This window comes from Nocardioides sp. LMS-CY, from assembly GCF_018732145.1.
Taxonomy (GTDB): Bacteria; Actinomycetota; Actinomycetes; order Propionibacteriales; family Nocardioidaceae; genus Nocardioides; species Nocardioides soli.
Genome location: NZ_CP076104.1, coordinates 3,691,713 through 3,747,286, shown reverse-complemented (window position 1 = coordinate 3,747,286; position 55,574 = coordinate 3,691,713). Strand labels below are relative to the sequence as shown.

Sequence of the window (55,574 nt, the reverse complement as noted above, 5' to 3'; positions counted from 1 at the left end):
CCGGCGTCGTCCGGCCGGGTCCGTCAGCACGACCTCGGCACCCAGTTGGTCGTGCCCCTCGCGGAACACGCTGGCGGTGACGGGGAACGGCTCGCCCACCGTCGCCTTCGCGGGCTGTCGGCCCAGGTCGACCAGGGGCGTGACGTCCATGACGGGGATACGACCGACCATGAACTCCAACCTAGCCAGACGCGCATGGCGCGCGGCAAGGGCAGCGGGCCACGCGGGTTTCGGCTGCTGCCAGCCGAAACCCGCGCGACACGCCTGGCGACTACGGCGTGTCGTGCGGATCTTGGCTGCCGACAGCCGAAACCCGACCGGCTCTTTGAACGATCCAAGAATGTCGGGGTAACGTCCGACCCGTGCGCGCCATCCGTCGATTTACCGTCCGCCCCGTGCTGCCCCCGCCGCTCGCGGCGCTGGGGGACCTCGCCGGCAACCTCCGGTGGTCGTGGCACCCCGAGACCCAAGACGTCTTCGCCGACGTCGACGCCGAGCTGTGGGAGTCGACCGGGCGCGATCCGGTGGGGCTGCTCGGCGCCGTCGGGCGTCAGCGCCTGGAGCAGTTGGCCGGCGACGAGACGTTCCTCGCACGACTGGGAGCGGCCCACGCCGACCTGGAGCGCTACCTGACCGGCGACCGGTGGTACCAGCGGCGCCGGGCCGCGGGCGTGGACGGCCCGGAGGCGATCGCCTACTTCTCGCCGGAGTTCGGCATCACCGCGGTGCTGCCGCAGTACTCCGGTGGGCTCGGCATCCTGGCCGGCGACCACCTCAAGGCCGCGAGCGACCTCGGCGTACCGATCGTCGGCGTCGGCCTGCTCTACCGGCATGGCTACTTCAAGCAGTCGCTCTCGCGCGAGGGCTGGCAGCAGGAGACGTACCCGGTCCTCGACCCCGACGGGCTGCCGATCTCGCTGCTGCGCGAGCCGAACGGCGAGCGCGCGACGATCAGCATCGCGCTGCCCGACGGGCCCGAGCTGCTCGCCCGCATCTGGGTCGTGAGCGTCGGCCGGGTGCCGCTGCTGATGCTCGACACCGACATCGAGGGCAACCCCGACCACTACCGTGACGTGACCGACCGCCTGTACGGCGGCACCAGCGAGCACCGCCTGCGCCAGGAGCTGCTCCTCGGCGTCGGCGGCGTGCGGGCGCTGCGCGTCTACTCGCGGATCACCGGGCACCCGGCGCCGGAGGTCTTCCACACCAACGAGGGCCACGCCGGCTTCCTCGGGGTCGAGCGGATCCGCGAGCTGACGGTCGCCGAAGGCGGCCCGCGCCTCGACTTCGACACCGCGCTCGAGGTCGGCCGCGCGTCCACGGTCTTCACCACCCACACCCCGGTGCCGGCCGGCATCGACCGCTTCCCGCGCACGCTGGTCGAGCAGTACTTCAGCGACGCCGGCGCCACCCCGGGCGTCCCGGTCGACCGGCTGCTCGCGCTCGGCGCCGAGGACTACGACGGCGGCGACCCGGGCGTCTTCAACATGGCGGTCATGGGCTTCCGGCTGGCGCAGCGTGCCAACGGCGTCTCCCGGCTGCACGGGCACGTCAGCCGGGGCATGTTCAGCGGCCTGTGGCCCGCCTTCGACGAGGCCGAGGTGCCGATCACCTCGATCACCAACGGCGTGCACGCCCCGACCTGGGTCGGCCGCGAGGTGATCGCGCTGGCGGCCAGCCAGGGCGCCGACCCCGACAGCGACGACACCGACGCCTTCTGGGCGGCGGCCGACAAGGTGCCGGGCAGCGAGATGTGGGCGGTCAAGCGACAGCTGCGCGAGCGGCTCGTGCAGGAGGCCCGCCGGCGCCTGGCCCGGTCGTGGGAGAAGCGTGGCTCGGCCCGCGCCGAGCTGGGCTGGATCGAGTCGGCCCTCGACCCCGACGTGCTCACGATCGGCTTCGCGCGGCGCGCCGCGTCGTACAAGCGGCTGACGCTGATGATGCGCGACCCCGAGCGGCTCAGGAGCCTGCTGCTGCACCCCGAGCGGCCCGTGCAGCTGGTGATCGCCGGCAAGGCGCACCCCGCCGACGACGGCGGCAAGAAGCTGATCCAGGACATCGTGCGGCTCTCCGACGACCCCGCGATCCGGCACCGCATCGTGTTCCTGCCCAACTACGACATCGCGATGGCGCAGCCGCTCTACCCCGGCTGCGACGTCTGGCTGAACAACCCGCTGCGCCCCTACGAGGCGTGCGGCACCTCGGGCATGAAGGCCGCGCTCAACGGCGGCCTGAACCTGTCGGTGCTCGACGGCTGGTGGGACGAGTGGTACGACGGCGACAACGGCTGGGCGATCCCCACGGCCGACGGCGTCGAGGACGTCGACCACCGCGACGACCTCGAGGCGGCCGCGCTCTACGACCTGATCGAGAACGAGGTCGCGCCGCGCTTCTACGACGTCGACGCCGACGGCGTGCCGACCCGTTGGATCGAGATGGTCCGGCACACGCTGAAGTCGCTCGGCCCGAAGGTGCTCGCCACCCGGATGGTCAGCGACTACGTCCGCCAGCTCTACACGCCGGCCGCGACCACCGGGCGTCTGCTCAACTCCGACTACGCCGGGGCCGTCGAGCTCGCCGCGTGGAAGCGGCGGGTGCGCGCCGGCTGGCCCGGCGTCCGCGTCGAGCACGTGGAGAGCAGTGGGGTCGGCGACGCCCCCGAGGTCGGCGACACGATGAGCGTGCGAGTGTTCGTCGCCCTGGGCGACCTCACGCCCGGGGACGTCGACGTCCAGCTGGTCCACGGGCGCAGCACCGGCGAGGACGACCTCGTGGACACCGCGCTCGAGTCGCTGCACCCCGTCGAGTCCTACGAGGGCGGCCGGCACCGTTTCGACGGCGACCTCGTGCTCGACCGCTCCGGCTCCTTCGGCTACACCGTCCGCGTCGTACCCCGCAACGACCTCCTCGCCACCCCCGCCGAGCTCGGCATCGTCGCCCTCCCATAGACGGGGTTTCGAGGCTCGCTTCGCTCGCACCTCAACCACCGTCACGGTGGTTGAGGTGCGAGGAGCGCCAGCGCTTGTACTGAGGTGCGAGCTTGCGAGCCTCGAAGTGACGAGCCTCGAAACCACCTGCCGGCGGTCAGGCCTCGCGGAGGACGACGACGGTACGGCGGCCGACGGCGATCCGGTCGCCGGCCTCGACGTGGGTGCCGACCGGGAGTCGGACGTCGGTGGAGAGCACCACCTCGCCGGTCTGCACCCAGTCGTTCTCGGGGAGCGTGATGCGCTGGGGCAGCCAGTCGGAGTTGAACCAGAGCATGAAGGACCGGTCCACCTGCTGCTCGCCGCGGGGGCCGGGGGAGCGCAGCGGCGCGCCGGAGACGAACATGCCGATCGCGCGCAGGTTCGGGTCGTGCCAGTCGTCGCCGGTCATCTCGCGGCCGGAGGGGTGCAGCCAGGCCAGGTCCTTGGGGCCGCCGCGGATCGTGGGTCGCCCCTCGAACCAGTGCCGCTGTCGCAGCGCCGGGTGCTCGCGCCGCAGCCGGAGCGCGGTCTTGGTGATCTCGTACACGTCGAGCCAGGCGTCGTCGGGGCGCCAGTCGATCCACGAGGTCTCGTTGTCCTGGGCGTAGGCGTTGTTGTTGCCGCCCTGGGTGCGTCCACGCTCGTCGCCCGCGGTGATCATCGGGACACCGTTCGAGAGGCACAGCGTCGCCATCATGTTGGCCGCCTGCCGTCGGCGTACGCCGAGCAGCGCCGGGTCGTCGGTCTCGCCCTCGAACCCGTGGTTCCACGAGCGGTTGTTGTCGGTGCCGTCGCGGTTGTCCTCGCCGTTCGCCTCGTTGTGCTTCCGCTCGTACGTCACCAGGTCGCGCAGCGTGAACCCGTCATGGGCGGTGACGAAGTTGACCGAGGCGTACGGCGAGCGCCCGTCGTCCAGGTAGAGGTCGGAGGAGCCGGCCAGCCGGGTCGCGACGGTGCGGATGCCCGAGGTGTGGTTGCGCCAGAAGTCGCGGAGCTCGTCGCGGTACTGGTCGTTCCACTCCACCCACGGCGGCGGGAACTCGCCCACGCGGTAGCCGTCCATCGAGGCGTCCCACGGCTCGGCGATCAGCTTCACGTGCCGCAGCACGGGATCCTGGCCGATCGCCATCAGCAGGTGGTTGTTCATGTCGACCCGGTGGTGCACCCGGGTCAGGGCCGACATCAGGTCGAAGCGGAAGCCGTCGACGTGCATCTCGGTGACCCAGTAGCGCAGGGAGTCGAGGATCAGCCGCAGCGCGAAGGGGTTCGACGCGTCGACGGTGTTGCCGCAGCCGGTCACATCCCAGTAGGTGTCCTGGAAGGGCGCCCCCGGTGCACCGTCGCCGCCCCGGCAGTAGAAGCCGCGGTCGTCGAGGCCCCGGAAGGACAGGGTCGGCCCGAGCGGCCCCGCCTCGGCGGTGTGGTTGTAGACGACGTCGAGGATCACCTCGATGCCGGCCCCGTGCAGCCCCTTGACCATCTGCTTGAACTCGGTGACCTGCTGCCCGCGGTCGCCGGCGGAGGAGTAGGCGTGGTGCGGGGCGAAGTAGCCGATCGAGTTGTAGCCCCAGTAGTTGGTCAGGCCGCGCTCCGTCAGCGCCGGCTCGGAGACGAACTGGTGCACCGGCAGCAGCTCGACCGCGGTGACGCCGAGGTCGCGGAGGTAGCCGGTCACCGCGGGCGTGGCGAGCCCGGCGTACGTCCCGCGCAGCTCCTCGGGCACCCGGTCGTGCAGCTGGGTCATGCCCTTCACGTGCATCTCGTAGATGACGCTGTCGCGCCACCGGTAGCGCAGCGGCCGGTCCTCGCCCCAGTCGAAGCGGTCGTCGACGACCACGCTGCGCTGGACGTACGGCGCGGAGTCGCGCGTGTCCATCGCCGCCGGCTCGTCCAGGTCGTAGCCGAAGATGGCGGGGTCCACGGTCAGGTCGCCGGAGACGGCACGGGCGAACGGGTCGAGCAGCAGCTTGTTCGGGTTGAACCGCAGTCCCTGCTCGGGGTCCCAGGGCCCGGCGACTCGGTAGCCGTAGCGGGTGCCCGGTCCGACGTCCGGGATCGCTCCGTGCCAGATGCCGAGCGTCTGCTCGGTGAGCCGGTGCCGCTGTTCGCCGCCCTCGTCGTTGAAGAGGCAGACCCAGGCGGCGGTGGCGCGCGGGGCGTGCACCGCGAAGTTGGTGGCCTCCGCCGACCACGTCGACCCGAGGGGCCAGCTGCGGCCGGGCCAGACCGGCGCGCGCTCACCGCGGCTGCGCCAGAGTCCAGGGGTCACGCTCGCCATTGTTCCCGATCACGGCACAATGCCCGAGAGCGGACGTGGACAACAGCGGCGGGCAGCCGCAGACCGAGAGGCGAGGTGCGTGATGGGCGAGTTCGTGCGACTGGAGGTGGCCGACGGGGTCGGGACGATCCGGCTGGACCGGCCGAAGATGAACGCCCTCAACGTGCAGGTCCAGGAGGAGATCCGCGCCGCGGCCCTGGAGGCCACCGAGCGCGACGACGTCAAGGCCGTCGTCATCTATGGCGGCGAGCGGGTCTTCGCGGCGGGCGCCGACATCAAGGAGATGGCCGACATGTCCTACACGGACATGGTGAAGCGGTCCGGCGCGCTGCAGTCGTCGTTCGGCGCCGTCGCGCGGATCCCCAAGCCGGTCGTCGCCGCGGTCACCGGCTATGCCCTCGGCGGCGGCTGCGAGCTGGCGCTGTGCGCCGACGTGCGCTTCGCGGCGGAGGACGCCGTGCTCGGCCAGCCCGAGATCCTGCTCGGCATCATCCCCGGCGCCGGCGGCACCCAGCGGCTGACCCGCCTGGTCGGCCCGAGCAAGGCCAAGGACCTGATCTTTACCGGCCGCTTCGTCCAGGCCGACGAGGCGCTCGAGATCGGCCTGGTCGACCGGGTCGTCGCCGCGGACGCGGTGTACGGCGAGGCCGTCGCGTGGGCGAAGCAGTTCGCGGGCGCCGCGTCGTACGCCGTCCGGGCGGCCAAGGAGTCGATCGACCGGGGGAGCGAGGTCGACCTCGAGACCGGGCTGGAGATCGAGCGGCAGCAGTTCGCGGCGCTGTTCGCGACCGAGGACCGCACGATCGGCATGGAGTCCTTCGTGGCGAACGGACCCGGGAAGGCGGCGTTCGTGGGTCGCTGACCGTTTGCCGATGGGTCAGGATGGGGATCGTCGCCTCGACGAAGGGGTGAGGCAGATGGGAACGGACGTGGCGGAGCGGAGAAGGGGCGGTGGCGCCGGCGTCGCGGTGCGCGCGCGCCTGGCCCAGGTGATCTGGCTGGTCGCGGTGGTCTGTGCGCTGTTCCTCGCCACCGGTGCCCTGCTGATCGCCCTGGACGCGAACCAGGACAACGCGCTCGTCTCGTTCGTCCTCGACGCCGCCGACGCCATCGACCTGGGGGTCTTCTCCCGCGACAACGGCATCTTCACCTTCGAGGGGGCCGACGCGGCGACCAAGAGCGCGCTGGCCAACTGGGGCCTCGGCGCGGTCGCCTACCTGGTCGTCGGACGGATCCTGGAGCGGATCGTCCGGCCCTGACCTGCGCCCGGCCCGACGGGAGCTCGGGCCGAGCTTGACAGCGCGGCTGTGACGAAGCCGACCCTGTCGCCGGTTTCGGCCCGTGGTACGCGACGGTAGCCTCACGACCACATCCCTGGATTGAGGTGCGTCGCTGCGCGGTGCCCTCGGAATCGGACACAGGAGGGGCCGTCCCGGCCACACCACCATGAACATTGTCGTCTGTGTGAAGTACGTCCCCGACGCCACTGCCGACCGGCAGTTCGAGTCGGACAACACCGTGGACCGCGTCGGCGTCGACGGGCTGCTCTCCGAGCTCGACGAGTACGCCGTGGAGCAGGCGCTCCAGCTGAAGGAGAAGGCCGGCGAGGGCACGGAGACCGTGGTCACCGCGCTGACCATCGGCCCCGAGAAGGCGGTCGACGCGGTGCGCAAGGCGCTCCAGATGGGGGCCGACAAGGCCGTCCACGTGAGCGACGAGGCGATCGCGGGCTCGGACTACGTCGCGACGTCGCTGGTGCTGGCGAAGGCGATCGAGAAGATCGCCGCGGACTCCGGGAGTCCGGACGTGGTGATGTGCGGGATGGCGTCGACCGACGCCTCCGGCGGCGTGGTGCCGGCGATGCTGGCCGAGCGCCTCGGCCTGCCGCAGGTCACGCTCGCCTCCGTCGTGGAGACGCAGGGTGACCAGGTGCGGGTCAAGCGCGACGGCGACACCGCGACCGAGGTGATCGGCGGCACGATGCCGCTGGTGCTCTCGGTGACCGACCAGTCGGGCGAGGCCCGCTACCCGTCGTTCAAGGGCATCATGGCCGCGAAGAAGAAGCCGTTGGAGACCTGGTCGCTGGGCGACCTCGGGGTCGACGCGGGGCAGGTCGGCCTGGCCGCGGCGTGGACCACGGTCGAGGACACCACCGCCCGTCCGCCGCGCACCGCCGGCGAGATCGTCAAGGACGAGGACGGCTCGGGCGCCACGGCGTTGACCGAGTTCCTCGCCTCGAAGAAGTTCATCTGAGGAGCGTCTGATGTCTGAAGTTCTCGTCCTGATCGACCACGTCGACGGCGCGGTGCGCAAGCCGACGTACGAGCTCCTCACGATCGCCAGGCGCCTCGGTGAGCCCTCGGCCGTCTTCATCGGCCCGGCCGCGCGGGCCGGCGAGGTCACCGAGAAGGTGACGCAGTACGGCGCCGAGAAGGTCTACGTCGTCGACGACGCGCAGATCAAGGACTACCTGGTGGCTCCGAAGGCGGAGGTGCTCCAGCAGATCGCCGTGCAGGCGCTCGGCAACGGGGGGCTTGCCGCGATCCTGATCCCGTCCTCCGCGGAGGGCAAGGAGATCGGCGCCCGCCTCGCGATCAAGATCGAGTCGGGCCTGATCACCGACGCCGTCGACGTCACCGCCGACGGTGTCGCCACCCAGAGCGTGTTCGCCGGCAACTTCACCCTGACCGGCAAGGTCACGAAGGGCACCCCGATCATCACCGTCAAGCCCAACTCCGCGGCTCCGGAGGAGTCGGCGGGGGCGGGTGCGGTCGTGGAGTTCGCCGCGACGATCTCCGACGCCGCCAAGAAGGCGCAGATCGTGGCCTCGCAGCCGCGTCAGGCGACCGGTCGCCCCGAGCTCACCGAGGCCGCGATCGTGGTCTCCGGTGGCCGCGGCACCGGCGGCAACTTCGAGCCGGTCGAGGCGCTCGCCGACGCGCTCGGCGCCGCCGTCGGCGCCTCACGGGCCGCGGTCGACTCGGGCTGGATGCCGCACAGCTTCCAGGTGGGCCAGACCGGCAAGACCGTCTCCCCGCAGCTCTACGTCGCCAACGGCATCTCCGGCGCGATCCAGCACCGGGCCGGCATGCAGACCTCGAAGACGATCGTGGCCGTCAACAAGGACGAGGAGGCTCCGATCTTCGAGCTCGTCGACTTCGGCGTCGTGGGCGACCTGCACACGGTCCTGCCCGCCGCGACCGAGCAGATCGTCAAGCGCAAGGGCTGATCGTCCGGCGCGAGCTGCGCCGTCGAGACACTCAGAATGGCTCCCGGGAGGTGATCCCGGGAGCCATTTCTGGTGTCTCGACGCCAGTCAGCCGGTGCCGCCGTACGACTCGTCGTCGACGATGCCGACCTGGGCGACCTCGACCGTCCGCTCCGTGCGGGTGCCGCCGAGGCGGATCCTGCGCAGGGCGACGTTGTTGCCGGTGGTGGTCTCGACCAGGTTGCCGTCGGGGTTCGCGGTCACCGAGACGTAGTAGACGCCGTTGGGCAGGTGGTCGACGCGGAAGGACTGGCCGGCGCGCATCTGGGTGTAGGTGTCGCCCCAGCCGGAGGCGAGCACCTCGCGGATGCTCAGCGACGACTGGTCGCCGCACGACGTGGCCAGGTCGGTGTTCTCGGGCTTCCACAGCGCGTTGGGGACGGTCAGGTCGATCGCGTCGGTGTTGGCCAGGCAGAAGGCCTCCTTCTTCGACACCGCCGCCTCGGTCCGGTCCTTGCGCAGCAGCGTGTAGCGGGCGAAGTCCTCGAAGTGCCAGTGCTGGTGCGACGGCTTGGCGTCCCAGTGCAGCCGGCCGACGGGGGCGTAGCCGGTCTGGTTGCCGGCGCCGTCGAAGAAGTACTGGTAGGCGTCCATCAGGTCCGCGCCGCGCTGCCGGAAGCCGTCGACCACCAGCGGGCTGTCGCCGCCGTTCCAGACGGTGGCGGAGAAGCGCAGGTACCTGCTGTTCCTCGACAGCGAGATGCCCCAGGCCGGCAGCGCGCGCAGGTCGGGGGTCGGGCCGTCGGGGCGCTGCGCGGGCCCGGTCGGAGCGGTGGGTCGGGCGGGTCGCGCCGGCCGGCGGGCGTGGCCGTGACCGGCCTCGTCCTCGATCGCCTCCTCGTCCTTCACCGTCAGCCGCACGGTGCGGCTCGCGTCGGCCGTCGAGAGGCCGAACGCCTCGGCGTACGACCGCGCCACCCGGACCTTGACCGTGTAGCGGCCCGGCCCGATGCGCAGCGGCCGCCCGGCGGTGAGCAGCGTCGTCGCCCAGCCCTGCTGGATGCCCTGCACGGAGCCGATGCTGAAGGGGTTGTTCCAGCAGCCAGCGGGGTACGGCGAGCTCGGGTCGGCGTTCGGCTGCACCCGCTCCGACCAGCCGTTGAGGCAGACCTTCCGCTTCAGCACGATCGCCTTGCCGTGCCGCGGCTCGATGGTGACCCGCAGGAAGCCGCCGAGCCCGGAGAAGTCCGTCATCGAGCCGGTCGGCAGCGCGACGTCACCGGCGGGGGAGCGCCAGACGGTGCGGATCCTCTCGGCGTACGACGCCCGCGTCGACCACAGCTCGAACGGCGCGCCCTGGGCGACGGCCCGCAGCCCGAGGTCGGTCCAGGTGCGCCCGCGGTAGGAGTAGGCCGTCACCTGCTTGGGCGCCCAGAGCGTGAACGGCGCGGCGGCGACCCGGGCCGAGGCCTCGGCCACGGCGGGCTGCGCGAGCGCGGGCTCGACGACGGCGAGCGCGGACCCGGCGAGTGCGAGCGACGCGAGAAGCGCGCCCGCGCGAGAGGAGCGGAGCATGGACTTACCTTCCCCCGAACGAGTTGGACGAGCGTACGACGCGGGTCGGGCCGCTTTGGTTGCCTGACCGGCAAGACGGAGCCGGCGTCCGGGTCGCATGGAACTACCCTCGATGGCATGAACACCCAGCAGGACGTGCTCGCCGTCGCCGAGCGGGCCCGCGCGGCGAGCCACGGCCTCGCGCTCGCGACCCGGGCCGAGAAGGACCGCGCGCTGCACGCGATGGCGGACTCCCTCCTCGCCCACCAGGCCGAGATCCTCGCCGCCAACGACGAGGACGTGGCGCGCGCCGAGACGGCCGGCACGCCGCCGAACATCGTCGACCGACTCCGGCTCACCCCGGACCGCCTCGCCGCCATGGCCCAGGGCCTGCGCGACGTCGCGGACCTGCCCGACCCGGTCGGTGAGGTCGTGCGCGGGAGCACGCTCGCCAACGGGCTCGAGCTGCGCCAGGTGCGGGTGCCGTTCGGCGTGGTCGGGATGATCTACGAGGCGCGTCCCAACGTCACCGCCGATGCCGCCGGCATCTGCCTCAAGTCGGGCAATGCGGTGCTGCTCCGGGGCAGCTCCAGCGCCCGGTCGAGCAACGCCGCGATCGTCGCCGCGCTCCGGACCGCGGTGGGGGACGCCGACCTCGACCCCGATGTGGTGCAGCTGGTGCCCGGCGACAGCCACGAGAGCGTCAAGGCCCTGATGCGGGCCCGCGGCCACGTCGACGTGCTGATCCCGCGCGGGGGAGCGGGCCTGATCCGGTCCGTGGTCGAGGAGTCGACCGTGCCCGTGATCGAGACCGGCGTCGGCAACTGCCACGTGTACGTCGACCGGGCCGCCGACCTCGACAAGGCGCTCGCGATCGTGCTCAACGCCAAGACGCACCGCACCAGCGTCTGCAACTCGGCCGAGTCGCTGCTGGTGCACGCCGACCTCGTCGACAGCTTCGTCCCGCTGGTGGTCGCCGCCCTCCAGGACGCCGGGGTGACCATCCACGGCGACGCGGCGTTCCAGGCCCACGAGGGAGTCGTGGCGGCCACCGACGAGGACCACGCGGCGGAGTACCTCTCGCTCGACATGTCCGCGGCCGTCGTACCCGACCTGGACGCGGCCATCGAGCACATCCGGCGGTTCTCGAGCCAGCACACCGACGCGATCGTGACCGAGGACCTCGGCGCCGCCCGGCGGTTCACGGCCGCCGTGGACTCCGCGGCGGTGCTGGTGAACGCGTCGACGCGGTTCACCGACGGGGGTGAGTTCGGCTTCGGTGCGGAGATCGGGATCAGCACCCAGAAGCTGCACGCCCGGGGCCCGATGGGGCTGCCCGAGATGACGTCGACCAAGTACGTCGTCACCGGCGACGGACACGTCCGGTGAGCCCGGTAGGCTGTCGGTCATGCTGAACGCGTACGTCGTCGCCCTCGCGGCCGAGGAGCACATCAACGAGAACGTGCCCAACCACTGGCTCGTCGGTGGCGTCACCCTCGCCTTCCTGATGGCGCTGCTGCTCGGGCTGATCTTCTTCGGCGCCGGACGAGAGCACAGCTGACGACCGGGCAGATCGCCGACCCCGGCTCCCACCCGCGTCGGCGGGTGGGGGTGATGGGCGGCACCTTCGACCCCATCCACCACGGTCACCTGGTGGCCGCGTCGGAGGTCCAGGCGTGGTTCGACCTCGACGAGGTCGTCTTCGTGCCGACCGGCGATCCGTGGCAGAAGTCCGACCGGGTGGTGACCCCGGCCGAGCACCGCTACCTGATGACGGTGATCGCCACCGCGTCCAACCCGCGGTTCACGGTCTCCCGGGTCGACATCGACCGGCGCGGTCCGACGTACACGATCGACACGCTGCGCGACCTGCACACGCAGCTGCCGGACGCCGAGCTCTACTTCATCACCGGGGCCGATGCGCTGGCCGACATCTTCACCTGGCGGCACCCGGAGGAGCTCTTCGCGCTGGCCCAGTTCGTCGGCTGCACCCGGCCCGGCTACACGATGGACGACGCCACCCTCGGCGCGATCCCCGCCGACCGGGTGACGATGGTCGAGATCCCCGCGCTGGCGATCTCCTCGACCGACTGCCGGGAGCGGACCCGCCGCGGCGAGCCGGTCTGGTACCTCGTGCCCGACGGCGTCGTCCAGTACATCGCCAAGCACCACCTCTACCCGAAGGATCAGTCTTGACCGCCACCGAGCACGCCCTCGAGCTCGTGCGCGCCGCCGCCCGTGCGGCGTCGGAGAAGCTCGCCCAGCAGATCGTGGCCTTCGACGTGAGCGACCAGCTGGCGATCACCGACGCCTTCCTGCTCGCCTCGGCCAGCAACGACCGGCAGGTCAAGGCCATCGTCGACGAGGTCGAGGACAAGCTCCGCGAGATCGGCGCCAAGCCGATCCGCCGCGAGGGCGAGCGCGACGGCCGCTGGGTGCTCATCGACTACGGCGAGATCGTCGTGCACATCCAGCACGAGGAGGAGCGCCAGTTCTACGCCCTCGAGCGGCTCTGGCGCGACTGCCCCACGATCGAGCTGCCCGCCGACGTCGTCTCGCATGACTGAACCGGCCCGGCGCCTGGTGCTGCTGCGGCACGGCCGCACGGCCTGGAACGCCGCGCGCCGGCTGCAGGGCCAGAGCGACGTCGAGATCGACGACACCGGGCACCGCCAGGCCGCCGCGGTCGCGCCGGTGATCGCCGCGATGCGCCCGGCGGCACTGTGGTCCTCCGACAGCGCCCGCGCCCGGGAGACCGCGGCGTACGTCGCGAAGGAGACCGGGCTCGACCCGACGTACGACCCCCGGCTGCGCGAGTACTTCCTCGCCGACCGGCAAGGCCTGACCCACGACGAGTACGCCGCCCTCGCCCCCGATGAGTTCGCCGCCTTCCGGGTCGGCGACTACAGCCTGATCCCCGGCGGCGAGACGACCGAGCAGGTGGCGGGCCGGATGGTCGCGGCCCTGCGCGACCTGCTCGCCTCGATCGCCCCGGGGGAGACGGCCGTCGCGGTCTCCCACGGCGCCGCGATCCGCGACGCCGTACCGATGCTGCTCGGCTGGCCGGTCGCCGCGGGGTCCGCCCTACACGGCATCGCCAACTGCGCCTGGGCCGAGTTCGACGAGGCCGAGCCCGGCGGCCGGCTGCGGCTGCTCGCCTACAACCGCACGGCCTGACCGCGGACCGGCCCCGATTTCGCATCCGGCGAGTCCGTTGGCTAGTATTCCGCGAGTTGTCACCCCGTACTCCGGGGCAGCGACGACGGGGCTGTGGCGCAGCTGGTAGCGCATCTGCATGGCATGCAGAGGGTCAGGGGTTCGAGTCCCCTCAGCTCCACCGAAGGTTCTGAACGGAACCATCACTCAGGCGGGCCCACATCGGCCCGCCTGAGTGCATTTCTGAGGTCGGTGCGGCGGGAGTTGCCCCGTCGACACGAGCGCGGCGGGAAGGCGTTCGAGTCCTGTGCCTCAGACCGTGCCATGGGTCGTCGTCAGGCATGCGACCCTGCGACGGACCGACATGCCGTCGTCTCCCGACGGAAGGCGACTCGCGCACCTGACGAGGCTGCTCTCGATCCGGGGTGGCGCGACACTCAGGTCAGGTACGACGAAAAACCTGGCGCCAGACCTGGCGACGGGTCGAGCTCCTTCGTTGCCGCAAGCGCGCTGCCGCACCGAGGGAGGCGACATGTCCGCCTACTCGCGGCCGGGCCTGCCGTGCGAGGACGCCGGATCTGCTTCTTGCCGCGCCGAGCTGGGCCTGACGTGGAGGTCCACGACGCGGTGGGCCCGGACGCGTGCCGCGGGCCGGTCGAGCAGCAGCGCGTCGACCAGCAGTGGCGAGACGATCGCGGCGACGGCGTCCTTGGCCTCGGTGGGCGGGAGGTCGGCGCCGCTGAGGGCGCGGTAGAACGGCGCGATCAGGCCATCGACGTAGCGTTGCCGTAGCTCCACGGCGGCCGGGTCCGTAGCTGCCATCGCCACCAGGGCCTGCAGGAACGTGGCGACAGGCTTCTCGTGCAGGCGGTCGCACAGCGCGTCGACCTCGGCGTGGACGTCGCGCACCGGGTCGCCGGTGAGCGGCCGCTCGGGGTCCGGGGCGACGTCGATCAGGGCGGCCAGTACGTCGGTCGGTGTCGGCCAGTGCCGATAGATCGTCGCGCGGGACACCGACGTGAGCTGGTGGAGCCGCTGTGGCGTGAGCGCGGCGCCCCCCTCCTCGAGCAGGAGCGTGAGCGCAGCGCGGAGCACCACCTCGGTCGTGGCCTCGGCGGGGCCGCTGGGTCGTCCGACGCGCACCATGAATTTAACGATACATCTTGCATCGTAAAGGTCGTGACCCTAGGGTTGCCCTCACATTTGCGATACAGAATGTATCGGAAATACAAACCCCTAGGAGGCGCTGTGCGCGCGCATGTCGAGATGATTCATGAGGCTGACTACGTCTGGCACCCGGCCGAGCTGCCGGGCGGCCAGGGCGACGTCCTGGAGCAGCGGTTCTCCGTCGACGAGGAGGACGGCTCGTGCTCGCTCATGCTGTCCTTCGCGACGGACTGGTCGCGCGGCGCGGGCGTGCCGCACGCGGACACCGAGTTCTTCGTCGTCGAGGGCTCGATGGAGTACGACGGGCAGAGGCTGGGCGAGTGGGAGTACCTCCATGTCCCGAAGGGTGTGCCGATGGCCGAGCTGAAGATCGCCGCGGGCTCGCGCATCCTGCACTGGCGGGAGTACGGCCCGAGCACGTTCGACCTCGGTGGTGATCGCGCTGCGGACGCCCGGGGCGAGGTGACGATCACCAACCCGCACCTGCTGGAGTGGACCTCCACTCTCGAGCGCACCCCGGGGCCGATGGCGCCGCTCTACATCAAGATGCTGCACCACGACAAGGAGACCGACTTCTACACCCGCCTCATCAAGGCGCCGAAGGGCTGGGCCGAGCCCCGACTGCCTCACCACCCCGTGTTCGAGGAGTTCTTCACTCTCTCGGGCCGCACTGCGTCCGTCCACGGTGACTCCACGGCCGGCACGTACGCCTTCCGGCCGGCCTGGATCAAGCACGGCCACTACGAGACTCTCGAAGAGACCGTTTGGATCCTGCGCTGCGACGGCGTCCTGGTGAACCTCTACTCGACCGACACCTGGATCGACTGGGGCGGCACGGCCGAGAACTACGACCCGGAGACGCAGTCCCCGATCCCCTCGACCATGCCGGTGCGCTCCCGCACCACCGGGCCCTGGGATCCCAAGCTCGCCTGAGCAAGATCCGCGAGAAGGCGCAGTCGCGGGAGCGACGGCGGGTATCGAGGGCCACGTGGGCCGGTGGGACGACTGTCCCGCCGGCCCACGAGTCTGTGCAGCACGTGTTCGCGACCAGTGCCGCGTGCTGCGGCGACGGCGGGCGGTGCAGCGTGGCGGCGATTCAAACTATTGCAAACTCTTCGCAATAGCGAGAGAGTGGCGATATGGCTGACTACTCGCTCCCCGACCTGCCGTACGACTACGCCGCTCTCGAGCCGTACATCTCCGGCGAGATCATGGAGCTCCACCACGACAAGCACCACAACACCTACGTCAACGGCATCAACACCGCGGTCGCCCAGCTTGCCGAGGCGCGGGACCAGGAGTCGTTCGGCAGCCTGTCGACGCTGGAGAAGAACCTGGCCTTCCATCTCGGCGGACACGTCAACCACTCGGTGTTCTGGCCGAACATGTCGCCCGACGGCGGTGACAAGCCGACCGGTGAGCTGGCCCAGGCGATCGAGGAGTACTTCGGCGGCTTCGACAGGTTCCGCGCCCACTTCGAGGCCAATGCGCTCGGCGTGCAGGGTTCGGGCTGGTCGGTGCTGACCTGGGACATGGTCGGCCAGCGGCCGTATGTCATCCAGCACTTCGATCACCAGGGGAACGTGCCGATCTGCATGGTCCCGCTGCTGATGCTCGACATGTGGGAGCACGCGTACTACCTGCAGTACCGCAACGACAAGGCGACCTTCGTGAAGCAGTGGTGGAACATCGTCAACTGGGCGGACGTGCAGGAGCGGTTCGAGAAGGCGCGCACGCGGACGCCGGGACTGATCCTGTGACCGCGGAGCGCGGCGACCGCCACGACCAGCTCGCCCCCGTCGTCTCGGCCGCCCAGCGCGTCGCGGGCATCGTCGCTGCGCGGGGTCGGGGAGACGCGGACGGCGCCCGGGAGCTGATGCGCACCTTCGAGAGCGAGGGCGAGCTCGCGGGCGGAGCGCTGCTGGTCGCCGAACTCAGCCTCGGACTCCTGCATCGGCAGACCGGTGAGCCTCTCGAGGACTGCGTGCGCGACCTCTGCGTCGAGATGGAGAGCGCGCTCGGGTGAGAGGTGACCGATGTCCGACTCTCGGCCGACGTCGCGTGCCCGGCTCCTATGACCGGGATGACCGATGAGCCCCGGTCTTCCGCGCACGACCATCGGCATCTTCGTCGTCGCGCGACGCCCCACGGAGCCATCGGGGTCCTCCTCGGTGAACCGGTCCGCTGGGCTGAGTCGTCGAGCGACCTGCACCGAGGCGACTCGGCAGGCCGCCCCGGATCTTCGGCGGCTCTGCAGGTGGGAGAATCGCCGCATGTCAGCACGGACCGGCCGTCGCCAGGAGCGGGGCGAGCAGACCCGCCGGGCCACCCTGGTCATCGCGTTCGGTGACGGCCTGGCGATCTCGCCGCTCTTCGACGAGAGCCAGGACCGGACCCGGGAGATCGACCTGTTCGCCGACCTCCTGGCCCAGTCCTGGCTCTGACCGCCTCCGCTCAGGCGCCCAGCTCGACGTCGATCCGCTCGATGGCCGACCTCCTACCGACCGTGGACGGTGACGGCGATGTCACCCAGCGCCAGGGTGCCCCTGGTCGGCACCGCCAGTGGGCGCACCTCCGTGTCGAGCCAGTACGGCGTGCCGTCCTGGTACGGGAACGTCACGAAGAACGACTCGTCGTTGATGCCCTCGCCGGCCTCCCGGGCCAGGCGGCCGGTCACGGTGACCCCGGGCGTCAGGCGACGGATCTGGAAGGTGCCTGTGGCGCCGACCGTACGGGCGCGGGCAGGGTGCTCGTCGGTCGGGTTGACCGCACTGCCGGGGCGGTGGAAGAGCTCGTAGCTGAGCGGCGTGATCACCGGGTCCGTCGTGCCGGCGTACACGAGCCGGCCCGTGGCCGCGATGCCCGCCCGAAGCGGGAGCCTGCGCGTCGTGTCCTTCCGGATGTCGACGCCCGACCAGCAGCGCGGCGCGTAGGTCCCCGGCCACCCGTCGGCACCGAGCATGTACCGACCCGGCACCAGGCGCTTGATCCGGTAGCGGCCCTGGGCATCGGCGGCCACGATCTGCTGGAACGCGCCGTACGTGTACGCGCGATCGGGCGGGCAGAAGTCACCCGTCGTGGCCTCGACCACGGCCCGAGGAGCCGTACGTCCGGTCAGCGTGAGGTAGGGCCGGTCGAGGGTGAGCGCCGACGGGCGGGACCGCGCCGAGCTCGAGACCTTGGCCATCCCGAAGCGCTTCGCCCCTGCCGCGACGACGGTCCACCGGCCCCGCGGAAGGCCCGTGAAGGTCAGCCGCCCGTGGTCGTCGCTCGCACCGACCACCACCGGTCGACCGTGCCGGTTCCGCAGCTCCGCGACGACGTTCGCTGCGGGGCGGCCGCCCTCACGCAGGTCGACGACCACGGTGGCACCGGGCCGCACGCGTACGACGGGACGCACGACCTGTCCGGGCCGGGTGATGCGGACCCTCACCGAGTGAGGAGCCCACGTGTCGCCGGGCCGTGGGATGCCCACGACGTAGCGACCCGGCACCAGGCCGCCGACTTCGAAACGGCCGTCGCGACCGACGACCGCGGACGCGACCGGGCCGTGGCCGCGGCGGGTCACCAGCACCTCGGTGCCGGCGACCCGGCCCCGGCTGGCCACGAGACGCCCGTGCAGCACCGCACCCGGCTCGAGGGCGCCGTCGACCCTCCGGGTCTCGTCGGCCACCAGGTCCACCGGCGCCGACGACCACGGCAGCTCCCCGGTGCCACCGGCGGCGAGGTAGTAGCGCCCGGGGACGACGCCGTCGAAGGAGTAGCGACCCTGCGCGTCGGTCCAGGAGCGGAAGGCAGGCGTGTCGTTGAGCCGCATCAGCCGGACCTCCTCGCCCTTGCGTGCGCCGGCGAGGGTGCCGGAGACCCGCGCGAGCGGCTTCACCGTCACGACGCCGAGGTTGCGGTCGGTCGTGGTGGTCGGCAGCAGTGACTGCTGGAGCACCCAGCTGTCGGTGGTGCCGCTGCCGCCTACGTAGGTGATCGCGAAGCGAGCACCGTTCGTGGTCTCGCGGCACGCCACCGGCACCTCCGGGTCGGGCGTGCAGACCTGCACGAGGTAGCCGCCCTCCGCCTGGCGGACCCGGAAGGTGCCGTTGGCGGCCGTCGTCGTGCGCCGGTCGGTGCGATCTGGCACGAGGCCGATCTCCGGCACCTCGGCCGGCCCGAGCACGTTGACCAGTGCTCCGGCGATCGGCGCGCCGGTGCGGTCGAGCGCGACCCCTTCGACCCAGCCGGTGTCGGGGGCGGCGGCCGCCCCGTCGGCGACGAGCCCGGCGAGGGGCAGGCCCACGATCAAGGCCAGGGTCAGGCGGATGGGGTGCACGGCGGTCTCGCTCTCGTTCTGAGGTGCAGGGGTTCCGAGGCTCTACGCACGGGCGTCGCGTTCGGTTGCATCGCATGCGGCGACCGCGCAGGTCGAGGTCGCCCGCGATGCCCTCCCCGGCGGTGCGCTGAGGTTCGAGGTCGATTCGCCGCGGCCGCTGGTCCGCGGAACGACGTTCGTCCTCCGGCATCGCGACACCGACCTGCAGCGCGAGCTGGAGCCGGCCGAGCCGACCGTCATCGACACGCCGGACGGCGTACTGCACGCGGGGTGGTCTCGAGGATCGAGGTGGAGCTGGAGGACACGCTCTACACACTCGCGGTCGGCGCGCGGTTGCCGGCGGGCGCTCCCGTCGAGATCCCGCATGCTCCCGGCGCCGTGGCCGAGCCCGGTCCCACCTGACGTCGAAGCCGTACCTCCGGGAGTTCCGTTTGTCCGCACCTCGTCCCATCACTCTGGTCACGGTGACCGCCCTGGCCGCCGTCCTCGCGCCCCTCGGGTGTGGTGCTGTCGATGCCGCATCGAGCGCGTCGGCCCAGCGGGCCGGCACCGCCGGGACCCTGGTCTTCATCAAGTCCCACAACGTCTGGTTGTCCAACGGCGACGGCTCCTCGGCCCGCCCCCTGGCCACCGACGACACCGCGACCAGCCCGTACGTCTCCGGCCGGGGCCGACCCGTACCCGGCCGGCGCCACCTGGGCCGACCCGGACCAGGAGCACGCCGCGACGGTCCTGCGCTACGTCTTCGACCATCCTCACGACGCCCGCGGTCGTGGCGCTCGAGCCGCACCACCCCTCGGGCGGCGCCATCGCTCGGGTCGGGCGCCTCCGGGGCTCGGCGCTTGGTCAAGTCAAGCGCTTGACGTACGTCGAGGACGCGGCTACTTTCACAGGCTGCTGCTCTCCCGAGAGAGCACCCGCGCTCCCGGCCGGCAACGCCGTCGCCGGCCCGGGCCTGCGGTGCTGTGCGGGCGGACCACCCGAGCCGTCGGGTCCGGGGAGTGGGGAACAACGATGCAGATGGAGGAACCGTGCACGACGCTGTCGAGGTGATCCGCGCCAAGCGGGACGGTCTCGAGCTGACCGAGGGCCAGATCGGATGGATCATCGACGCCTACACCCGGGGTGTCGTCGCCGAGGAGCAGATGTCCGCCTTGGCCATGGCCGTGTACTTCCGCGGCATGACGAGAGGGGAGCTCGTCGCCTGGACCCGCGCGATGATCGGATCTGGGAGTCGCCTGTCCTTCGACTCGTTGCCGGTCAAGACCGTGGACAAGCACTCGACCGGAGGTGTGGGGGACAAGATCACCCTTCCGCTCGCTCCGCTGGTCGCCGCGTGCGGCGTCGCCGTTCCCCAGCTGGCCGGCCGCGGACTCGGTCACACCGGCGGCACCCTCGACAAGCTGGAGTCCGTTCCCGGGTGGCGGGCCAACCTGACGAACGCCGAGATGCTCGCTCAGCTCGGCGAGGTCGGCGCCGTCATCTGCGCGGCCGGTGACGAGCTGGCGCCTGCCGACAAGCTGCTGTACGCCCTGCGCGACGTGACCGGCACGGTCGAGGCGATCCCGCTCATCGCGTCGTCCATCATGAGCAAGAAGATCGCCGAGGGCACGAGCGCCCTGGTCCTGGACGTGAAGGTCGGCGCGGGCGCCTTCATGAAGACCTGGGAGGACGCGCAGGAGCTGGCTCGCACGATGGTCGACATCGGTACCGACGCGGGCGTCCGGACGAGTGCCCTGCTGACGGACATGAGCACACCGCTCGGGTACACGGCGGGCAACGCCATCGAGGTCCAGGAGTCCGTGGACGTGCTCGCGGGCGGGGGACCGCAGGACGTCGTCGAGCTCACCCTCGCCCTCGCGCGGGAGATGCTGGCGGCCGTCGGTCGCGACGACGTCGACCCGGCCGACAAGCTCGCCGACGGCTCCGCCATGGACTGCTGGCGGCGCATGATCAGCGCCCAGGGCGGCAACCCTGACGCGCCGCTGCCGACGGCCCGCTTCGACCACCAGGTCACGGCGGACAGGTCCGGTGTCCTCACCAGGCTCGATGCCATGGGCGTCGGCCTCGCCGCGTGGCGGCTCGGGGCCGGTCGCGCGCGTAAGGAGGACCCCGTCGCCGCGGCGGCCGGCGTCATCTGGCACGCCCGACCCGGTGACCGGATCCGGGCCGGCGAGCCGCTGTTCACGGTCCTCGCCGACGACGAGGCTAGGCTGTCGCACGGCCTCGACGCGCTCGCCGACGCCGCCACGATCTCCACGGCCGATGCGGATGCTCGGCCCGGTCCGCTCGTGCTCGGTCGCGTCGGTCCGTGAACGGGTTCTGACGAGCTCGTCCCCGTCGGCTCAGGAGAGGTTCGCGGCCAACGTCAGGAGCGACGCCCCCGTGGCGGCTGCCGAGGCGGTCGCCATGACGACCCGCAGCCGGGCGCACGGCCCTCGCCATACCGAGGCGGGCACGAGGAGGGACAGGGCGAAGGCGGACCACGCGAGCGCGGCGAGCGCGTGGAGCACGTCGTTCTCGGAGACGGCGGTGTGGAGGCTCACGGCCGCCAAGGTCGTCGCGCCGAGCGCGGTACGCGTGCGCGCCAGGCTCGTCCGCTCGCGCGCCAGACCCGCCGTCCCCGGGGGTGTGGAGGTCACTCCGGCCTCACGGAGCCGACACGAGGGTGACGACGAGACTCACCACGCCGATCAGGCTCAGGGTCGCGGACAGGACGAGGAGGGCCGGCGTGTGCGGTAGCGGTCGGCCGCCGCGCATCGCGCGCTGGTTGGCGACCCAACGGAGGTACGCACCTGCGCTGAGCAGGCACCCGGCGGCGGCCAGGAGGGAGCTGATCAGGCCGCGCAGCGCGAACGGGGGGAGGAGCTGCGTGACGGCGAGGGCGCCGGCCATCATGGCCAGGGCGGTGCGCAGCCACGCCAGGAACGTGCGTTCGTTGGCGAGCGTGAACCGATAGTCCGGTTCGACCCCTTCCTCCGTCCACGCCGGCGCGGGCAGCAGGCGTGCTCGGGCCGGACGTCGGGCCCGCGCGCTACGGGCGCGAGACACCGTGCTGGGCCGGGTCCAGGGCCTGCTTGTCGAACGCACGCGGCAGCAGGACGTCCATGGTCTCGGGGCCGTCCGGGGTGAGGACCAGGAGACCGGGACCCCCGTGCTCGAGCAGCAGCTGCCGGCACCGACCACACGGCATCAGCAGGTCGCCGTGCCTGTCGACGCAGACGAACGCGACCAACCGCCCGCCTCCCGATGCGTGGAGGCTGGAGACCAGGCCGCACTCGGCGCACAGGGCGAGGCCGTAGGAGACGTTGCCGACGTTGCACCCGACGACGGTCCGGCCGTCGTCCACCAGCGCCGCGGCTCCCACGGGGAAGTCGGTGTACGGCACGTATGCGTTGCGCATCACCGCGATGGCGGCCGCGCGCAGGGCCGCCCAGTCGTGCTCTGGCAGGTCAGGTGGCCTCATCGGGACCGTCCTCTCGGGTCGGGTCGGGTCGGGTCGAGCTCGGGGATGGTGCTGCACACCGGCGTCCCAGGTGACCGGTGAGCTGTCGGGGGAGTGGGGGTCCGTCCGGAGGGGGCCGTCGGCCTTCCTCGGAATTCGTTCCACGCTGACCATTGACAGCGTTGCCGTTCATCATCGAACCTATAGAGGTTGGACCTCCATTCCTCCAACCTACTAGGAGTCGACGTGGCGCGCTACCGGCCGATCGCCAGCGCAACCGCCGAGGAACTGCGCGAGCTGATCTCGCAGGAGTTCGCTGCCGGCACCCAGCTGCCGAACGAGAAGGACCTGGCTGCTCGCCTCGGCGTCAGCCGCAACACGGTCCGTGAGGCGTTGGCCCAGCTGGTCCTCGACGGGATCGTCGAACGGCGCTGGGGCGTCGGGACCATCGTCCGCGAGCCCAGCAGCCAGGTGGTCCTCAACCTGCTCTCGATCAAGCCCATCCGCGACGTCATCGCCGACGCCGGACGGCAGGGAGAGCTGAGCACGGCCACCGCCGAGCTGGTCGAGCCTCCGTCGGACCTGGCGACCATCCTGCGCCTGGAGTCCGGCGGCAAGGCCTGGCAGCTCGAGCGGCTCTTCTCCATCGACGGGGCACCGGCGATCCTGCTCCAGGACTGGGTGCCCGCGACCCTCAAGGGCCGCCCGGTCGACCTCGAGCCCCTCCACGAGCTCGACGTCACGGTCCTGGACGTGCTGAGCCGCCAGACCTCGGTGTCGGTCGCGCGCATGGAGGGCGTTCTCGACGCGGTCTCGGCCAGCGCGGACCTCGCCGAACGGTTCCGGGTCCCCCACGGACAGCCTCTGGTGCGGGTCCACCAGCAGGCGCTGGAGGCCAACGGGGCGGTCGTCATCCACACCATCGCCCACTACCTGGGCGACCGCGTCCGACTGAGCTTCGCGCGTACCTGAGGCCCGACCCGTCGGGCCTCGCCCGGCGACCCGGTACGTGCTCGTCCGGGTCCGTTCACCTTCCTCTCGGGATCTGCCCGTCATCCATCCCACCCCTGAAGGACATGCCCATGCCCGCGTTTCCCTTCCGTCCTCGCCGTCTCCTGGCGCCCCTGGTGATCGTTGCCTCGCTCTCCGTGGCCGCGTGCGGCGGCGCCGGCTCCGCCGACGACTCCGAGTCCGCATCGGGCCCGGCCCCGGTGCGATTCACCACCGACAGCTTCGTGGTCGGGCTGCCCATGTGGGTCGGCCTGGACCAGGGGTACTTCGAGGAGCAGGACCTCGAGGTGTCGCCGCAGACGTACCAGACCGGCGTCGACGGCATCAAGGCGGTGGTCGCTGGCCAGGCAGACGTCGCCGTGGCCCTCGACTTCGGCATGATGACGGCCCTGTCCGACGGCCTGAAGGTCGTCGGCGTGGTCGCCTCGCCGGCCGCCGGGTTCAACAAGCTGGCCGTCCAGGGCTCGATCACCGACCCCGCGCAGCTCAGCGGCAAGAAGATGGGGTTCCTGCCGGGAACCGCCCAGGAGTACCTCACCCGGGAGTTCCTGGCGGGGCAGGACCTCGACGACGTCGAGATGGTCTCCCTGCCGGGTCTCTTCGAGGTCGTCGGGGCGCTCAAGTCCAGCAACATCGACGGGGGATTCGTCTTCGCCGACGGGGTCGCCCAGGTCGAGGAGGACAAGAAGCTCGAGATCATCGGCGACGACAGCTCGGTGATCACGCCGGGTGTCCAGGGCATCTACCTGGTGGCGAAGGAGGAGTGGGCGGCATCGCACCAGGACGTGCTGGAGCGGCTGCTCGCGGCGTACAGCAAGGCGATCGACTTCGCGCTGGAGAGCCCGGCCGAGGCGGCGAGCATCACCGCTGACGCGGTCAAGGGAGACGCGTCGTCCATCGAGGCCGCCAGCGCGGTCGAGCACTGGGAGATGGCGTTCACCGCCGACCAGCTCGGCTGGCTCGGGAAGCAGCAGGCGTTCCTGGAGTCGGCCGGCAACACGAATGCCACCGGGGACCTCGAGTCGTACTTCGACCTCGCCGCGATGGAAGAGGCCGTGCCCGGGAGCGTCAACGCGTGGTCGGAGTGACGGTGCCCGAGAGCAGCACGGAGATCGACCGGCGGGCGGACGGCCCGCCCGCCGGTCCGCCCATCCGGTTCCACGACGTCGGCATCAACTTCAGCAAGCGACAGACCGGCGACTGGGTGCTGCGCCACCTCGACCTGGAGATCCGGGACCGCGAGCTCTTCGTGCTCGTCGGCCCGAGCGGATGCGGCAAGTCGACGCTGCTGCGGCTGCTCGCAGGCATCGCGACACCGACCGAGGGTCACACCGAGACCGGAGCCGGTGTCGTCAGCGGTCCCGGTCCGGACCGGGCCATGGTGTTCCAGAACGTCGACCTTCCGCTGATGGAGTGGCTGACCGTCCGCGACAACGTGGGCTACGGCCTCCGGCGTCAGCACGTGCCCCGACGGGAGCGAGCGCGGATCGTCGACGACCACCTGAGGAAGGTGGGCCTGACCCGGGCCGCCGACAAGTACCCCCACGAGCTCTCCGGCGGCATGAAGCAGCGCGTCCAGATCGCGCGCGTTCTCGCCGCCAACCCGAGCGTGCTCCTGATGGACGAGCCGTTCGCGGCGCTGGACGCCCAGACGCGCCGGCTGCTGCAGAGCGAGGTCGTTCGACTGTGGAGGGACGACCCCCGGACGGTCATCTACGTCACGCACGACATCCGTGAGGCGATCCTCCTCGGCACCCGGGTCGCGGTGATGAGCGCGCCGCCGGAGTCGGGCATCAAGTCCATGTACGACGTGCGCCTCGCCTATCCGCGCGACGAGTTCGCGCCGGAGTTCGTCGCCCTGGCCAGCCGCATCGAAGCGGACATCGAGGAGGAGGTGAGCAAGGTATGGAGCGACGACGGACGCGGGTAGGCGTCTCCGCCCTGGCGGTGGCGGCCTTCATCGGCGGGTGGGCCCTGGCATCGAGGGGCTCCGACCCGACGCTTCTCCCGGGCCCGGCGCAGACCGTGCGGGCCGCCCACGAGCTGTGGCAGGACGGGACGCTCCTGCCGGCCATCGGCATCAGCCTGCGCCGCATCGCGCTGGGCTGGATCCTCGGCTGCGCGATCGCCGTACCGCTCGGCCTGATCGCCGGAATCTCCCCGGTCGGACGATCGGTCATCGACCCGTTCATCCACTTCTTCCGATTCATCCCGGCGATCGCGCTCACCTCCCTCTTCATCCTCTGGTTCGGGATCGGCGAGTCGTCCAAGGTCTACCTGGTCGCGTACGCCGCCGGGTTCATCGTCACCGTCAACACGGCCGCCGGAGCGGCGGCGGTGCCGGCCGACAAGCTCAGCGCGGCCAGGTGCGTGGGTGCCAGCAGGATCGCCACGCTCACGACGGTCACGATCCCGGCGACCGTGCCGCACATCTTCACCGGCATGAGGCTCGCACTGGCGAACGCGTTCCTCGTCATCGTGGCAGCAGAGGCGCTGGCCACCCAGAGCGGCCTGGGATACCTGATCTGGAACTCGCGGATCTACTTCCGCACCGACCAGATCTTCGTCGGCATCCTCTTCCTGGGCGCCCTCGGCTTCGTCGCCGACCGGCTCTGGAAGCTCGTCGGCCGCACGCTGCTGCGCCGGTTCATGTTCACCGCCGGCACCTACTGAACCCGTCACGGTCCGGCAAGCGCCGTTCCCCATCTCCAAGGATCCCGTGTGTCCTCGTCGCAGGCTCCACCGAACGTCGTCCTGATCCTCGTCGACCAGCTCGCCGCCAAGTGGCTCGAAGTCGCCCTCGCCGGCGCCGCGCCGCTGCCCAACCTGGCGTGGCTCCGCGACAACGGCACGACCTTCCCCAACACCTTCACGCCCAACCCGGTCTGCAGTCCGGCGCGCGCGTCGCTCGCGACGGGCCTGCCGGCGGCGACCCATGGCGTCGTCGAGTGCGGGTACCGCCTCGACCCGTCGATCCCGACGTTCATGGGCCAGCTCCAGCAGGCCGGCTGGCGCACGAGCGTGCACGGGAAGCTCCACCTGCAGCCGGATCTCGAGACGTACGACCCCGACTGCCACGTGTACGGGTTCGATCACACGGACATCACCGAGGACGTCCGGATCGGGAACTGGCTGGACTGGGTGCGCACGGAGCACCCGGAGCACTACCGCGCAGCGTGCGCGACCGTCTGGATGACGATGCATCCGGCCCTGTACACGGCCGAGGGTGCCGCTCTCCGCGACGAGATCGAGACTGCGCAACGCGACTGGAGCTGGACCACCGAGGACCGCCCGTGGGACACCCCGGAGGCCTACGTCCTTCCCTTCCCTGCGCAGGTCTCCCAGAGCACCTGGATCACCGACCGCTTCCTCGACTTCCTGGATGAGCTGCCGGACGGACAGCCGTTCTTCAGCCAGATCGGGTACGTCCAGCCACACAACCCCTTCTGCGCACCGGAGGCCCTGCTCGGCGAGGTCGACGAATCGGCCATCCCCGAGCCCGTTCCGGCGGAGTGGCGCCGGGACCCGCACGCCCCCCACGCGATCAGGGAGGACCACGGACCGACGGGGGACTACGACGACATCGCCCGCAACGCCCGGCTCATCTACTTCGCCGACCTCGTCCATCTCGATCACGAGATCGGACGGGTCCGGCAGGCCCTGGTCGATGCCGGACGGCTGGACAACACCTACGTCGTCTTCACGAGCGACCACGGCGAGCTGCTCTACGACCACGGCCTGCTCGGCAAGTGGCAGCGTCACTACGACGCCTGCATCCGAGTGCCGCTGGTCGTGGCCGGTCCCGACGTCGCGACGGGAGCGACCGACGACCGGTTGGCGGAGCTGACCGACCTCGCACCGACCATCCTCGAATGGTGCGACGTCGACCCGCCGGGCGTGCCGACCTTCGACCGGTCCGGCTGCCGGGTCACCCACGAGCCGTCGCCCCTACACGGACGGTCGCTGGCCGGCGACGCGACCACCACCGGTCGTGCGGCCGTGCTCATCGAGAGCTACGGCTCCCACTGGACCAACGACCTGTCCGGCTTCGCCCGCACCCTGCGCACCAGCTCGCACCGCTACACCCTCTACGGGGACGGCGGACAGCAGCTGTTCGACCTCCGCGCCGATCCGGACGAGCAGCACAACCTCGTGGGTGACGAGAGCTCCCGGGAGATCCTGGAGGACCTGCGGCACTCGCTGACCCTCGCCCTCATCGCCCGAGACCGGCCCCCGCGACTCCAGAGCCTCTTCGCCCGCGGCTCGTGGTAGGTACGGCGCAGATCGACGCTCGCGGAGCGGGTCGACCTTGCCGGTCGGCCGTGCGCGGTCGCCGTCACCGCGGGTCGTACCCGCCCGCAGCCAGCTCCTCGACCAGCGACCTCTGGACCGGAGTCCAGCCCAACGTCCGCCGCGCGAGCTCGCCCGACGCCTGCTGGTCCAGGAGGAGGGCCTCTCCGAACGCTCCGAGGCGAGCGACGGTGTCGGCCGGTGCCTCCGGTGCGACCCGGCCCTGGAGCCCGCGACGGTGGCTGGCGGCCACGCCGAGCTCTCGGACCGTCGGATTCTCACCGCTCACCCCCAGGAATCGCGAGCCCGCGTCACCGTGGGTGAGCGCCAGCACGTACAGGCCGGCCAGGTCGTCGACGTGGACGGTGGTCCAGTGCTGGGTGCCGTCGCCGACCAGGACCAGCGCCGGCCCGTCCTCCTCCGTCTGCGCGGCGGAGGCCAGCAGATGGGGGATGCCCCCGCCTCGCCCGTAGACGACGCCGGGCTCGACGAGCAGGGACCGCACCGACCTCGCCTTCAGGGCGCGCTCGTCGAGGTCGGCACGCCAGGACACCAGGTCGGGAGGGTCGATGACCGACGACTCGGTGATCTGCGCGCCGCTGCCGTGTACCCACACGCCACCGGTTCGGATGAGGGTCCTCCCGGGGGACAGGCCGTCGAGCACGGCGTCGACGAAGTCGGCGTCCGCCTGACCCGCGGTCGCATCGCCGGGCAGCGCCGTGGCGATCACGGCATCGACGCGCGACGCGGCCCGCCCGACGATGTCGTGGCTCCGCATGTCTCCGATGAGCGCCGTGGCGCCGCGCCGGCCGACGGACGCCGCTGCGTCCTCGTTCCGCACGAGCGCGGTGACCGTGTGGCCCGCCTCGAGCAGCGCGGTCAGGACGGCCGACCCGATGTAGCCGGTGGAACCGGTGAGGAAGACGTGCATGGTGCTCCTGAGGTCTCGGAAGTGGTCCCCGTCAGTGTCGACCAGCCAAGCCATCGATAGAAGCGAAGAGATTCGATCACGGTGATCGCCAATGGCGATGACACGCCCTATGCTCGGTCCGTGGATCAGCGCCAGCTCGAGTTCTTCGTGGCGGTCGCCGAGGAGCTGAGCTTCACCCGGGCCGCCCGACGCACCCACGCCGTGCAGTCGACCGTCTCGGCGAGCATCCAGGTCCTCGAGCGAACCCTCGGCACGCCGCTGTTCGTGCGCAGCACGACCCGGGTCGAGCTCACGGACGCCGGGCGGGCACTGCTGCCCGAGGCACGTCACGCCCTCGACGCACTCGAGGCCGCTCGGGCGTCGGTGGACGGCTCGCGCCGAGGTCTCACCGGACGCCTCCGGGTCGGCACGCTCTCCGGACTCACCGCCATCGACCTGCGCGGCCTGCTGACGAGCTTTCGGGCTCGCTATCCCGGGGTTCGCCTGTCGCTGAGCGTCGACGCCGCGGGGTCGGAGGGCCTGCTCCGTCGTCTCCGCGAGCGCGACCTGGACGTGGCGATCGTCGGCGTCCAGGCATCGCACGTCCCCGACATTCACCTCGAGCCGATCGTCACCTTCCAGCCACGACTCCTGGTGTCGGTGGACCATCCGCTGGCAGGCAGCGAGGCGGTCGACCCGGCGACCCTCGGCGATGAGACGTTCATCGATCTACCGCCGACGTTCTGCAACCGGGTCCGCTCCGACAGCGACTTCCTGCGCGCCGGCGTGACCCGCAACATCGCCGTCGAGGTCAGTGAGATCGGCACGATCCCGGCCTACGTGGAGGCCGGGATCGGCGTGGCCCTGGTGCCGCCGCTGGCCACCGAGGCCGGGGCCGCTGTCGTCGCGGTCGACCTCGACCCACCGGCGGCGCCCTGGACGCTGTCGCTCGCCCGCAACCGCAACGTCGCGGCAGCGCCGGCCGCGCTGGCCTTCCTGGAGATGGTGGACGACCACGTGGCCCACCGGGACTGCTACTGAGAAGGGCTTCCGGGCACCCCGCGGACGGAAGCGCCGTCCACCTATCGGGCTCCGTGCTCGGTCGCGGCAGGGACATGGTCAGCCCTTGGTGCAGAACACGTACAGGGTGGCGATGACCTTGCCGCCGCCCCCGAAGTTCCTGGCCTCCGCCCAATAGCCCCCACCGAGGCCGAGCGGGTCACCGTCGTCGATCGCCTCGTAGTTCGCCTTGATGGGGAAGTTGAAGCTGATGAACGGCACGGCGTCGCCGGTGAAGGCAGTGCGCACGTAGCCACCGATGGCCCGTTCGTCCGCGTGGCACAGCCGCTTCAGGTCGACACTCCAGTCGGCGGAGGCGGTCGTGCTGCGGATCGTCACGCCCGCCGCGCCGCTCGGGCCGGCTGGACCGACGGGACCGACCGGACCGGTTGCGCCGGCCGTTCCGACCGGGCCGCTCGGACCCGCCGGGCCGGTGGGACCCGCCGGCCCGACCCGGCCCGTCAGCGCCCGCTGCGCGGCCGGGGAGAGGTCGGCGGCCACGAGCGTCCGGTCCTTGACGTCCGTCGTGGTGATCGTGCCGTCCTTGATCTGCTTGCCTGTGATGAGCCGATCCGCGGCGGCGCCGCCGGCGCCGCCGAGCACCATGAGGGAGCCGGCCACGATCAGGCCGACCACGACGCGCACCGGCGCCTTCGGATTGATGATCTTCATGTCCCCGACTCTCGACCCTCCGGATGGGATTTGGCGGGGAGCCCGGACGCCCCTGTCGTACCCAGGTGAGCCTGGGTTGCGGTCGCGGGGTCACTCGGCCCGACGATGGGGCGCTGAGCCGCCCGTGACCCGAACGGCACCCCGCTGCGTCGGCAGAGCTTGAGATACGCCCGGTAGCCCTGCGCTCCGCCGCCGTGCGGGGCACGCGCTCGGAGCACGACCTATGGCACGGACCTCGCGTCCGGGTTCCTAGGACCAGGCGTCGATCAGCGCTTGGCTGGTGGTCAGGTGTGCCAGCATGCGCAGGCTGTTGTCGAGGATGAGCGGACCGTAGGTGTCCGGGGTCGCGATCACGGCGTCCCGTGGGATCACGACGCGGAACCCTTGGTGGATCGCCTCCCCGGTGAGCAGGATGAGCGCTACGTTGAGCGACACGCCGGCCAGCACGACCGTGTCCACGCCGCGACCGCGCAGCACCGGGAGTAGCTCGGTGTCTCGGGCAGGGTTCAGCCCGTGGTGTCGAGCCAGCAGCAGGTCGCTCTCGTCGTGGAGCGCGGGTACGACCTGTGCCTCCGGGGCACGATCGGTCCACGTGTCCGACAGCGCCCCCAGCTTTCTCCACATGGGGGCGGGCTCGTGGACCGAACCGCCGAGCGATCCGGTGTAGACGGCGTGCGCGACGGTGACACCGGCGCTGCGGGCCGACGTCAGGAGCGGGCGGAGCTGGGCGATCAGCCCGACCGCCGACTGTGCGAGCGCGGGGAGCACGGCGGACTCGCCGATGACGCCGTTCTGGCACTCCACGCAGATGACGGCCGTGCGGTTCGGGTCGATGTCCATCGTGCTCACGCTCCTTGCTCACAGTTGCTCACCGCCGTGCGGCGCACGGCGGCTCGCCGGCGAACCGCGGGTGTGGCACCACGGACGCGCCGGTTCGGGTGCCGGTCAACCTACCAAGCAATTGCTTGGTAGGTTGCGCTCTGCATGAAGGGAGCGACGACATGGTGAGCAACGCGGGGAGCTGGGTCGGACACGACCTCGGGCACCGACCGGTGCGATGGGAGGAGCGGGATGTCATCCTGTTCGCCCTAGCGATCGGCGCGCGGCCGACCCAGTTGGACCTCGTGTTCGAGCAGTGCCTGCGGGTGCTGCCGACCTTCGCGCTGACGCTCGCCCAATGGGCTCCGGACCAGCTGTCCTCCGCAGGTGCGTTCGACCCTCGACGCGCACTGCACGGTGCGCAGCGCGTCGAGGTACTCCAGGCCTTGCCGCCCTCGGGGGAGACGACGATGCACGCGAAGGTGGCGAACGTCTGGGACAAGGGACGGGCGGCGGTGTTCGAGGTGGAGGTCGAGTGCCCGTACCTGAGGGCGACCTGGTCCATCTTCGCCGACGGACTGGGCGGTTTCGGCGGGCAGCGCGGGCCGGCTCGAGCTCCTGAGCCGACGGGGGCGCCGATGGCGACGGTGCCCGTCCACGTCGACCCTCGGGCCGCCGCGCTGTACCGCCTGACGGGCGACCGTCACCTCATTCACATCGATCCGTCGGCGGCGCGGGCGATCGGACATCCGCGTCCGATCCTGCACGGGCTCGCCACCCTGTCGACCACGCTCCTCGCGATCGCCGAGCACGAGGGCGCGGACCCCGTCGCTCTTCGGCACGTGGAAGCGCGCTTCTCCGGTCCCGTCTATCCGGGAGAGACCGCCGAGCTGCTCCTGTGGGAGGACGGCCGGTTCCGCCTCGACACCGACCGAGGGCCGGCGCTCGACGGAGGCCGGGTGGCGTTCGCGGGGGCCGACGGCTGAGGCTCCGACCGCGGGCGCGATGTCGTGCGTCGGGTCGACACGCGGCTGAGTTGTAGGGTCGGCGGGACCCGGTGCCGCGGGCCCGACGACAGGGAGAGCCGATCATGGAGGTGCGACCCGCCGACGACCGGGATGGCCCGTCGCCGACGCGGTCGGAGCCGCCGTTCGGCGGGATCCTGCCCACGGAGGAGGAGCGCCGCGCCGATCCGAGGAAGGCGATCCTGGCGGCGGCCGCGGAGCTGTTCGCGGCCCGGGGTCCGGCGCAGGTCTCCCTCCGCGCCATCGCCACGGAAGCCGGTGTGCCCTACAGCCTGATCTACCGCTTCTACCGGACGAAGGAAGAGCTCGTGGCGCGGGTCATGGGGCTCTTCGTGGTCGCCGGTCGTCGAGCGGTCGCGGACGAGGCCGACATCTACGACGCGATCGGCAACGCCTTCGTGGTCGACTCCGGATGGTTCGGACAGATGATCGTCTGGGCGATCGCCGACAAGACCGCGCCCGATCGCCTGATGCGTGGCGACTCCCGCTCCGGTGCCTACCGTGCCCAGATCGAGGAGATGTGGGCGGATCCGCGCCCTCCCCAGGTCCGAGGTGACTTCGATCCGCGCGTGCTCGCGTCGATCGTCCAGCTGATGGCCCTCTCCTGGGACATGATCGAGCCCTATCTCACGGCGCTCGCGGGCCCCGACATGCCGGCCGCGGCCGACCAGCGCACGGAGGTCATCGAGCTCCTGAAGCTTCTCGTGTACGCCGCTCGACCGGTCGAGGCGCCAGGGTCGCCGGATGGCGAACAGGAAGCTCCCGCCGACCGCTGACCTCCCCGGCTCGGGTACGGAGCGATCTCGACCCTGGTCGGCGACCTCGGCGCCGGCGACGTGACGGCCCGCGATGCGGCTTCGGGCCGCTCGGATCGCGCGCTCCGAAGCGCACCAAGCAGTCGCGCTGCGGACCCGTTGACCGCACTGTAGCCACTGGCTACAGTGAGGCCGCTGCGGCCGGATGTGATGCGCTCCCCGAGGAGGTACTGGTGCCGAAGATGGCGCTGTCGATGAAGCCCACGGGCTGGTTCCAGGTCGGTTGGTCAGCGGACATCGGCGCGGGGGAGGTCGTGCCGATGCGGTTCTTCGGGCGAGATCTCGTCGCCTATCGCACCGACGGCGGCGAGTTCGTCGTCCTCGATGCCTACTGCGAGCACCTCGGAGCCAACCTGGCCCATGGAGGCACGGTTCACGGCGATGACATCCAATGCCCGTTCCACGGCTGGCGATGGAGTCCGCAGGGCAAGAACACCTGCATCCCGTATCAGGACTCGATCAACCGCGCCCGACGCGTCCCCTCCTGGCACACAGCCGAGCGTGACGGCGTGCTCTACCTGTGGCACGACCTCGAGCGGGGCGCGCCGACGTACGACGCGCCGGGCATGTTCGATCTCTTCGCGGCGTCGGGCTCGTCCGGGGACTACCACCCCGCGCACCCCGCGGGCATCTTCCGTTCCGAACCGCTGCCGGTCCACCCCCAGTACGTGATCGAGAACGGCGTCGACTTCGCGCACTTCAAGTACGTCCACCGCGCCGACGAGATCCCCGAGGTCGTACGCCGCGAGTTCGGCGAGCACGAGTTCCGTTCGGAGCTGGCGCTGCGCTTCCGGCGGCAGCTCGACGATGGACAGGTCGAGATGGTCACCGGTGGCGTCGAGGCCTGCGTCGTCGGCGTCGGCATCGCGTACTCCTATGCCTGGGGCATCGGCAGGATCTGCAGCCTGACCGCGGTCACGCCCGTGGACGACGAGAACGCCGTCGTGTGGTACTCCGCCTGGGCGAGCAAGGAGGCCGACGACGAGACCATGCTGGCGAGGAGGCAGCGCAGCGCCATCGGTCAGCTCCGCGCCGACCTCCGGATCTGGGAGCACCAGCGCTACACCGAGCCGCCCGGCCTGGCCACGGCGGAGGCCGCCGGTTTCCGCGACGTCCGAAGGTGGGCGCGGCGCTTCTACCCGCCCGGCGAGCAGGGGCACGAGGTCACCGACCAGCTCGCCGCCACTGATGCGCCGTCCGGCGCGGTCCGGTGACGCTGACCCCCGAGGTGCCGGCCGACCGCGCATGGACGGCGCGACGATCGCCCGCCTCACCGGAGAGCTGCGCCGAGGAGCGGCCATGACCGAGCTGCATGAGGTGACCGTGCTGTGGTCGATGCTCGAAGCGCGCGCTCTCCGGAGTCCCGACGGCGTCATGCTGGTCGACGAGTTCGGCCGCAGCATGTCGTTCTCGCGTGTCAGGCACACGGCCGAGCAGGTGGCCGCCGGTCTGCTCGAGGCGGGTGTGGAGCCGGGGTCGGTCGTCAGCTGGCAGCTGCCCACCCGGATCGACACCGTGATCCTGAGTCTCGCGCTCGCCCGGCTCGACGTCGTCCAGAACCCGATCATTCCGCTCTACCGGCGCCGTGAGGTCGGGGCAATGCTGCGACAGTGCGGGGCCGCCTGGCTGCTGACCGTGGACACGTTCCGCGGATTCGACCACGGGTCGATGGCACGCGAGCTGGCCGCCGCCTCCGGTGACACCGTGCGCGTCATGGTGCTCGACGGACCGTTGCCGCGCGGTGACGTCTCGCGACTCCCACCGCCGCCGTCGCGTGGAGACGAGGTGCGGTGGATCTACACGACGTCGGGCACCACCTCCGCGCCCAAGGGCGTCTGCCACTCGGACGCGTCACTCATCTCGGGAGCGCTCGGACTCACGATCGCCGCCGGCGTGACGGCGGACGACGTCACCTCGATTCTGTTCCCGTACGCGCACATCGGAGGTCCCGACATGCTGATCACCGGTCTGTTGGCCGGGATCAAGACGGTGCTGATGGAGACCTTCGAGGCGTCGCGGGCGATGTCCCTGCTGGGTCTGCACGGCGCGACGGTCTCCGGGGGCAGCACGCCGTTCTACGCGATGTTCGTGGCGGAGCAGCGCTCCAGGTCGCACCTGCTGGTCCCGAGCCTGCGTGCCTTGGTCGGGGGTGGCGCGCCGATGCCGGAGGCGCTCTACCACGAGGTCGAGAGGGTCCTCGGCATCACGACCTTGCACGGGTTCGGAATGACGGAGAGCCCGATGATCACGAGTGGCACTGTCGAGGATACCGTGGACCAGCTCGCGACGACCGTCGGCAGGCCGGTCGAGGGATGCGAGGTCGAGATCCGGGACGATGCTGGTGACCCGTGTCCGACGGGCGTCGCCGGCCACGTCTGGATCCGGGGGCCCATGCTGTTCAAGCACTACCTCGTCGACGGCGACGTCGTGGCTCCCTTCGACGAGCGCGGCTGGTTCTCCACGGGCGACCTCGGGTTGAGCCGGCCGGACGGGCACCTGGTGCTGGTCGGTCGCTCGAAGGACCTGATCATCCGCAAGGGCGAGTCGCTCAGTCCGGTGGAGATCGAGGAGGTGATCTCCGCGCACCCCGCCATCGCCGACGTCGCCGTCATCGGAGTCCCCGACCCCGATCGGGGCGAGCGGATCTGCGCCGTCGTGCAGGTGCGACCGGGCTTGGCCGTGCCCGGAGTCGCCTCGCTGCGTGAGTTCTGCGTCGAGGAGGGCCTGTCGTGGTTCAAGGCGCCCGAGCAGGTCGAGATCGTCGACTCGCTGCCGAAGACCCCCACGCTGAAGACGCGGAAGCAGGAGCTGCGCGACCGGTTCGCCGACGGGCCGGCGCAGGCCGCCGCGGCCGGGTCGCAGCTCCCGTCGCGCGCGTGAGCGCCGTGACGGCCGCTGCCACCCTGCTGACGGTGGTCGACGTGATCGACGAGACGAACGACGCCAAGTCGGTCGTGCTCAGGCCCGGACGGGACGACGCCCCGCGATTCGCGTATCGACCGGGCCAGTTCCTGACGCTGCGAGTGGGCAGCGGTGAGCGGATCGCTGCCCGTTCGTACTCGCTGTCGAGCTCGCCGACCACCGACCCCGAGCTGAAGGTGACCGTCAAGCGAACCGAGGGCGGGTACGGCTCGAACTGGATCTGTGACCACGTCGCCGTCGGAGACGAGATCCTCGCGCTCCCACCGGCCGGCCGGTTCACGCCGCGGGACCTCGGCGCCGATCTGCTGCTGTTCGCCGCGGGCAGTGGGATCACGCCGATGATGTCGATCATCAAGGAGGCTCACGCGGCCGGGTCCGGTCGCGTGACCCTCGTCTACGCCAACGCCCGGCGCGACGGTGTCATCTTCGCCGAGGCGCTCGACGAGCTGGGTCGGACCCGGGGCGGCCGGCTCACCGCCGAGCACTGGATCGGGGCCGAGGCGGGACGCCTCAGCGCCGAGCAGGTCGCGGAGTACGGCCGGCGCCACCCCGCCGACGAGGTGCTCGTCTGTGGCCCGGCCGGGTTCATGGACGTCGTCCGTGCGGGCCTGGCAGCCGCTGGGATACCCCGCGACCACGTGCGCCAGGAGGTCTTCGCCTCGATCTCGGGCGACCCGTTCGCCCCCGCGGACGTTCCCGAGCGCGCCGAGACGACGGCGGACGGCGCCCTCGCCACGGTGCTCATCGGCGGGGACACTTTCGAGCTCACCTGGCCGCGGCAGCAGAACCTCGTCCAGGTGCTGCTCGAGCGCGGCGTCGACGTCCCCTACTCGTGTCGCTCCGGCGAGTGCGGGTCCTGTGCGTGCTCCATCACCAGCGGGGAGGTCCGCATGGAGCACTCGGGCGTCCTGGACGAGGAGGACATCGCCAGTGGCTACGTCCTGGGCTGCCAGGCCCACCCCGTCTCGGACGCCGTCTCGGTGAGCTTCACCTGAGCTGCTTCTGCCCGCGCCGACGGGCACACCGCTGCCGTCGGGTTCGGCCGCCCCGAGTTGTCCGCGGGCCGGATCGGAGCCGATCACAATGCGGCGATCGTCAAATACAAAACACTGCTTTACAACGGGCGAACTGCGCTCTAGGCTCGCGTGACCGACACCACAGGCGCTGACTCCGCACCCGGATCGTGATGCTCGGGGCGAGGGCTCGCGGTGCGGTCATGCGCAGCTTCCTAGGAGGACTCTTGTTCACGTCACGACCTCTGATCGCCGCATCGGCGGCGACCGCTGCCGTCATCCTTCTCGCCGCGTGCAGCGGTGCGGACGGAAGCGACGAGGGCAGCAAGGCCCAGGACGACGTCCGCCTTGCGTTCCTGTGGGAGATCGAGGGGGAGAGCCCGGTCGGGCTGTCCGACTTCCAGAACGGCGCCGATCTCGCGATCGACGAGATCAACGAGGCCGGCGGCATCGACGGCCGCCAGGTCACCTACACGCGAGTGCCCGCATCCCCGCTCGATCCGCAGGCCTCCACGGCCGCCTTCCTGAAGGCGACCAACGACGAGCCGGCGGCGATGGTGGGGTTCCTCGCGTCCGGCCAGACCGTCGCGGCGAAGTCCGCGCTCGATCGTGCCCAGATCCCGGTCATCGGCATCTACGAGGCCGATGACGCCGTCCGCTTCGGCAACCAGGGCAGCGAGTTCAGCTGGGCGCTGAACGGCTCCGGTCAGGGAACCAGCCTGGCCGCGGTGGAGTTCATGACCGAGGACCTCGGCCTCACCTCACTCGGGCTGATGGGGACCAACGAGGCCTTCGGCCTCGGGCAGATCGAGTCGAGCGAGGCGGCCCTCGACGAGCTGGGCGCCACCTCGGTGGGCACCGTCACCTACGACCCCACGGCGACCGACCTGACCCAGCAGGTCCTCGCCATGAAGGACGCCGACGGCGTGCTGAACTGGGGCTATCCCAACCCGCTCGCCGTCCAGCTGAAGCAGTTCGTCGAGAACGGTCTGACCATCCCGACCATGACCGGTGCCTCCGGCCCGATCGTCGTGAACGCCGGGCTCGCCACCGGCAAGGCGATCGCCAACTTCTACAGTGCGCTGCCCTGCAACCCGGGTGGCACCGAGAGCGCGGCGCTGCAGGACTTCGCCGCCGCCTATCAGGAGAAGTACGACGCATCGGCGACCAACCTCGCCGCCCAGGCCTACGACGCGGTGTACGTCGCCAAGAAGGCCATCGAGGAGGCCGGCAGCGATGCGGGCGCCGACGTGAACGAGGCCCTGGCCGAGATCAGCGTCGCCCCGGAGGACGGCATCGTCTGCTCGAGTGGCTACCAGGCGGATGGCTCACACATCCTGAACCACGAGGTCAACATCGCGCGGTTCCACGCCGACGGTTCCTCCGAGACGGTGTCGACGATCCAGGTGCCCGAACTGCCGGTCGCGGGGGAGTGACGCAGGTGCGGACGAGGTTCGCGTCCGGCGAACCCGTGGCGGGGTGAGGGCGGTGGACAAGTTCATCGCCCTCACCGCCAGCGGCATCGCGTACGGCGCCGTGCTGACGCTGGTGGCCCTCGGCTTTCTGGTGCTCTACAACGCCACCGGAATCGTCAACTTCGCCAACGGCGACCTGGTGACGCTCGGTGCCTACGTGGGCATCTGGACGACCGTCGATCTGGGCCTGCCGACGATCCCGTCGTTCCTGGTCACGCTGGCCCTGATGGCCGTCGTCGGGCTGGTGCTGGAGGCCCTGGCCTACGAGCCCCTGCGCAACCAACCCGCGCTCGTGGCGGTGATGGGGACGCTCGCAGCGGCGATCATCCTGCGTGGGGTCATCGGCATCTGGCAGGGCTCGACGCCGCGAGCGCTGCCGAGTCCGGTCGGCGACGCGGTCGTCCACATCGGCGGCGCGCCCATCGCCGGCCACCGGATCCTCATCGTGGTGGTCTCCGGGATCGCGGTCTGCCTGGTGGGACTGCTGTTCACCCGCACCTCGTTCGGTCGTCAGCTCCGCGCGCTCGCCGACGATCCGACGACCACCCGGCTGATGGGCGTGCGCGTGCGCGCGGCCGCGCGTATCAGCTTCGTCGCCTCGGCCGTCCTGGCCGGATTGGGCGGTCTGCTGATCGCTCCCATCGGCGCCGTGGACCTCACCTTCGGCTTCAACCTGATGATCACCGCCTTCGCGGCGGCGATCCTCGGTGGCTTCGGCAGTCTGCGTGGCGTCGTGATCGCATCGTTCGTGATCGGCCTGCTGCAGGCGCTGGTCGGCGGCTACTTCCTGGTGGGCTACTCCAGCGTCCTGGGCGCTGTGCTCCTCCTGGCGGTGCTGGCGGTGCGCCCGAGCGGCCTGTTCTCGATGGAGAGGTCGAGACTGTGAGTTCCCGGATCGCGTTCCCCGCCCGGCTGCGTCCCACGGCCGCCACCGCGCCGGTGGAGGTCGAGCACTACCGCCGGCGCCGCGTGAGCCTCGTCCTGTTGATGGCCGTCGTCGCCGCGTTCGCGCTGCCCGCCATGGCGACCAGTCGCTCGGACGCCTACCAGGTCAACGTGTGGCTGCTCTACTCCATCGCCGCGCTGGGCTTCTACTGGATGTTCTGCCTGGGTGGGAAGTTCGCCTTCTCCCAGGCGTTCCTGATGGGCCTCGGAGGCTTCGTCTCCGCGGCTGTGACCCAGGGCGGCGAGCGGTCGTTCCTCTGGGGGGTCGTCGTCGCTGTCGCGACGACGGCGGCACTCGGCGCCGCGCTCGGGTGGGTCCTCCGGGGCTGCGGCGAGTTCTACTTCGCGCTGGGCACGTTCGCCTTCGTCCAGCTCGGGTCGGTCTACGTTCAGAACAACGACTGGATCGGCGGCCAGCACGGCACCCAGTTCGGGCTGGCGCCACCGACGATCGGGGATCGGGTGTTCCTCTCCGATCAGGACGTGTTCTGGCTGATCCTCGCCGTGCTGACCGTCTGCATGGTCGCTGCCGCGCTGATTGAACGGTCGCCGGCGCGTCGTACCGCGCTCGCCGCACGGACCAACCCGCTGGTCTCCGCGCTCTCGGGCGTATCGGTCCGGACCACCCCGATCATGTTCCTCGCCCTCGGCTCGGCCCTGGGTGGGCTGTCCGGCGCGATCCTCGCTCACTGGCAGGGTTCCGTCGCCCTGACCAGCTACGGGCCGGACCTGGCCATCGGGATCCTCCTGATGGTCATGCTCGGCGGCACCGGGTCGATCTGGGGCCCGGTGATCGGCGCCGGTGTCTATGTGTTCCTCCCCACCACCCTGACCGGCCTCGAGCAGTACTCCGAGGTCGTCTACGGCGCACTCCTGCTGATCTGCATCGTGGCAGCTCCCAGCGGGATTGCCGGCGGGGTGGAGCGGGTCTGGCGCTACCTCTCCCGTCGGCTGCGACGGGGTCGAAGGAGTACGGATGTTGCGGGCTGAGGGCGTCAGCGTTCACTACGGCGGAGTCCGGGCCGTCGACGGCGTCGACGCGCACCTCGACGAGGGGGAGCTGCTCGGCCTGATCGGGCCGAACGGCAGCGGCAAGAGCACGCTGCTCAACGCCTTGTGCGGTGTCGTCGCGGCGTCCGGCAAGGTCCGCATCGACGGCCGGCCGATGCCACTGGGCAGCCCGGCGGCCGCCCGGCGCAACGGCATCGCGCGCGTGTTCCAGGTCCCCCAGACCTACCCCGAGCTCAGCGCGCTCGAGAACGTCGTGGTGGGCAGTCACGAGCAGGGCCTCGTCGGCGTCGCCGGGGCCTGGTTCCGGCGCCGTGCGATGTGGCGGCTGGAGCGGTCCCGGTGCCGCGAGGCGATGGAGACCCTGGAGATGTTGGGGCTGGCCGACGTCGCCGCCGCGCCGGCCGAGTCCCTGAGCTACGGCCAGCGCCGCCTCGTCGACCTCGCCCGCGCCATGGTCGCCCAACCCCGGCTCGTGCTGCTCGACGAGCCGAGCGCCGGCCTCAACGACAGCGAGACCGAGCACCTGGGTGGGCTGCTGCGCACGATCAACCGCGACCTCCCGATGGTGCTGGTCGACCACAAGATGGGGCTCATCACCAGCCTGTGCCATCGGGTGACGGTCCTCGACACCGGGACCGTCGTCGCCGACGGTCCCCCCGGCGAGGTGCTCGCCGACCCTGCCGTGATCCGTGCCTACCTGGGAGGACCCGTCGATGCTGAGAGTTGACTCGCTCGAGGTCCACTACGGCAGCACGCACGCCGTGCGGGGAGTGTCCTTCGAGCTGGCCGAGGCGGGGTCGCTCGCGTTGCTCGGCGCCAACGGGGCCGGCAAGAGCTCGGTGCTGTCGGCGCTCAGCCGGCTGGTTCCCTCCACCGGCCAGGTGCACCTCGCCGGCGAGGACATCACCAGGCTCCCGGCCGAACGCGTCACCCGAGCCGGGCTGATCCACGTGCCCGAGGGTCGTCGGGTCTTCCCGAGCCTCAGTGTTCACGAGAACCTCCTGATGGGCCTGATCGCCCGCGGGAGCAGGTCGGCCGAGTATGCGATCGACGACGTGTACGACCTCTTCCCGCCGCTGCGGCCGCTTCGCCGGCGCTCGGGCTACGCCCTGTCCGGCGGCGAGGCCCAGATGGTCGCCGTCGGGCGCGGGCTCCTCGGCGCGCCCAACGTGATGATGGTCGACGAGCCGTCCCTCGGCCTCTCGCCGCTGATGACCGAGACCGTGGCGGAGGCCCTGATCACGGTCTCCGCACGCACCTCGCTCGTCGTGGTCGAGCAGAACCTCCAGGTGGCCACCCGCATCTGTTCCGACGCGATCGTGCTGAGGGCGGGCGAGGTCGTCCTGCGCGGCTCCTCGGCCGACGTACTCGGCTCCGAGGACGTCGTCTCCTCCTACCTGTCGGCCTAGGCCACGGCCGCGGCGTCAGGCTGCCGGCAGCCGCTGCCCTGCGGCTCGCCGGATCCCCGGACGGCCATGGCGCGCGCAGCCGCCCGCGCGCACGTCCGGACGAGCTCTGACTGCGGTGTCGTATCGGGCCGCCGGTCAGGTGCCGGCGAACCGGCGTTGCTCGCCCGCACCACGAGAACGGGCCCGGGGGGAGCGACACTCGCTCCTCCGGGCCCGCCTCACAGGCTCGACCGGCTACGGCTCAGTCCTTGAGCTCCACGATGATCTCGTAGAACTCCTTCTCGCCGGTGTTCACGGCCGCCTCGACGCCCCCGCGCTCGGAGTAGAGGACGTTGCCCGGGATCACGTCCGCCTCGAGTCGCTGGCCGGCGTACTCGGCCCACGCGCCCTGGCACTCCGGTTCGAAGTCCGCGGCCACGCGGTCACCGTGGATCTGAATCATCAGGTAGTCACGCTTGTGCTCGTGGATCGGCTCCTTCTGGCCGGGAGCAAGCCGCATGTCCCACACGGCCACACGATCGTTCTCGAACAGCAGGTTGCTACCCACGTTTCCCAGGGCCTTCTCCATGACCTTTCCTTTCAATCTGAAAACACTAATTTTGGTTGCAGTATCTACGTTTCTGTGACAGAGTACACAGATTTTCAGGATTCCTGTCGAGCTTGGTCGTGCTCCTTGACGTCCTGCACGCCGCCGAGGAGCGGCTGACCGGTGCGAAGCAGGGCGTTGGCGTGTCCGGTCCAGTGGATGTCGAATCCGGCCTGGAGCGCGGCGTACTGGCCGGAGACGTCGAGGGTCTGGTTGACGGCTCGCTTGGCCTGGGCGAGGGCCCAAGGATCCATGGCGGCGATCGTCGTGGCGAGCTCCATGCTGCGGGCGTCGAGGTCGTCGGTGGGGACCACGTGGTTGACCATGCCGGCGTCGTGGGCTTCGTGGGCACTGATGCGCCGGCCGGTGAAGAGCATCTCCTTGGCCTTGCGGGCGCCGAGCTCCCAGGTGTGGGCGTGGTACTCGACGCCGCAGATGCCGAAGAGCACGACGGGGTCGCTGAAGTAGGCGTCTTCGGCGGCCACGATGAGGTCGCAGGGCCAGATCACGTTCAGCGCGCCGGCGATGCAGGCTCCCTGGACGGCCGCGATGGAGGGCTTGTGGACGTCGCGCCAGCGTCGGCTGAAGCCGAGGTAGTGCTCCTGCTCCCAGCGGTAGCCGGTCTCGACCGGGCCCTTGCCCTCGATCAGGTACTTGTCGGCGGGCGAGGCGATGTCGTGGCCGGCCGAGAAGTGCCGGCCGTTGGCGCGCACGAGGATCACGACGACGTCGTCGTCCTGGGCGGCACGGGTCCAGGCCCGGTCGAGCTCGACGAGCAGCTCCGGGTCCTGGGCGTTGTGGACCTCGGGCCGATTGAGCGTCAGGCGTGCGACGCGGTCGACGACCTCGTAGGTGACCTTGCTCATCAGTGGGCACCGTTGTGGCCGGAGTCGTTGCTGCGGTCGAGCACGACGCCGAACCGGTGGATGGGCTCGATGTTGTCGTTGAGGTAGTCGGGTGCGTCGAGGGTGTCGACGAACCAGCCGGTGGGGCACATGGTGAGGATCTCGACGAACGAGCCACCGAGTCCGGCGGTTTGGACGGCGAGTGCCTCCTTGACCATCTTCTTGGTGCGGGCGACGTTCGTGTGGGTGTTGACCGCGCCGCGGGCGACGTACGCGGCGCCGTCGAGGCGGGCGATCAGGTCGCTGATGACGATGGGGTAGCCGTGCTCTTGGGCGGTGCGGCCCTCGAGGGAGTTCTTCGTGCGTTGCCCGAGGACGGTGGCTGCGGTCATGTGCCCTCCGGTCTCGCCGAAGACGCCGTTGTTGAGGAGGAAGCAGGTGACGGATTCGCCTCGTGCCATGGTGTGCAGGACCTCTTGGAGACCTTCGTTGACCATGTCGCCGTCCCCCTGGACGGTGAGGACCAGGGAGTCGGGCAGGGAGCGCTTGACTCCGGTCGCGAGCGATGGTGCGCGGCCGTGGAGGGCTTGGAGGACCTCGACGTCGAGGTTGTTGGAGTAGGCGGTGTAGCAGCCGATGCCGAAGATCGCAATCGTCTTCTGGGCGAGCTCGAGCTCCTCGACGGCCTCCATGATGAGGCGCATCGCGATCGGCTCGCCGCAGCCCGGGCAGAGGTGGTGTGCTCCTTGGTTGATGAGTCCCGGGGTGAAGTCGTCGACCAGCTTGGCGGCCTGGGTCGGGGCGCTGGTCGACTCGATGATGGGGAGGGAGCGGGTGGTCACGAGATCTCCTCGAGGGTCGTCTGGATCCGGGCGCGGACCGAGGTGACGTCCAGGTCGGGTGCGATGCCGAATCCGGAGGAGTCGACGCTGAGGCCCCCGATGAAGCGGACGTCGGCTCTCTCCATGACCGACAGCATCACGTCCTCGATCATCTGGCCGCGGTTGTTCTCGTAGACGGCGAACGCCTTCGCGCTGCTCGCGGCATTGCGCAGCACCTCGGTGGGGAAGGGGTAGAGGGTGATCGGTCGGATGTAGCCGACCTTCGCCCCGTCGGCGCGCAGGTTGGCGACCGCCTCGCGGACGTACTGCGCCACCGTGCCATAGGCGACGACCACCAGGTCGGCACCCTCGAGGAACCCGGTCTCGGCGCGCGGCTGGACCTCGCGGCCCATCACGTCGAGCTCGGCGCCACGCCGGCCGTAGAACTCGGCGAGGTCGTAGCCGACGTCGTCGCCGCGCTTGGTGTCGGCGATGGGGGAGATCAGCTTGGCCTTGCCGGTCCCGCCCGTCGCCCCGTCCAGCGCCCAGCTCCGATCGGGCTCCGGCCCGAAGTCGATGCGCGCGGTCGAGACCGACTGCCAGGTGTGCGCGATGTAGTAGTCACCCATCACCAGGACCGGGTTGCGCCAGATCGCCGCCAGGTGGAATGCCTCCTGGACCAGGTACACCGCCTCGGTGACGTCCTTGGGGGCCAGCACGATGTGCCGGTAGTCGCCGTGTCCACCACCGCGCGTGGCCTGGAAGTAGTCGCCCTGGGCGCGGGCCATGTTGAGCACGACCAGCGGGAGCCGTGCGTAGGTGATCTCCGCGAGCGACTCCTGCATCAGGGACAGGCCCTGCCCGGTCGACCCGGTCGCCGCCGGCGTACCGGTCGCCGCGGCGCCCCACGCCATCCCGACCGCCTCGAGCTCGCTCTCGGCGTTCACGCAGCTCCCACCCTGCGCCGGCAGGTGCTTGGCCATGGCCTCGAGGACCTCGGTGAACGGCGTCATCGGGTAACCGGCGAAGAACCGACACCCGGCGCTGATCATCGCCCGCGCGATGGCCTCCGAACCCTCCAGGAACTCCGGCTCGGCCGCCGACTCGCTCGCCGACGACCCACTCGATGCCACCTGCGCCACGCTCACTGCACTCCTTCCGACGACTCCAACGACGACTCCGGCGGTGGATCACTCACCTCGTGCTCGACCGGCGTCTCGAACCGGTAGACCTGGAAGACGAAGTCAGGGCAGATCTGCGAGCAGGCCTTGCACCCCACGCAGCCCGGAAGGAGCTGCGGGTACGGATACCCGCGGACATTGACCTCGTCGGTGGTCATCACGAGCACGTCGACCGGACATGCCGCAACACACAGATCGCAGCCCTTGCACGCGTCAACATCGATGACGACCGTGCCCGTAGAACGAATGGTCGCCATCGTCACGGCACCGCCACTCGGGACGCGCCGTCGACGGCATCTCGGCGGGCGATGTCCGACCCGGCCCGGAAGCCGACCTCGAGCGCCTCCCGGTTGAGCTCGGTCAGCTTGCCACGGTAGGCCGGGAGGGCAGCGGGGAGCGCCCCGACCAGCGACTCCAACGGCACCAGCTCGGTGATCGCGGCGAACGCACCCAGGAGCACCGTGCACGCCACCTGCTTGCGCCCGACCTCGATCGCCAACGCGGTGGCCGGCACCCGGCTCACCCGGCGAAGGTCCTGGGGAAGCTCGCCCTCGAACACCGTCGAGTCCACCACCACGAACGAGTCGGGTCGCAGCCGCGCCAGCGTGGCTTCGGAGTAGTCGTGATGCATCACGATGCCCGACCACGCCCGCTCGACCGTGGGCGGAGCGACCACGGGCTCATCGGACACGACCACCGTCGCCTCCGTGTTGCCCCCGCGCATCATCCCTCCGTAGCTGCCGAACACCTGCACGAACAGACCCGAAGCCAAAGCACTGCGAGCCATCAGCTGTGCCGACAACTGGATCCCCTGACCACCGATGCCGGTCAAGACGACCTCACGCCGCATCCCACACCACCCTCCTCTGGAGAGCGCCACCCTAATACAGTGACTCGAATCTTGGAAGCAGTGTTTTCAAATGCGACATTTCGCGTACGATGCCGGCATGGCGAAGGAACCTCGAGTGGCCAAGTCGCTGCTCTCCGAGAAGGTCGAGAGCGGGCTGAACGAGCGGCGGGAGCGCTACACGGACGAGGTGGCGAACATCGTGGAGGCGGCCTACAAGGTCATCGAGGCCACCGACTCCACGGACCCGTCCCTCCGCGCCATCCTGAGCGAAGCAGGCATCTCGACCCCGATCTTCTACCGACACTTCGACTCCAAGGACGAGCTGCTCGTCCTGCTGTTGGACGACGGCCGCCGTCAGCTCGCGGAGTACCTCACGTCGAGGCTGGCCAAGGCCCCGACGGCGGAGGAGAAGGTGAAGGCGTGGATCGACGGCATGCTCGCTCAGGTGATCGCGCCTGCGGCGGCGCACCGCACCCGGCCGTTCTTCGTCGACCAGGGGCGACTGGACCGCACGTACGCCGCGCAGCAGCAGGAGTCCGTCCACCGTCTGGTGAGCCTCCTGCACGAGCCGGTGGCCGCGATGTCGCCGCAGCCGACCGACAAGTCCCTGGCCGAGCTCCACTCCACGGCGATCTACGGCCTCGTCACGGCGGTCATGCGCCATCACCTGACCTATGAGACGACCCCGTCCCGGGCCGAGCGGCAGCATGTCGTCGCGTTCTGCCTCGCCGGCATCCGACACTTCGCTGAGCGTTGAGAGCGAGACACGACAGCATGAGGCTTCTCGTCGGCGACATCTTCACCAACGCCGCACGTACGGTCCCCGATCGCATGGCTCTCGCCATCGGCGACCGGTCCTGGACCTTCGGTGAGCTGGACCTGATCTCTGATCAGGTCGCGCACCGCCTGCTCGAGAAGGGAGTCGGCGTCGGGGACCACGTGAGCCTCCGGGCCGACCTCAGCCTGGCCACCGTCGCGCTCTTCGCGGCCACCGCCAAGATCGGTGCGGTCTTCGTCCCGATCGATCCCGCCCTGTCGGACGTGGAGGTCAGCCGCCTGCACGCCACGTTCGACGCGGCGCTGAGCCTGGACACCCACGACGCGGCGCACCTTGTCGAGCACGCGATCGAGCTCGGCCCGGTCGACCCGATCGACGACAGCGAGCTCCACGAGGGCCTGACCCAGGTCATGTTCTTCACGAGCGGCAGCACCGGCGAGCCCAAGGGCATCGCGCTCGGCCAGCGGGTGTTGTCGTTGCGCAGCCACCCGGGCGCCCAGCCGGAGGACCGTGGCTCGGCCGTGTGCCCGTTCCCGCTGTTCCACGTGGCCGGCTGGGCGACCACCCTCCAGCAGTGGCAGGCTCGCGCGGCCGTCATCTATCCCGAGACCTTCCGGGCCGACGCCATCTGCCGGGTCGTGGCGGCCTACCGGGCCGAGCGCATCTACTGCATCCCCGCGATCTGGCGGCGGATCCTCGACCATGTCGCCGAGGCTCGAGCCGTGGGTGGCCCGCTCCCCGACCTGTCGTCGATCCGCTTCGCCGACACGGGCACCTCGGCCACGCCGCTGAGCCTGATCGAAGCCATCCAGGAGCTCGTTCCCCAGGCACGGGTCCGGGTCTTCTACGGATCGACGGAGGGTGGCGCCGTTACCTGTCTGCAGGGTGAGGCGCTGACCGAGCGGGTGGGCTCGTGCGGGCTCCCGATGCAAGGGATCCGGCTCCGCACCGGCGGCGACGGTGAGCTGCAGCTCCAGGGGCCCTGCGTCCTCGAACCGGTGACCGCCGACGACCCGCAGTTCACCGCTGACGGCTGGTTCCGGACCGGCGACCTGGCCGAGATCGACGACCAGGGGTACGTCTACATCGTCGGCCGCGCCAAGGAGGTCATCCGATCGGGAGGCCATTCGGTGTCCCCGGTCGAGGTGGAGGCGGTGCTGGCGACGGTCCCCGGCATCCGCGACGTCGCGGTCATCGGCCTGCCGGACCCGGACTGGGGCGAGATCATCTGCGCGGTCGTCGTGGGCGCCCCGGGCAGCCGGACCCCGGGACTGGAGTTCCTCCGGCGGTGCTGCTCGGACCGCCTCGCGACCTTCAAGCATCCTCGGCGGCTCGTGGTGGTCGACGAGATCCCTCGCACCGCCTCGACCCAGCAGGTTCGCCGGCGGCTCCTGGCGGCGCAGATCGGTGATGCGCCGGTGTCGTCGGCACCGCGGCCACCGGACCGGGTGCCGGCCGGCTGACCACTGCTCCACCCGCGTGCTGGTCGCGACGGGAACCTCCGTGGATCGATCGTGAAGGAGTTCGACCTGTGTCCAATGATCTTGTCACCGTGGCGATCATGTTTCCGGCGTCGTGGGACCACCGACCGGCGGAGGCTCTCGCGGCCGATGTGGCGCGGCTGAAGGCGATCAGCCCGCGCATCGAGGTGGTCGACGAGCGCTACTCCGATCCGGACGAGCTGCGTCTGCGCCGCGGTCAGGATCCGGCCGCCGACCTGCGGCACGAGGCCGCGCCGCTGACCGCCGCGCAGCGTGAGGTGCTCGGACGGGCCGAGGTCGTCCTCGCCCAGGATCTGCCCTTCGACGTCACCGACCTGGCTCCGCGACTGCGCTGGGTCCAGGGCGTGGGCGCCGGCATCAGCCAGCTCGAGTCCGCGGGCCTGCCCGACGGGACCGTCCGCCTCACCAGTGCCGCGGGCGTCAACTCGGTCGCCATCGCCGAGTTCGTGCTGGCGCGGATGCTCCAGCTCTTCAAGCGACTCCCGGAGATCGACGCCCAGCAGCGCGACCGGTCGTGGCAACCGACGTACGGTCGGCAGCTGGCCGGCCGCTCGGTCACCGTGGTGGGCCTGGGGGCGATCGGCCGCCGGGTGGCGGTGTTGTCGCGAGCGCTGGGGATGCAGGTGCACGCGGTCCGGCAGAGCGCCCGGACCGGGGACCTCGATCCCGACGTGGACCGGCTCTTCGGGCCCGACGACCTGCTGTCGGCCGTGTCCGGCGCCGACGTCGTCGTCTCCGCGGTGCCCGAGAGCGAGCAGACCCGGGATCTGTTCGACGCGAAGGTGTTCGCGACGATGCCCGCGGGAGGCGTGTTCATCAACGTCGGCCGCGGCAGCGCGGTCAACGAGGACGACCTCGTGGCGGCGCTCGAGGACGGGCACCTGCGGGGCGCCGCGCTGGACGTGGTGAAGCAGGAGCCGCTCCAGCCGGGATCACCCCTCTGGGATGCTCCGAACCTGTGGGTGTCACCGCACAGCGCGGCCGCACCGGACGAGCACTGGCGCAACGTCTTCGACCTGTTCGCGGGCAACCTGGAGCGCTACCTGGCCGGTGCCGCGCTGGTCAACCAGATCGCGCAGCGCCGGTAGCGGCGACGCCGACGGCGAGACCGCCTGGTGCCCGTCGCGGACGGGCACCAGGCGGTCACCGAGGACGCCGGGGCGGGAGGTCAGGCGCTGCGGACCTCATCACGGAGCAAGTGCCACAGCTGCTCGCGGAACGCCACGAACTCCGGAGTCGCGCGGAGCTCGGGCCGCCGTGGCCGTTCGAACGGCACCTCCTGGTCGGCCAGGAGCCGTCCCGGCCGGTTGGACATGACGAGGATGCGGTCGCCCAGGAGCGCGGCCTCCTCCAGGCTGTGCGTCACGAGCACCACCGTACGGCGGCCATCGGCCTGCCACACCTCGAGCAGCTCGTCCTGGAGCACCTGGCGGAGCTGGGCGTCGAGTGCTGCGAACGGCTCGTCCATCAACAGGATCTGCGGGTTCGGAGCGAGGGCACGGGCGATCGCGACCCGCTGTCGCATGCCACCGGACAGGGAGGCGGGGTAGACGTCCAGGAAGTCGGAGAGTCCCGTCTTCGCCGCCCAGGACCGTGCCAGCCGATCCGCCTCGCGACGCTCGACCTTGGCGAGGTCGAGGCCCAGGCGGATGTTCGCGAGGACGGTCTTCCACGGGAAGATGCTGTAGTCCTGGAACACCATGGCGGCGTCGGGGCGACCGTCCTTGACGCGTACGCGCAGCTCGCCGGCGCTGGGCGTGACGAGGCCGGCGATCATCCGGAGCAGCGTCGACTTGCCGCAGCCGGAGGGGCCGACGACGCAGACGAACTCCCCGTCGCGGACGTCGAGGTCGACCGGGCCGAGCGCATGGATGTCACGCTTGCGCGAGTGGAAGACGCGCTCGACCGCACGGGCCTCGACGGCGTTCCCGGAACGCATCACATCACCGCCCTTCCGGCATCGCGGGGAGCCCAGGGCATCAGCAACCGGCCGACCCACTTGACGACCTCGCCCAGCACGAAGCCGAGCAGGGCGACGGCCACGATCCCGACGTACATCGCCTCCGCCCGGAGGAGCGACCAGGAGTGCCAGATGAGGTAGCCGATGCCGTCCCCACCCTGCACGAACTCGGCGCCGACGATGACCAGGATCGACACGCCCGCCGAGAGGCGGATCGAGACGAAGATCTGGGGCAGGATCGCGGGGATCACGATGTGGCGCATGGCCTGCCACGGACCCGCGCCCAGGGAGCGCCCGGCCTCGCGGTAGCTCTCGGGCATGGACATCACGGCCTCCATGGTGGCGATCCAGACGAAGAAGAAGACCGTGATGGCGATGAGCACGATCTTGGGAGCCTCGCCGATGCCGAAGATCAGCAGCAGCAGCGGCAGGAGCGCCAGCTTCGGCACGGTGTAGCAGGCCGAGAGGAACGGCTCGAGCGCGGCGCGCCAGAGCGGCGACAGGCCCAGGAGGATGCCCATGGCACACCCGCTGACCACGCCGAACGCCAGTCCGATCAGTGCGCGTCTCGTCGAGATGGCGAGCGACTCCTGGAGCTCGCCGGTCCGGACCAGCTCGACGGCGGTCGACCACACGGTCGTCGGCGCGGGGAAGAAGCGCTCGTCGAGCCAGCCGCTCGTGGAGGCGATCTGCCAGAGCGCGAAGAAGCTGATGGGCGCGACGAACGCGATCGCGACCTCGAAGCTGCGCCGCCGCCGTGCGTACGCCGCCGGTTGCCGATCACCGGGCCCGGGGCGGAACGAGAGGTGGCCCTCGGTGCTCTGCTCGTTCCCCGACTCCTGCGATGTGGTCGTCATCGTCAGTCGGCCCCCGAACCTTGGAGATCATCGGCGAGGAAGCTGTCGAGGGCGGCGGCGAGGTCGAAGAGCTCGGTGACCGTCCACGTCTGCGTGTGGTGTGCGGACATGGCCGCGAGCTCGGCGTCGACGGCATCGCCGTCGAGCGCCTCCATCACCAGGAGCCGCCCGCCTCCTGCGCGTGCCCAGGCCCCCGTCAGGACGCCGCGCTCGCGCGCGTCACGCAGCTGCTCGCGAAGCTCGAGCGCGAGGCGACGTCCCTCGGCCGGCTCGATCGGACCGTGTGCACCCTCGACGAGGAACGTCCGCACGCTCACGACGTTTCCGTCAGGGTGGCGTCGATGACGTCGTCGACCGGGATCGGCTCGTCGTACTCGAGGATCCCGCCCACCTGGAGCCACACCTCCTGCAGCGTCTCGACCACGGTGTGGTCGAACGCGAGGTCGGCGGGGAACGTGTATCCGCTGCCGGAGGCGATCTGATCGGGCTTGACGCCGATCGCGTCGGCCAGCACCTTCACCACCTCGTCGTTGCTGTGGTAGTCGTCGGTGAGGTACTCCTCGTTGGTGCGCGCCAGGGCTCGCACGAAGGCCTCCCCGGTCTCGCGACGGTCGTCGAGGAGCTCGCCGGAGAGCAGGTAGCCCGCGATGGACTGATCGGGCGCGAAGCCGACCTGGAGGCTCCCGATGCCGCTCTCGCTCGCGGACGCCCAGTACGGGTCGGTGAGCCAACCCGCGCTGACGGCCTCGTTCTCCAGTGCGACGAGGATGTCGGGTCCCGTGTAGGTCGGGTACTCGAAGTCGGTGGGCTCGAGACCCAGCTCCTGCAGCCACGGGACGACGAGCACGGCATTGGACGCGCCCAGCCCGCCGCTTCCCAGACCCAGGGCCGTGCCCTTGAGCTTGTCGGCGTTCACGCTCCCGTCCGGGTTCAGGAACTCGTCCCGCACCCAGACGCCCTCCTCGGACTCGGGGTTCGGGAGGAACGCCGGCGCCACCCACTTCAGCTCGGCGCCGCTGCTGATGGCGTTGAAGATGTTGGCGGTGACCGAGGAGACGAACACGTCGATGTCGCCGGACTCCATGAGCGCAACGGCGTTGCTGGAGTCGATCGTCGTGAACTCGACGTCCAGCCCTTCGTCCTCGAAGACGCCCATGCCGTCGGCGACGATCGCCGAACCCCAGACCTCGTACGCGCCGGGCCAGCCGACCGTCACCTTCGTCGAACCGTCGGCACCCTCGCCGGCGTCGCTCTCGCCGCCGCACGCGGAGATCGCCAACGCGACCATGCTGACGGCGACGAGCAGCATCGGGCGGGAGGGTCGGGTGCGGCCGGTGTGTGGACGTGGTCGGGGCATGGTGCCTCCTGCTGAGTACGCCGCGGCGAAGCATCGCGGAACGCATGATCGGCGCTGAAATCCAGCGGTTTGATGCGGTGGTTTCTAACGAGAAAGCAATGCTTTGTCAATGGACATCGCTGCATTGACCGGTCGAGCGACGCTGGCTAGAGTGCTGCCGATTCGCCGCATCAGGAGAGGTTCATACCGTCGATGACGCAGCCGAAACAGCCCGACGCCGAGATGCTCTCGGCCTGGCGGCAGGAGGTGCGTGACTTCCTCGAGGCCGAGCTCCCGCCCGACCGGGCGTTCAACACCGAGTTCGACGACGGCCCGGAGCAGTGGGCCTACGCGGTCGAGTTCAGTCGCAAGTGCGCGGCTCGCGGTTGGATCGGTCTGACCTGGCCCGTGGAGTACGGCGGGGGCGGCCGGTCGGCCGCCGAGAACCAGGTGCTGCTGGAGGAGCTCTACGCCGCGGACGCGCCGATGGTGAACTCGGTCGGCTGGTTCCTGGCCGCGGGGACCCTCCTCGCGGGCGGCAGCGAGGAGCAGAAGCGTGAGCTGCTTCCGCGGATCGCCCGGATGGAGACCATCTGGGCAGAGGGCCTCACCGAGCCCGAGGCCGGCTCCGACCTCGGCTCCCTCCGGACGCGAGCAGTGCGCGAAGGAGACGAGTGGGTGATCACCGGCCAGAAGGCGTACACGTCGTGGGGGCCGATGTCCGACGTTCTCTATGTCGCCGCCCGCACTGCCGAGGGTACGCGCGGCGGGATCAGCATCTTCGTCGTCGATCTCTCCAGCCCGGGCGTGACACTCCACCCGATGCGGAACTTCGGCGGCGGCGTTCAGTCCAGCACGTACCTCGACGCCGTCCGGGTGCCTGCCGAGGCACTGATCGGGGAGGTCGGTCGCGGCTGGGACTACATCATGCGCGCGTTCTACGCCTCGGGGACCGTCGAGCCGATCTACGCGTCGCAGGCGCGGCGGCTCGCGGAGCTCGTGTCCTACTGCCGGTCGGTGCCGGGACGACTGGAGGCCCCGGGCATCGAGGCCGACCTCGCCGAGCTCGCCGCCATGGTCCACGCCCAGCGACTTCTCGCCCGTGAGGTCGTGGGCGACGGGATGGCCGGCCGCCGGCCGACGTACGACGGTGGGATCCAGCAGGTGCTGGCCAAGGAGTACGAGCCGCTGTTCGCGCAGATCTACGACCGGGCCCTCGGTCCGCGCAGTCAGCTGACCGCCGGCGCACCGGATGCCCTGCTCGGTGGTCGGCCCGAGGCCTGGTACCGACAGTCGTTCGCGAATCACGCCGGCGGGACACCCCAGGTGAAGCGCATGGTGCTGGCAACTCGCGGCCTCGGGCTGCCGCGGTGAGGGGGAACAGTGGAACTGACGTGGGGTGAGGACTTCGAGGCCCTGGCGCAGGTCGCTCGGTCGGTCTTCGCGAAGGACTCGCCGCTCGTCGACCGCGAGGGGGCGGTCGACGAACGGGACCGCCATCGACAGCTGGTCGAGCTCGGCTGGCTGCAGCTCCACGGTGCGCCGGGAAGCTCGGACGGCGCAGGACTCGCGAGTGCTGCGGGTGTCTTCGTGGAGATGGGGAGGGCGCTCGCGCCGAGCCCGCTGCCGGCCCTGACCCGGGCCCGCGACCTCGCCCTGCGGATCGACTCTCCAGCTGCGGCGGACCTCGCGGAACGCATCGGCGACGGCGAGGAGTGGATCGTCGCCGTGCCTCTCGACGAGCGGTGGGGGGAAGCCCCGATGCGACTCGAGTCGGGCCGGCTGGAGGGTCGAGCGATGGCGGTGCCTCATGCCGCCCGAGCCGACGTACTCCTGGTCGGTGCGCTCGAGGGCGACCGGCCCGTGGTCGTGCGCGTCGATGCTGGTGACGCCGAGGTCGAGTTGATGCCCAACCTGGGGGAGCGGCCCCTGTTCGCGATCCGGTGCGACCGCGTGGAGGTGCGTCCCGACGACGTGCTCGCCCGTGGCGAGGCTGCGGCGCGTGCGTGGGCCGTCTCGGGCAGGCGCGCCGACGTCATGCTCGCGGCGCAGGTCTACGGCGCGGGGCTCCGCCTGCTCGACGCGACCGTCACCTTCGCCGGGCAGCGGCACCAGTTCGGGGGACCGATCGGCCGGTTCCAGGCCGTGCAGTACCTCTGCACCGACATCGCCATCGACGTGCACCTGACGTCGGCGTACGCGCGGGAAGCCGCACGCGTCCTCGACGCCGGGGGTGACGCGGAGCTGGAGGTCGCCCTGCTGCGGCGCCAGGCGAGCCGGACGGCGCAGTCCATGGTGCACGCTGCTCACGAGGTCCATGCCGGCCTGGGGTTCATGCTCGAGTCCGACGTCCACCTCTTCACCAAGGCGGCCAAGTACTGGCAGTTCGAGCTGCACCACCCGACCGACGAGCACACGATCGTCACCTGCCTCGGCGCGGAGACCGGCGTCGAGGTACCCCGGGAGAGCGAGGTCGCCCTGTGAACATCGACGAGCTGGTCGCCCGGGAGTCGGTCCGCGACGTCTACGCGCGGTACAACCGGTCGGGCGACAAGGGGCGCCTCGACGAGCTCGCGGCGTGCTTCACGCCGCTCGGCGTCCTCGACGTGCCCGGCCACTTCGTCGCGCGTGGCCGGGAGGAGATCGTGCGTCACCTGCAGGCCTCGGCCGGCCCGTCACGCTGGACGCGCGGCGGTGCCGAGCGACCTGTCGTCAGGCACTTCCTCGCCAGCCTCCGGTTCGACGAGGTCGGGCCCGGTCTCGTGAGGTCGTCGGCCTACTTCCTGGTGTGTGCGGCGGATGCCGTCGACCATTGGGGCACCTACCGCGACGTCCTGGTGCCGACCGAGAACGGCTGGCTCTTCGAGAGCCGCTCCGTCTCCGTCGACGGCACGGCGGAGCTGATCGAGGCATGAGGTTCACCTTCCAGTTCCCGATGCATGCCGTCGGCAACTGGCAGACCTGGGCCGGCGACGGGTCTTTGTCGGAGATCGCCGTGGCCGCCGAGGAGGTGGGCTTCTCCGCGGTGTCGGCCACCGACCATCCGTTCCCTGGCGACCGATGGCTGAGCCATGGCGGTCACCAGGCCTTCGACCCGTTCGTCGCGCTGTCCTTCATGGCGGCGGCGACCGAGCGCATCCGGTTGCTGACGTTGGTGCTGGTGGCCCCGTATCGGAACCCCTACCTGGCGGCGAACTCGACCATGTCGCTCGACGTGCTGTCACGAGGACGGCTCATCGTCGGCATCGGCGCGGGGTACCAGCGCGCCGAGATGGACGCACTCGGCGCCTCGTACGAGGCGCGAGGAGCAACCCTCGACGCCGTCCTCGGCACGCTGCGCCGCCCCTGGAGCGGCGACGTGGTCCGTGACGAGGACGGCCC

59 protein-coding genes and 1 tRNA gene (2 of these 60 cut by a window edge) are annotated in these 55,574 nt (G+C 70.7%); 39 read left to right on the top strand and 21 right to left on the bottom strand.

Annotated features, from left to right (window positions below):
* Positions 1-171 carry the 5' portion of an alpha-1,4-glucan--maltose-1-phosphate maltosyltransferase gene (locus KM427_RS17875; protein ID WP_252274625.1) on the bottom strand. Its footprint begins 1,938 nt before the window's first position, so only the first 171 of its 2,109 coding nucleotides appear in the window; its start codon is at positions 169-171; its stop codon lies beyond the left edge, outside the window.
* Between the two features lie 191 nt (positions 172-362).
* Here KM427_RS17875 and glgP point away from each other — a divergent pair, with 191 nt between their 5' ends.
* A complete protein-coding gene (gene glgP, locus KM427_RS17870; protein WP_215524781.1) occupies positions 363-2,948 on the top strand; it encodes an alpha-glucan family phosphorylase in 2,586 nt (861 codons plus the stop codon).
* A 136-nt stretch (positions 2,949-3,084) separates the two neighbouring features.
* Here the strand turns inward: glgP and glgX are convergent, their stop codons facing one another.
* Positions 3,085-5,247, bottom strand: a complete 2,163-nt coding sequence (gene glgX / locus KM427_RS17865; RefSeq protein ID WP_502887139.1) for a glycogen debranching protein GlgX — start codon at positions 5,245-5,247, stop codon at positions 3,085-3,087.
* A gap of 82 nt (positions 5,248-5,329) precedes the next feature.
* Here glgX and KM427_RS17860 point away from each other — a divergent pair, with 82 nt between their 5' ends.
* The 4 genes from KM427_RS17860 (at position 5,330) to KM427_RS17845 (ending at position 8,476) form a co-directional block, all read left to right on the top strand.
* On the top strand, positions 5,330-6,109 hold the full coding sequence (locus KM427_RS17860) for an enoyl-CoA hydratase/isomerase family protein (RefSeq protein ID WP_215527667.1): 780 nt from the start codon (positions 5,330-5,332) through the stop codon (positions 6,107-6,109).
* 55 nt (positions 6,110-6,164) lie between these two features.
* Complete coding sequence (locus KM427_RS17855; RefSeq protein WP_183593471.1) at positions 6,165-6,506, top strand: hypothetical protein; 342 nt, start codon at positions 6,165-6,167, stop codon at positions 6,504-6,506.
* Positions 6,507-6,711: 205 nt separating this feature from the next.
* Complete coding sequence (locus tag KM427_RS17850; RefSeq protein WP_252274623.1) at positions 6,712-7,500, top strand: electron transfer flavoprotein subunit beta/FixA family protein; 789 nt, start codon at positions 6,712-6,714, stop codon at positions 7,498-7,500.
* Between the two features lie 10 nt (positions 7,501-7,510).
* Positions 7,511-8,476, top strand: a complete 966-nt coding sequence (locus tag KM427_RS17845; RefSeq protein ID WP_215524779.1) for an electron transfer flavoprotein subunit alpha/FixB family protein — start codon at positions 7,511-7,513, stop codon at positions 8,474-8,476.
* 87 nt (positions 8,477-8,563) lie between these two features.
* Here the strand turns inward: KM427_RS17845 and KM427_RS17840 are convergent, their stop codons facing one another.
* Complete coding sequence (locus KM427_RS17840) at positions 8,564-10,030, bottom strand: lysyl oxidase family protein (protein ID WP_215524778.1); 1,467 nt, start codon at positions 10,028-10,030, stop codon at positions 8,564-8,566.
* A 117-nt stretch (positions 10,031-10,147) separates the two neighbouring features.
* On the opposite strand from KM427_RS17840, the gene KM427_RS17835 reads away from it, so the two are divergent.
* The 6 genes from KM427_RS17835 to KM427_RS17810 all read left to right on the top strand — a co-directional run bounded on the left by KM427_RS17835 (position 10,148) and on the right by KM427_RS17810 (position 13,346).
* Entirely contained in the window at positions 10,148-11,398 is a 1,251-nt protein-coding gene (locus tag KM427_RS17835; RefSeq protein WP_215524777.1) for a glutamate-5-semialdehyde dehydrogenase, read from the top strand.
* 19 nt (positions 11,399-11,417) lie between these two features.
* Positions 11,418-11,570, top strand: coding sequence for a hypothetical protein (locus tag KM427_RS17830; protein WP_183593476.1), 153 nt, complete (start codon positions 11,418-11,420; stop codon positions 11,568-11,570).
* A 53-nt stretch (positions 11,571-11,623) separates the two neighbouring features.
* On the top strand, positions 11,624-12,205 hold the full coding sequence (nadD, locus tag KM427_RS17825; protein ID WP_246390638.1) for a nicotinate-nucleotide adenylyltransferase: 582 nt from the start codon (positions 11,624-11,626) through the stop codon (positions 12,203-12,205).
* Positions 12,202-12,576, top strand: a complete 375-nt coding sequence (gene rsfS, locus KM427_RS17820; RefSeq protein ID WP_215524776.1) for a ribosome silencing factor — start codon at positions 12,202-12,204, stop codon at positions 12,574-12,576. Before nadD ends, rsfS begins: the two co-directional genes overlap by 4 nt.
* Positions 12,569-13,186 (top strand): histidine phosphatase family protein, encoded by a 618-nt coding sequence (locus KM427_RS17815; RefSeq protein ID WP_215524775.1) that lies wholly within the window; start codon positions 12,569-12,571, stop codon positions 13,184-13,186. The genes rsfS and KM427_RS17815 overlap by 8 nt, the downstream gene beginning before the upstream one ends.
* Positions 13,187-13,273: 87 nt before the next feature.
* Positions 13,274-13,346, top strand: a tRNA-Ala gene (locus KM427_RS17810).
* Between the two features lie 359 nt (positions 13,347-13,705).
* Here the strand turns inward: KM427_RS17810 and KM427_RS17805 are convergent.
* A complete protein-coding gene (locus KM427_RS17805; protein WP_215524774.1) occupies positions 13,706-14,311 on the bottom strand; it encodes a TetR/AcrR family transcriptional regulator in 606 nt (201 codons plus the stop codon).
* A gap of 102 nt (positions 14,312-14,413) precedes the next feature.
* Between KM427_RS17805 and KM427_RS17800 the strand changes: the two genes are divergently transcribed.
* The 4 genes from KM427_RS17800 to KM427_RS17785 all read left to right on the top strand — a co-directional run bounded on the left by KM427_RS17800 (position 14,414) and on the right by KM427_RS17785 (position 16,776).
* A complete protein-coding gene (locus KM427_RS17800; protein ID WP_215524773.1) occupies positions 14,414-15,265 on the top strand; it encodes a DUF4437 domain-containing protein in 852 nt (283 codons plus the stop codon).
* A gap of 206 nt (positions 15,266-15,471) precedes the next feature.
* Positions 15,472-16,092 carry a superoxide dismutase gene (locus tag KM427_RS17795; RefSeq protein ID WP_215524772.1) on the top strand — a complete coding sequence of 207 codons (621 nt, stop codon included), beginning with the start codon at positions 15,472-15,474 and terminating at the stop codon, positions 16,090-16,092.
* Positions 16,089-16,358: a hypothetical protein gene (locus tag KM427_RS17790; protein WP_215524771.1), complete on the top strand. Its 270-nt coding sequence runs from the start codon at positions 16,089-16,091 to the stop codon at positions 16,356-16,358. The genes KM427_RS17795 and KM427_RS17790 overlap by 4 nt, the downstream gene beginning before the upstream one ends.
* A 247-nt stretch (positions 16,359-16,605) precedes the next feature.
* Entirely contained in the window at positions 16,606-16,776 is a 171-nt protein-coding gene (locus KM427_RS17785; RefSeq protein WP_215524770.1) for a hypothetical protein, read from the top strand.
* Between the two features lie 53 nt (positions 16,777-16,829).
* Here the strand turns inward: KM427_RS17785 and KM427_RS17780 are convergent, their stop codons facing one another.
* Entirely contained in the window at positions 16,830-18,656 is a 1,827-nt protein-coding gene (locus KM427_RS17780) for an MSCRAMM family protein (RefSeq protein ID WP_215524769.1), read from the bottom strand.
* A gap of 1,031 nt (positions 18,657-19,687) precedes the next feature.
* Between KM427_RS17780 and KM427_RS17775 the strand changes: the two genes are divergently transcribed.
* The gene (locus KM427_RS17775) at positions 19,688-20,971 is read left to right on the top strand and encodes a thymidine phosphorylase (RefSeq protein WP_215524768.1); all 1,284 of its coding nucleotides are present in this window, start codon (positions 19,688-19,690) and stop codon (positions 20,969-20,971) included.
* Positions 20,972-21,001: 30 nt separating this feature from the next.
* Here KM427_RS17775 and KM427_RS17770 read toward each other — a convergent pair whose 3' ends face one another.
* The 3 genes from KM427_RS17770 to KM427_RS17760 all read right to left on the bottom strand — a co-directional run bounded on the left by KM427_RS17770 (position 21,002) and on the right by KM427_RS17760 (position 22,122).
* Positions 21,002-21,202, bottom strand: coding sequence for a hypothetical protein (locus tag KM427_RS17770; protein ID WP_215524767.1), 201 nt, complete (start codon positions 21,200-21,202; stop codon positions 21,002-21,004).
* A gap of 103 nt (positions 21,203-21,305) precedes the next feature.
* Positions 21,306-21,707, bottom strand: coding sequence for a YidH family protein (locus KM427_RS17765; RefSeq protein WP_252274621.1), 402 nt, complete (start codon positions 21,705-21,707; stop codon positions 21,306-21,308).
* On the bottom strand, positions 21,691-22,122 hold the full coding sequence (locus KM427_RS17760; RefSeq protein WP_215524766.1) for a cytidine deaminase: 432 nt from the start codon (positions 22,120-22,122) through the stop codon (positions 21,691-21,693). Before KM427_RS17760 ends, KM427_RS17765 begins: the two co-directional genes overlap by 17 nt.
* Before the next feature lie 225 nt (positions 22,123-22,347).
* Between KM427_RS17760 and KM427_RS17755 the strand changes: the two genes are divergently transcribed.
* The 5 genes from KM427_RS17755 to KM427_RS17735 all read left to right on the top strand — a co-directional run bounded on the left by KM427_RS17755 (position 22,348) and on the right by KM427_RS17735 (position 27,384).
* Positions 22,348-23,073, top strand: a complete 726-nt coding sequence (locus tag KM427_RS17755; RefSeq protein WP_215524765.1) for a GntR family transcriptional regulator — start codon at positions 22,348-22,350, stop codon at positions 23,071-23,073.
* Positions 23,074-23,183: 110 nt separating this feature from the next.
* Positions 23,184-24,200 carry an ABC transporter substrate-binding protein gene (locus KM427_RS17750; RefSeq protein WP_215524764.1) on the top strand — a complete coding sequence of 339 codons (1,017 nt, stop codon included), beginning with the start codon at positions 23,184-23,186 and terminating at the stop codon, positions 24,198-24,200.
* Complete coding sequence (locus KM427_RS17745; RefSeq protein WP_252274619.1) at positions 24,188-25,042, top strand: ABC transporter ATP-binding protein; 855 nt, start codon at positions 24,188-24,190, stop codon at positions 25,040-25,042. The genes KM427_RS17750 and KM427_RS17745 overlap by 13 nt, the downstream gene beginning before the upstream one ends.
* Positions 25,018-25,785, top strand: coding sequence for an ABC transporter permease (locus tag KM427_RS17740; protein ID WP_215524763.1), 768 nt, complete (start codon positions 25,018-25,020; stop codon positions 25,783-25,785). The genes KM427_RS17745 and KM427_RS17740 overlap by 25 nt, the downstream gene beginning before the upstream one ends.
* Before the next feature lie 48 nt (positions 25,786-25,833).
* The gene (locus KM427_RS17735; RefSeq protein WP_215524762.1) at positions 25,834-27,384 is read left to right on the top strand and encodes a sulfatase family protein; all 1,551 of its coding nucleotides are present in this window, start codon (positions 25,834-25,836) and stop codon (positions 27,382-27,384) included.
* Between the two features lie 64 nt (positions 27,385-27,448).
* Here the strand turns inward: KM427_RS17735 and KM427_RS17730 are convergent, their stop codons facing one another.
* Positions 27,449-28,333 (bottom strand): NAD-dependent epimerase/dehydratase family protein, encoded by an 885-nt coding sequence (locus KM427_RS17730; RefSeq protein WP_215524761.1) that lies wholly within the window; start codon positions 28,331-28,333, stop codon positions 27,449-27,451.
* 120 nt (positions 28,334-28,453) lie between these two features.
* Between KM427_RS17730 and KM427_RS17725 the strand changes: the two genes are divergently transcribed.
* Positions 28,454-29,353 carry a LysR family transcriptional regulator gene (locus KM427_RS17725; RefSeq protein ID WP_215524760.1) on the top strand — a complete coding sequence of 300 codons (900 nt, stop codon included), beginning with the start codon at positions 28,454-28,456 and terminating at the stop codon, positions 29,351-29,353.
* Between the two features lie 78 nt (positions 29,354-29,431).
* Here KM427_RS17725 and KM427_RS17720 read toward each other — a convergent pair whose 3' ends face one another.
* A complete protein-coding gene (locus tag KM427_RS17720) occupies positions 29,432-30,043 on the bottom strand; it encodes a collagen-like protein (RefSeq protein ID WP_215524759.1) in 612 nt (203 codons plus the stop codon).
* A 249-nt stretch (positions 30,044-30,292) separates the two neighbouring features.
* Positions 30,293-30,883 (bottom strand): isochorismatase family protein, encoded by a 591-nt coding sequence (locus KM427_RS17715; protein WP_252275421.1) that lies wholly within the window; start codon positions 30,881-30,883, stop codon positions 30,293-30,295.
* Between the two features lie 98 nt (positions 30,884-30,981).
* On the opposite strand from KM427_RS17715, the gene KM427_RS17710 reads away from it, so the two are divergent.
* The 10 genes from KM427_RS17710 to KM427_RS17665 all read left to right on the top strand — a co-directional run bounded on the left by KM427_RS17710 (position 30,982) and on the right by KM427_RS17665 (position 41,477).
* A complete protein-coding gene (locus tag KM427_RS17710) occupies positions 30,982-31,848 on the top strand; it encodes a MaoC/PaaZ C-terminal domain-containing protein (protein WP_215524757.1) in 867 nt (288 codons plus the stop codon).
* Between the two features lie 104 nt (positions 31,849-31,952).
* Positions 31,953-32,663, top strand: coding sequence for a TetR/AcrR family transcriptional regulator (locus KM427_RS17705; RefSeq protein WP_215524756.1), 711 nt, complete (start codon positions 31,953-31,955; stop codon positions 32,661-32,663).
* Positions 32,664-32,884: 221 nt separating this feature from the next.
* Positions 32,885-33,916: a Rieske 2Fe-2S domain-containing protein gene (locus KM427_RS17700; protein ID WP_252275419.1), complete on the top strand. Its 1,032-nt coding sequence runs from the start codon at positions 32,885-32,887 to the stop codon at positions 33,914-33,916.
* 85 nt (positions 33,917-34,001) lie between these two features.
* The gene (locus tag KM427_RS17695) at positions 34,002-35,582 is read left to right on the top strand and encodes a class I adenylate-forming enzyme family protein (protein ID WP_215524754.1); all 1,581 of its coding nucleotides are present in this window, start codon (positions 34,002-34,004) and stop codon (positions 35,580-35,582) included.
* Complete coding sequence (locus tag KM427_RS17690; RefSeq protein WP_252274616.1) at positions 35,579-36,619, top strand: ferredoxin--NADP reductase; 1,041 nt, start codon at positions 35,579-35,581, stop codon at positions 36,617-36,619. Before KM427_RS17695 ends, KM427_RS17690 begins: the two co-directional genes overlap by 4 nt.
* A gap of 245 nt (positions 36,620-36,864) precedes the next feature.
* On the top strand, positions 36,865-38,073 hold the full coding sequence (locus tag KM427_RS17685; RefSeq protein WP_215524753.1) for an ABC transporter substrate-binding protein: 1,209 nt from the start codon (positions 36,865-36,867) through the stop codon (positions 38,071-38,073).
* A 52-nt stretch (positions 38,074-38,125) separates the two neighbouring features.
* Positions 38,126-38,998 (top strand): branched-chain amino acid ABC transporter permease, encoded by an 873-nt coding sequence (locus KM427_RS17680; protein WP_183593504.1) that lies wholly within the window; start codon positions 38,126-38,128, stop codon positions 38,996-38,998.
* On the top strand, positions 38,995-40,047 hold the full coding sequence (locus tag KM427_RS17675; protein ID WP_183593505.1) for a branched-chain amino acid ABC transporter permease: 1,053 nt from the start codon (positions 38,995-38,997) through the stop codon (positions 40,045-40,047). Before KM427_RS17680 ends, KM427_RS17675 begins: the two co-directional genes overlap by 4 nt.
* A complete protein-coding gene (locus KM427_RS17670) occupies positions 40,034-40,795 on the top strand; it encodes an ABC transporter ATP-binding protein (RefSeq protein WP_183593880.1) in 762 nt (253 codons plus the stop codon). The genes KM427_RS17675 and KM427_RS17670 overlap by 14 nt, the downstream gene beginning before the upstream one ends.
* Entirely contained in the window at positions 40,782-41,477 is a 696-nt protein-coding gene (locus KM427_RS17665; protein WP_183593506.1) for an ABC transporter ATP-binding protein, read from the top strand. Before KM427_RS17670 ends, KM427_RS17665 begins: the two co-directional genes overlap by 14 nt.
* 241 nt (positions 41,478-41,718) lie before the next feature.
* On the opposite strand, the gene KM427_RS17660 is transcribed toward KM427_RS17665, so the two are convergent.
* The 6 genes from KM427_RS17660 to KM427_RS17635 all read right to left on the bottom strand — a co-directional run bounded on the left by KM427_RS17660 (position 41,719) and on the right by KM427_RS17635 (position 45,760).
* Positions 41,719-42,045 (bottom strand): cupin domain-containing protein, encoded by a 327-nt coding sequence (locus KM427_RS17660; protein WP_183593507.1) that lies wholly within the window; start codon positions 42,043-42,045, stop codon positions 41,719-41,721.
* 74 nt (positions 42,046-42,119) lie between these two features.
* Entirely contained in the window at positions 42,120-42,929 is an 810-nt protein-coding gene (locus KM427_RS17655; RefSeq protein WP_215524752.1) for an enoyl-CoA hydratase, read from the bottom strand.
* On the bottom strand, positions 42,929-43,750 hold the full coding sequence (locus KM427_RS17650; RefSeq protein ID WP_215524751.1) for a thiamine pyrophosphate-dependent enzyme: 822 nt from the start codon (positions 43,748-43,750) through the stop codon (positions 42,929-42,931). The genes KM427_RS17655 and KM427_RS17650 overlap by 1 nt, the downstream gene beginning before the upstream one ends.
* Positions 43,747-44,871, bottom strand: coding sequence for a thiamine pyrophosphate-binding protein (locus KM427_RS17645; protein ID WP_215524750.1), 1,125 nt, complete (start codon positions 44,869-44,871; stop codon positions 43,747-43,749). The genes KM427_RS17650 and KM427_RS17645 overlap by 4 nt, the downstream gene beginning before the upstream one ends.
* A gap of 2 nt (positions 44,872-44,873) precedes the next feature.
* Positions 44,874-45,167 (bottom strand): 4Fe-4S dicluster domain-containing protein, encoded by a 294-nt coding sequence (locus KM427_RS17640; protein ID WP_183593883.1) that lies wholly within the window; start codon positions 45,165-45,167, stop codon positions 44,874-44,876.
* 2 nt (positions 45,168-45,169) lie between these two features.
* Entirely contained in the window at positions 45,170-45,760 is a 591-nt protein-coding gene (locus KM427_RS17635; RefSeq protein ID WP_215524749.1) for a 2-oxoacid:ferredoxin oxidoreductase subunit gamma family protein, read from the bottom strand.
* Positions 45,761-45,857: 97 nt separating this feature from the next.
* Here KM427_RS17635 and KM427_RS17630 point away from each other — a divergent pair, with 97 nt between their 5' ends.
* From KM427_RS17630 to KM427_RS17620, 3 genes are all read left to right on the top strand, one after another.
* Entirely contained in the window at positions 45,858-46,517 is a 660-nt protein-coding gene (locus tag KM427_RS17630; RefSeq protein ID WP_183593510.1) for a TetR/AcrR family transcriptional regulator, read from the top strand.
* Between the two features lie 17 nt (positions 46,518-46,534).
* Complete coding sequence (locus tag KM427_RS17625) at positions 46,535-48,001, top strand: class I adenylate-forming enzyme family protein (RefSeq protein WP_215524748.1); 1,467 nt, start codon at positions 46,535-46,537, stop codon at positions 47,999-48,001.
* A 68-nt stretch (positions 48,002-48,069) separates the two neighbouring features.
* Positions 48,070-49,128 carry a D-2-hydroxyacid dehydrogenase gene (locus tag KM427_RS17620; protein ID WP_215524747.1) on the top strand — a complete coding sequence of 353 codons (1,059 nt, stop codon included), beginning with the start codon at positions 48,070-48,072 and terminating at the stop codon, positions 49,126-49,128.
* A gap of 80 nt (positions 49,129-49,208) precedes the next feature.
* Here the strand turns inward: KM427_RS17620 and KM427_RS17615 are convergent, their stop codons facing one another.
* The 4 genes from KM427_RS17615 to KM427_RS17600 are packed head-to-tail and all read right to left on the bottom strand — an operon-like array spanning position 49,209 to position 52,214.
* A complete protein-coding gene (locus KM427_RS17615) occupies positions 49,209-49,979 on the bottom strand; it encodes an ABC transporter ATP-binding protein (RefSeq protein WP_252275417.1) in 771 nt (256 codons plus the stop codon).
* On the bottom strand, positions 49,979-50,857 hold the full coding sequence (locus KM427_RS17610; protein WP_183593514.1) for an ABC transporter permease: 879 nt from the start codon (positions 50,855-50,857) through the stop codon (positions 49,979-49,981). Before KM427_RS17610 ends, KM427_RS17615 begins: the two co-directional genes overlap by 1 nt.
* Positions 50,858-50,859: 2 nt before the next feature.
* Positions 50,860-51,174, bottom strand: a complete 315-nt coding sequence (locus tag KM427_RS17605) for a hypothetical protein (protein WP_215524745.1) — start codon at positions 51,172-51,174, stop codon at positions 50,860-50,862.
* Positions 51,171-52,214, bottom strand: coding sequence for an ABC transporter substrate-binding protein (locus tag KM427_RS17600; RefSeq protein WP_183593516.1), 1,044 nt, complete (start codon positions 52,212-52,214; stop codon positions 51,171-51,173). Before KM427_RS17600 ends, KM427_RS17605 begins: the two co-directional genes overlap by 4 nt.
* A 192-nt stretch (positions 52,215-52,406) precedes the next feature.
* On the opposite strand from KM427_RS17600, the gene KM427_RS17595 reads away from it, so the two are divergent.
* The 4 genes in view from KM427_RS17595 to KM427_RS17580 are tightly spaced (at most 9 nt apart) and all read left to right on the top strand, a layout consistent with a single transcriptional unit that may run on beyond the window.
* Complete coding sequence (locus KM427_RS17595) at positions 52,407-53,567, top strand: acyl-CoA dehydrogenase family protein (RefSeq protein ID WP_215524744.1); 1,161 nt, start codon at positions 52,407-52,409, stop codon at positions 53,565-53,567.
* A gap of 9 nt (positions 53,568-53,576) precedes the next feature.
* On the top strand, positions 53,577-54,677 hold the full coding sequence (locus KM427_RS17590) for an acyl-CoA dehydrogenase family protein (protein WP_215524743.1): 1,101 nt from the start codon (positions 53,577-53,579) through the stop codon (positions 54,675-54,677).
* Positions 54,674-55,108 (top strand): nuclear transport factor 2 family protein, encoded by a 435-nt coding sequence (locus KM427_RS17585; RefSeq protein ID WP_215524742.1) that lies wholly within the window; start codon positions 54,674-54,676, stop codon positions 55,106-55,108. The genes KM427_RS17590 and KM427_RS17585 overlap by 4 nt, the downstream gene beginning before the upstream one ends.
* On the top strand, positions 55,105-55,574 hold the 5' portion of the coding sequence (locus KM427_RS17580) for a TIGR03619 family F420-dependent LLM class oxidoreductase (protein ID WP_215524741.1). Its footprint extends 433 nt past the window's final position; only the first 470 of its 903 coding nucleotides appear in the window; its start codon is at positions 55,105-55,107; its stop codon lies off the right edge, out of view. Before KM427_RS17585 ends, KM427_RS17580 begins: the two co-directional genes overlap by 4 nt.

Excerpts from the sequence above, each read along its gene's own strand:
- glgX (WP_502887139.1), bottom strand. The coding sequence starts at position 5,247 with ATGGCGAGCGTGACCCCTGGACTCTGGCGCAGCCGCGGTGAGCGCGCG.
- KM427_RS17860 (WP_215527667.1), top strand. The coding sequence starts at position 5,330 with ATGGGCGAGTTCGTGCGACTGGAGGTGGCCGACGGGGTCGGGACGATC.
- KM427_RS17855 (WP_183593471.1), top strand. The coding sequence starts at position 6,165 with ATGGGAACGGACGTGGCGGAGCGGAGAAGGGGCGGTGGCGCCGGCGTC.
- KM427_RS17845 (WP_215524779.1), top strand. The coding sequence starts at position 7,511 with ATGTCTGAAGTTCTCGTCCTGATCGACCACGTCGACGGCGCGGTGCGC.
- KM427_RS17840 (WP_215524778.1), bottom strand. The coding sequence starts at position 10,030 with ATGCTCCGCTCCTCTCGCGCGGGCGCGCTTCTCGCGTCGCTCGCACTC.
- KM427_RS17835 (WP_215524777.1), top strand. The coding sequence starts at position 10,148 with ATGAACACCCAGCAGGACGTGCTCGCCGTCGCCGAGCGGGCCCGCGCG.
- KM427_RS17830 (WP_183593476.1), top strand. The coding sequence starts at position 11,418 with ATGCTGAACGCGTACGTCGTCGCCCTCGCGGCCGAGGAGCACATCAAC.
- nadD (WP_246390638.1), top strand. The coding sequence starts at position 11,624 with ATGGGCGGCACCTTCGACCCCATCCACCACGGTCACCTGGTGGCCGCG.
- KM427_RS17815 (WP_215524775.1), top strand. The coding sequence starts at position 12,569 with ATGACTGAACCGGCCCGGCGCCTGGTGCTGCTGCGGCACGGCCGCACG.
- KM427_RS17805 (WP_215524774.1), bottom strand. The coding sequence starts at position 14,311 with ATGGTGCGCGTCGGACGACCCAGCGGCCCCGCCGAGGCCACGACCGAG.
- KM427_RS17795 (WP_215524772.1), top strand. The coding sequence starts at position 15,472 with ATGGCTGACTACTCGCTCCCCGACCTGCCGTACGACTACGCCGCTCTC.
- KM427_RS17785 (WP_215524770.1), top strand. The coding sequence starts at position 16,606 with ATGTCAGCACGGACCGGCCGTCGCCAGGAGCGGGGCGAGCAGACCCGC.
- KM427_RS17760 (WP_215524766.1), bottom strand. The coding sequence starts at position 22,122 with ATGAGGCCACCTGACCTGCCAGAGCACGACTGGGCGGCCCTGCGCGCG.
- KM427_RS17750 (WP_215524764.1), top strand. The coding sequence starts at position 23,184 with ATGCCCGCGTTTCCCTTCCGTCCTCGCCGTCTCCTGGCGCCCCTGGTG.
- KM427_RS17740 (WP_215524763.1), top strand. The coding sequence starts at position 25,018 with ATGGAGCGACGACGGACGCGGGTAGGCGTCTCCGCCCTGGCGGTGGCG.
- KM427_RS17730 (WP_215524761.1), bottom strand. The coding sequence starts at position 28,333 with ATGCACGTCTTCCTCACCGGTTCCACCGGCTACATCGGGTCGGCCGTC.
- KM427_RS17720 (WP_215524759.1), bottom strand. The coding sequence starts at position 30,043 with ATGAAGATCATCAATCCGAAGGCGCCGGTGCGCGTCGTGGTCGGCCTG.
- KM427_RS17715 (WP_252275421.1), bottom strand. The coding sequence starts at position 30,883 with ATGGACATCGACCCGAACCGCACGGCCGTCATCTGCGTGGAGTGCCAG.
- KM427_RS17705 (WP_215524756.1), top strand. The coding sequence starts at position 31,953 with ATGGAGGTGCGACCCGCCGACGACCGGGATGGCCCGTCGCCGACGCGG.
- KM427_RS17700 (WP_252275419.1), top strand. The coding sequence starts at position 32,885 with ATGGCGCTGTCGATGAAGCCCACGGGCTGGTTCCAGGTCGGTTGGTCA.
- KM427_RS17695 (WP_215524754.1), top strand. The coding sequence starts at position 34,002 with ATGACCGAGCTGCATGAGGTGACCGTGCTGTGGTCGATGCTCGAAGCG.
- KM427_RS17670 (WP_183593880.1), top strand. The coding sequence starts at position 40,034 with ATGTTGCGGGCTGAGGGCGTCAGCGTTCACTACGGCGGAGTCCGGGCC.
- KM427_RS17665 (WP_183593506.1), top strand. The coding sequence starts at position 40,782 with ATGCTGAGAGTTGACTCGCTCGAGGTCCACTACGGCAGCACGCACGCC.
- KM427_RS17660 (WP_183593507.1), bottom strand. The coding sequence starts at position 42,045 with ATGGAGAAGGCCCTGGGAAACGTGGGTAGCAACCTGCTGTTCGAGAAC.
- KM427_RS17655 (WP_215524752.1), bottom strand. The coding sequence starts at position 42,929 with ATGAGCAAGGTCACCTACGAGGTCGTCGACCGCGTCGCACGCCTGACG.
- KM427_RS17640 (WP_183593883.1), bottom strand. The coding sequence starts at position 45,167 with ATGGCGACCATTCGTTCTACGGGCACGGTCGTCATCGATGTTGACGCG.
- KM427_RS17635 (WP_215524749.1), bottom strand. The coding sequence starts at position 45,760 with ATGCGGCGTGAGGTCGTCTTGACCGGCATCGGTGGTCAGGGGATCCAG.
- KM427_RS17630 (WP_183593510.1), top strand. The coding sequence starts at position 45,858 with ATGGCGAAGGAACCTCGAGTGGCCAAGTCGCTGCTCTCCGAGAAGGTC.
- KM427_RS17625 (WP_215524748.1), top strand. The coding sequence starts at position 46,535 with ATGAGGCTTCTCGTCGGCGACATCTTCACCAACGCCGCACGTACGGTC.
- KM427_RS17615 (WP_252275417.1), bottom strand. The coding sequence starts at position 49,979 with ATGCGTTCCGGGAACGCCGTCGAGGCCCGTGCGGTCGAGCGCGTCTTC.
- KM427_RS17610 (WP_183593514.1), bottom strand. The coding sequence starts at position 50,857 with ATGACGACCACATCGCAGGAGTCGGGGAACGAGCAGAGCACCGAGGGC.
- KM427_RS17600 (WP_183593516.1), bottom strand. The coding sequence starts at position 52,214 with ATGCCCCGACCACGTCCACACACCGGCCGCACCCGACCCTCCCGCCCG.
- KM427_RS17595 (WP_215524744.1), top strand. The coding sequence starts at position 52,407 with ATGACGCAGCCGAAACAGCCCGACGCCGAGATGCTCTCGGCCTGGCGG.